The 57,671-nt window shown below is 63.2% G+C and carries 42 protein-coding genes and 2 pseudogenes (2 of these 44 cut by a window edge); 20 read left to right on the top strand and 24 right to left on the bottom strand.

Annotated features, from left to right (window positions below):
- Positions 1-834, top strand: the 3' portion of a protein-coding gene (locus tag U7114_RS10275; protein WP_323057291.1) for an amidohydrolase family protein. The gene continues 363 nt to the left of window position 1, outside the view; only the last 834 of its 1,197 coding nucleotides appear in the window; its start codon lies beyond the left edge, outside the window; the stop codon is at positions 832-834.
- A 43-nt stretch (positions 835-877) separates the two neighbouring features.
- Entirely contained in the window at positions 878-1,864 is a 987-nt protein-coding gene (locus tag U7114_RS10270; protein WP_323057290.1) for an ornithine cyclodeaminase family protein, read from the top strand.
- 993 nt (positions 1,865-2,857) lie between these two features.
- Here the strand turns inward: U7114_RS10270 and U7114_RS10265 are convergent.
- The 6 genes and pseudogenes from U7114_RS10265 to U7114_RS10240 all read right to left on the bottom strand — a co-directional run bounded on the left by U7114_RS10265 (position 2,858) and on the right by U7114_RS10240 (position 11,031).
- Positions 2,858-3,415 carry a hypothetical protein gene (locus U7114_RS10265; RefSeq protein ID WP_157242469.1) on the bottom strand — a complete coding sequence of 186 codons (558 nt, stop codon included), beginning with the start codon at positions 3,413-3,415 and terminating at the stop codon, positions 2,858-2,860.
- Between the two features lie 447 nt (positions 3,416-3,862).
- A pseudogene (aceB, locus tag U7114_RS10260) lies at positions 3,863-5,514 on the bottom strand (malate synthase A).
- A 241-nt stretch (positions 5,515-5,755) separates the two neighbouring features.
- Positions 5,756-7,099, bottom strand: a complete 1,344-nt coding sequence (gene aceA, locus U7114_RS10255) for an isocitrate lyase (protein WP_323057289.1) — start codon at positions 7,097-7,099, stop codon at positions 5,756-5,758.
- A 232-nt stretch (positions 7,100-7,331) separates the two neighbouring features.
- The gene (locus U7114_RS10250) at positions 7,332-8,345 is read right to left on the bottom strand and encodes a YeiH family protein (protein ID WP_157243236.1); all 1,014 of its coding nucleotides are present in this window, start codon (positions 8,343-8,345) and stop codon (positions 7,332-7,334) included.
- A 181-nt stretch (positions 8,346-8,526) separates the two neighbouring features.
- Complete coding sequence (locus U7114_RS10245) at positions 8,527-9,588, bottom strand: phosphotransacetylase (protein WP_323057414.1); 1,062 nt, start codon at positions 9,586-9,588, stop codon at positions 8,527-8,529.
- Positions 9,589-9,660: 72 nt separating this feature from the next.
- A complete protein-coding gene (locus tag U7114_RS10240) occupies positions 9,661-11,031 on the bottom strand; it encodes an aspartate aminotransferase family protein (protein WP_157242465.1) in 1,371 nt (456 codons plus the stop codon).
- A 221-nt stretch (positions 11,032-11,252) separates the two neighbouring features.
- On the opposite strand from U7114_RS10240, the gene ald reads away from it, so the two are divergent.
- Both ald and U7114_RS10230 read left to right on the top strand, forming a co-directional pair.
- A complete protein-coding gene (gene ald / locus U7114_RS10235) occupies positions 11,253-12,374 on the top strand; it encodes an alanine dehydrogenase (RefSeq protein ID WP_157242464.1) in 1,122 nt (373 codons plus the stop codon).
- 94 nt (positions 12,375-12,468) lie between these two features.
- Positions 12,469-13,959, top strand: coding sequence for a PLP-dependent aminotransferase family protein (locus U7114_RS10230; protein WP_323057288.1), 1,491 nt, complete (start codon positions 12,469-12,471; stop codon positions 13,957-13,959).
- A 377-nt stretch (positions 13,960-14,336) separates the two neighbouring features.
- On the opposite strand, the gene U7114_RS10225 is transcribed toward U7114_RS10230, so the two are convergent.
- Entirely contained in the window at positions 14,337-15,830 is a 1,494-nt protein-coding gene (locus tag U7114_RS10225; RefSeq protein WP_323057287.1) for an NAD-dependent succinate-semialdehyde dehydrogenase, read from the bottom strand.
- Between the two features lie 239 nt (positions 15,831-16,069).
- On the bottom strand, positions 16,070-17,956 hold the full coding sequence (gene xsc, locus U7114_RS10220; RefSeq protein WP_323057286.1) for a sulfoacetaldehyde acetyltransferase: 1,887 nt from the start codon (positions 17,954-17,956) through the stop codon (positions 16,070-16,072).
- 212 nt (positions 17,957-18,168) lie between these two features.
- On the opposite strand from xsc, the gene U7114_RS10215 reads away from it, so the two are divergent.
- Genes U7114_RS10215 through U7114_RS10205 form a run of 3 tightly spaced genes read left to right on the top strand, consistent with a single transcriptional unit; the run spans position 18,169 to position 21,829 of the window.
- The gene (locus tag U7114_RS10215; RefSeq protein WP_157242462.1) at positions 18,169-19,053 is read left to right on the top strand and encodes an IclR family transcriptional regulator; all 885 of its coding nucleotides are present in this window, start codon (positions 18,169-18,171) and stop codon (positions 19,051-19,053) included.
- On the top strand, positions 19,041-20,042 hold the full coding sequence (locus U7114_RS10210; RefSeq protein WP_323057284.1) for an AAA family ATPase: 1,002 nt from the start codon (positions 19,041-19,043) through the stop codon (positions 20,040-20,042). The genes U7114_RS10215 and U7114_RS10210 overlap by 13 nt, the downstream gene beginning before the upstream one ends.
- 8 nt (positions 20,043-20,050) lie before the next feature.
- The gene (locus U7114_RS10205) at positions 20,051-21,829 is read left to right on the top strand and encodes a cobaltochelatase CobT-related protein (protein WP_323057283.1); all 1,779 of its coding nucleotides are present in this window, start codon (positions 20,051-20,053) and stop codon (positions 21,827-21,829) included.
- 694 nt (positions 21,830-22,523) lie between these two features.
- Here the strand turns inward: U7114_RS10205 and U7114_RS10200 are convergent.
- Positions 22,524-24,014, bottom strand: coding sequence for an amino acid permease (locus U7114_RS10200; RefSeq protein ID WP_323057282.1), 1,491 nt, complete (start codon positions 24,012-24,014; stop codon positions 22,524-22,526).
- 554 nt (positions 24,015-24,568) lie between these two features.
- Between U7114_RS10200 and U7114_RS10195 the strand changes: the two genes are divergently transcribed.
- The 6 genes from U7114_RS10195 (at position 24,569) to U7114_RS10170 (ending at position 29,821) form a co-directional block, all read left to right on the top strand.
- Positions 24,569-25,345, top strand: a complete 777-nt coding sequence (locus U7114_RS10195) for a sulfite exporter TauE/SafE family protein (protein WP_323057281.1) — start codon at positions 24,569-24,571, stop codon at positions 25,343-25,345.
- A 107-nt stretch (positions 25,346-25,452) separates the two neighbouring features.
- A complete protein-coding gene (gene pdxS, locus U7114_RS10190) occupies positions 25,453-26,379 on the top strand; it encodes a pyridoxal 5'-phosphate synthase lyase subunit PdxS (protein WP_157242457.1) in 927 nt (308 codons plus the stop codon).
- A gap of 99 nt (positions 26,380-26,478) precedes the next feature.
- Positions 26,479-26,730 carry a hypothetical protein gene (locus U7114_RS10185; protein ID WP_323057279.1) on the top strand — a complete coding sequence of 84 codons (252 nt, stop codon included), beginning with the start codon at positions 26,479-26,481 and terminating at the stop codon, positions 26,728-26,730.
- A 143-nt stretch (positions 26,731-26,873) separates the two neighbouring features.
- Positions 26,874-28,079 (top strand): MFS transporter, encoded by a 1,206-nt coding sequence (locus tag U7114_RS10180; protein ID WP_323057278.1) that lies wholly within the window; start codon positions 26,874-26,876, stop codon positions 28,077-28,079.
- 342 nt (positions 28,080-28,421) lie between these two features.
- Positions 28,422-28,715, top strand: a complete 294-nt coding sequence (locus U7114_RS10175) for a hypothetical protein (RefSeq protein WP_323057276.1) — start codon at positions 28,422-28,424, stop codon at positions 28,713-28,715.
- 452 nt (positions 28,716-29,167) lie between these two features.
- Positions 29,168-29,821, top strand: coding sequence for a hypothetical protein (locus tag U7114_RS10170; RefSeq protein WP_323057275.1), 654 nt, complete (start codon positions 29,168-29,170; stop codon positions 29,819-29,821).
- 38 nt (positions 29,822-29,859) lie between these two features.
- Here U7114_RS10170 and U7114_RS10165 read toward each other — a convergent pair whose 3' ends face one another.
- Both U7114_RS10165 and U7114_RS10160 read right to left on the bottom strand, forming a co-directional pair.
- Positions 29,860-30,093: a hypothetical protein gene (locus U7114_RS10165; RefSeq protein WP_323057274.1), complete on the bottom strand. Its 234-nt coding sequence runs from the start codon at positions 30,091-30,093 to the stop codon at positions 29,860-29,862.
- A 476-nt stretch (positions 30,094-30,569) separates the two neighbouring features.
- Positions 30,570-31,976: a fibronectin type III domain-containing protein gene (locus U7114_RS10160; protein ID WP_323057272.1), complete on the bottom strand. Its 1,407-nt coding sequence runs from the start codon at positions 31,974-31,976 to the stop codon at positions 30,570-30,572.
- 514 nt (positions 31,977-32,490) lie between these two features.
- Between U7114_RS10160 and U7114_RS10155 the strand changes: the two genes are divergently transcribed.
- Entirely contained in the window at positions 32,491-32,892 is a 402-nt protein-coding gene (locus tag U7114_RS10155; protein WP_323057413.1) for a VOC family protein, read from the top strand.
- A pseudogene (locus U7114_RS10150) lies at positions 32,889-33,311 on the top strand (DUF664 domain-containing protein). Before U7114_RS10155 ends, U7114_RS10150 begins: the two are co-directional and overlap by 4 nt.
- A gap of 577 nt (positions 33,312-33,888) precedes the next feature.
- Here the strand turns inward: U7114_RS10150 and U7114_RS10145 are convergent.
- Entirely contained in the window at positions 33,889-34,056 is a 168-nt protein-coding gene (locus tag U7114_RS10145) for a hypothetical protein (RefSeq protein ID WP_323057271.1), read from the bottom strand.
- Positions 34,057-34,439: 383 nt separating this feature from the next.
- Between U7114_RS10145 and U7114_RS10140 the strand changes: the two genes are divergently transcribed.
- Positions 34,440-35,171 carry a FadR/GntR family transcriptional regulator gene (locus tag U7114_RS10140; protein ID WP_323057270.1) on the top strand — a complete coding sequence of 244 codons (732 nt, stop codon included), beginning with the start codon at positions 34,440-34,442 and terminating at the stop codon, positions 35,169-35,171.
- Positions 35,172-35,270: 99 nt separating this feature from the next.
- Positions 35,271-36,038, top strand: a complete 768-nt coding sequence (locus tag U7114_RS10135; protein WP_323057269.1) for a glucosamine-6-phosphate deaminase — start codon at positions 35,271-35,273, stop codon at positions 36,036-36,038.
- A gap of 32 nt (positions 36,039-36,070) precedes the next feature.
- Here the strand turns inward: U7114_RS10135 and nagA are convergent, their stop codons facing one another.
- The 8 genes from nagA to U7114_RS10095 all read right to left on the bottom strand — a co-directional run bounded on the left by nagA (position 36,071) and on the right by U7114_RS10095 (position 45,571).
- Positions 36,071-37,309: an N-acetylglucosamine-6-phosphate deacetylase gene (nagA, locus tag U7114_RS10130; protein WP_323057267.1), complete on the bottom strand. Its 1,239-nt coding sequence runs from the start codon at positions 37,307-37,309 to the stop codon at positions 36,071-36,073.
- Positions 37,306-37,989, bottom strand: a complete 684-nt coding sequence (locus tag U7114_RS10125; RefSeq protein WP_323057266.1) for an N-acetylmannosamine-6-phosphate 2-epimerase — start codon at positions 37,987-37,989, stop codon at positions 37,306-37,308. Before U7114_RS10125 ends, nagA begins: the two co-directional genes overlap by 4 nt.
- Positions 37,986-38,957 carry an ROK family protein gene (locus tag U7114_RS10120; RefSeq protein ID WP_323057265.1) on the bottom strand — a complete coding sequence of 324 codons (972 nt, stop codon included), beginning with the start codon at positions 38,955-38,957 and terminating at the stop codon, positions 37,986-37,988. Before U7114_RS10120 ends, U7114_RS10125 begins: the two co-directional genes overlap by 4 nt.
- A 22-nt stretch (positions 38,958-38,979) precedes the next feature.
- A complete protein-coding gene (locus U7114_RS10115; RefSeq protein ID WP_323057264.1) occupies positions 38,980-39,909 on the bottom strand; it encodes a dihydrodipicolinate synthase family protein in 930 nt (309 codons plus the stop codon).
- A 35-nt stretch (positions 39,910-39,944) separates the two neighbouring features.
- Positions 39,945-40,751 (bottom strand): ATP-binding cassette domain-containing protein, encoded by an 807-nt coding sequence (locus U7114_RS10110; RefSeq protein WP_310113657.1) that lies wholly within the window; start codon positions 40,749-40,751, stop codon positions 39,945-39,947.
- Positions 40,748-42,874 carry a dipeptide/oligopeptide/nickel ABC transporter permease/ATP-binding protein gene (locus U7114_RS10105; protein WP_323057263.1) on the bottom strand — a complete coding sequence of 709 codons (2,127 nt, stop codon included), beginning with the start codon at positions 42,872-42,874 and terminating at the stop codon, positions 40,748-40,750. Before U7114_RS10105 ends, U7114_RS10110 begins: the two co-directional genes overlap by 4 nt.
- 3 nt (positions 42,875-42,877) lie before the next feature.
- A complete protein-coding gene (locus U7114_RS10100; protein WP_323057261.1) occupies positions 42,878-43,834 on the bottom strand; it encodes an ABC transporter permease in 957 nt (318 codons plus the stop codon).
- A gap of 111 nt (positions 43,835-43,945) precedes the next feature.
- Complete coding sequence (locus U7114_RS10095; RefSeq protein ID WP_157242445.1) at positions 43,946-45,571, bottom strand: ABC transporter substrate-binding protein; 1,626 nt, start codon at positions 45,569-45,571, stop codon at positions 43,946-43,948.
- A gap of 117 nt (positions 45,572-45,688) precedes the next feature.
- On the opposite strand from U7114_RS10095, the gene U7114_RS10090 reads away from it, so the two are divergent.
- Entirely contained in the window at positions 45,689-46,591 is a 903-nt protein-coding gene (locus tag U7114_RS10090) for a DUF4862 family protein (protein WP_323057260.1), read from the top strand.
- A gap of 52 nt (positions 46,592-46,643) precedes the next feature.
- Here the strand turns inward: U7114_RS10090 and U7114_RS10085 are convergent, their stop codons facing one another.
- Positions 46,644-48,335, bottom strand: a complete 1,692-nt coding sequence (locus U7114_RS10085; protein ID WP_323057259.1) for a sialidase family protein — start codon at positions 48,333-48,335, stop codon at positions 46,644-46,646.
- 204 nt (positions 48,336-48,539) lie between these two features.
- Here U7114_RS10085 and U7114_RS10080 point away from each other — a divergent pair, with 204 nt between their 5' ends.
- Entirely contained in the window at positions 48,540-51,431 is a 2,892-nt protein-coding gene (locus U7114_RS10080) for an exo-alpha-sialidase (RefSeq protein WP_416235551.1), read from the top strand.
- Positions 51,432-51,590: 159 nt separating this feature from the next.
- Here U7114_RS10080 and U7114_RS10075 read toward each other — a convergent pair whose 3' ends face one another.
- A complete protein-coding gene (locus U7114_RS10075; protein WP_323057258.1) occupies positions 51,591-53,765 on the bottom strand; it encodes a glycogen debranching N-terminal domain-containing protein in 2,175 nt (724 codons plus the stop codon).
- Positions 53,766-54,176: 411 nt separating this feature from the next.
- Here U7114_RS10075 and U7114_RS10070 point away from each other — a divergent pair, with 411 nt between their 5' ends.
- A complete protein-coding gene (locus tag U7114_RS10070) occupies positions 54,177-55,229 on the top strand; it encodes a tartrate dehydrogenase (protein ID WP_323057257.1) in 1,053 nt (350 codons plus the stop codon).
- 4 nt (positions 55,230-55,233) lie between these two features.
- On the opposite strand, the gene U7114_RS10065 is transcribed toward U7114_RS10070, so the two are convergent.
- Together U7114_RS10065 and U7114_RS10060 are read right to left on the bottom strand one after the other, a co-directional pair.
- Positions 55,234-56,445 carry an MFS transporter gene (locus tag U7114_RS10065; RefSeq protein ID WP_323057255.1) on the bottom strand — a complete coding sequence of 404 codons (1,212 nt, stop codon included), beginning with the start codon at positions 56,443-56,445 and terminating at the stop codon, positions 55,234-55,236.
- Positions 56,442-57,671, bottom strand: the 3' portion of a protein-coding gene (locus U7114_RS10060; protein ID WP_321216111.1) for an aconitate hydratase. 768 nt of this gene lie beyond the right edge of the window; the window shows 1,230 of its 1,998 coding nt (coding positions 769-1,998); the start codon falls outside the window, past its right edge — the gene reads right to left on this strand; it ends in the stop codon at positions 56,442-56,444. Before U7114_RS10060 ends, U7114_RS10065 begins: the two co-directional genes overlap by 4 nt.

Here is a 57,671-nt window from a genome sequence, read left to right as displayed (position 1 = left end):
CATACGGATGTTGACCCGGAAGTCGGGCTCGCCGGAATAGAGGCTGTGCAGAAGGCAGCATTGTCCCTTAGGGAACGCATCGATGTTCAGCAGGTCGCCTTCCCGCAGCAGGGGGTGGTAACGCGCCCGGGAACAGCGTCGTTACTGAAGGATGCCCTTGATATGGGAGCTACGGCCATTGGCGGCGTCGATCCGGCAGGCTTTGACGGCGACCCTAATGGCCACCTTGATGCCATATTCAACATTGGCAGCAACTCCGGGTGTGACATTGATATCCACCTTCACGACCCAGGGGAACTTGGCGTCTGGCAGGTACTCCAGATCATTCAGCGGACCAAGGGGATGGGTATGGAGGACAGGGTCACGATCAGCCACGCATTCTGCCTTGCTGATATGCCCGCTCCTGTGCAATCCAAAGTATTTGATGGCTTGGCTGAAGCGCGCATTTCATTGACTACGGCAGCCGTGTTCAGCCGCCCGGTGCTGCCGCTGAAGATACTTGCGGAGTACGGAATAAACGTCGGATGCGGGAACGACGGCATTCGGGACCTGTGGTCTCCCTATGGGAACGGCGACATGCTCGAACGTGCCATGTTCGTTGCCTATCGCGGAGACTTTCGCCGTGATCAGGACATTGAGATGGCCCTGGACACGGCTACATATAACGGCGCGAAGATCCTGGGGCTCGAGAAGTATGGTTTGGACGTCGGATGCAAGGCGGACCTTGTTGTGGTCCCGGCGCGCAACGTAGCTGAAGCTGTGGTGAGCCGTCCTTTGCGGAACTTGGTGGTCAAGAACGGACAGATTGCCATGAACCGGGGGTTCGGCGATTGAAGATTTGGAAAGCGTTTACGCCCACCGACGGAAGGACCTATAAATGACCCTCATTCTCACAGCGTCCGAGCTCCACACGTTAGCCGACATGCCCAGAACCATCAAAGCGGTAGAAAGTGCCTTTGCGGACATATCAGCAGGCCTAGCGCATCAGCCGGCACCGGCTTCCCTTAGCCTTCCCCCATCCGGGGGCCGGTTCATTCCGATGTCGGCTTTATCTGCAGCCGACGGACTTGCATCTGTGAAGTTGCTCGCCGATATTCCTGCGAATTCCGATCGTGGGTTGCCAACGCAGCGGTCAACAATCGTACTCGTTTCCCGGTCCACGGGGGAGACGCTGGCGATCCTTGACGGCCGCATACCCACTCGAGTCCGCACGGCTGCAGCCAGCGCCGTTGCCAGCAAAGTGCTGGCGCGGTCTGACAGTTCGGTCCTCGGGCTCGTGGGCGCGGGCGCCCTGGCAGTCGCGCACGTCCATGCAATGCTTGCAGTTCTTCCTATAAAAACAGTCGTGGTGTGGTCCCGCACAGCTGAAACCACCGACGCGTTCCAGCGTCAGGTCGCCGACCTCGAGTTGACGGTGGTGGTCGCAGCCTCTGCGCAGGATGTTGTGGAATCGGCCGATGTTCTGTGCACCCTCACTCCGGCTTCGGAACCGGTGGTTTTCGGCAAATGGTTCAAGCCTGGGCTGCACGTCAACGCGGTAGGGGCCCGTCCCCGCCCGGAAGATCGTGAAATAGATTCTGCTGGGATGGTTCGTTCCCGAGTATTTGTGGACAGCTTGCCGACGGCGACGACGAAGTCTGGTGACCTGATGATTCCTGTAAATGAGGGGGTCATGAGCGTCGGCGATGTGAGGGGTGAGCTCGGTGACGTCATCACGGGGAAGGTGCTCGGCCGGACCTCGAGGGACGACATCACGCTCTTCAACTCGGTCGGAATTGGAGTGCTGGACTTGGCCATCGGCCGAATTCTTTACGACAGTGCCGTGGAGCAATCAATGGGACTTGAGTTGGACCTGAGTCGCTGAATTTGGCGGACCGGCTGCACCGTCGGACTGTGCCACATGCCTTCAGTCCTTATCGAAGGCGGAGTCCCGGCTCCGACGGGAGACTTCACGTCGGAGCCGGGGGTTCTTGGTCCTGGCGTCCTTCTTCGGTTGGCTTTGCTCCGGACTACGAAGCCAAGGAGGCCGTTGTGCTGCTTGGTGGAAGAACGCCCGCCTGGTCGAGCAAAGGCCAGAAGCCGGGACCCGCTCTGGCCGACTACTTCGACGCCGCGACCATCGGCGGCGCGCAGGCTCTGGGACGTGGTGACCCGGGAAGTCCTTGCCCTCAGGCATGGAGGCCGACATCACGATAGCCTTTTTGGGGCATCTCGGGGACAGTGCCATCGAAGACCCGTTACGCACGCTCGTGTTCAACGGCACGGTGCGGCAGGTGCCGATACGTTCGTGGCCGGACGCCCCGTCGTCGTTGGAGGCCTTCTGCCCGGAGTTGACCTGGATGCGTTGCGGGCTGAAGGACAGCGGCTGGATGTCCAGATGCGGGCAGCTTACTCCCTACGGGACGCCCAACACCGGGAGGCCGACGAGCTCTTCCCGCCCACCTTTGCCGCGGAAGTCGGCGTAGTTGCCGCCAAGTCCAGCCATGATCGTTTTAACTCTATGCAGTCACTGCATAGATATCGAAGGCCGGCTAAGGGGGTTGCCCGCCAACTCTGGCAGGAAAGTCGCGTCTTGCTGTGAAAGGGGATCCAGTTCACAACCGCTTGCCTCTCACCTAACAGTCGTGGTGGGAGGTCTTTACGACCCGAGAAGATCTAGGCGAAGCGCTGAGCTGCGCAAATTGCGGCAGCGACACCAGAAGGACGATTGGCCCATCGGCGCGGTTCGGCCACTATCAGCAGCAGCGATCTGGGCGGAAAATAGGTCTCTGGCGGCCTGCAGATACTTCTGCCGACGGAAACCACGCCGCTATTGCAGACCCCTGCAGCGTGTTGCGCGCCCAACACCACAGTCGCCCTACTTGGGGTCGCCTGAAATGTGAAATGGGATCGTTGTGATCTTGGATGCGACTCCGATGGCTTCGAGATCTTGTGCATCAATCGTGCCGTCACCGTTGGCGTCCGCCACGACGCCCGGGGCATCGTTGTAGATACCGTCGTGGTTGAGGTCGGCGATCACAGCAACGGTCAGGGTGCTGTCCACGTCCCGACCGGCAATTGGGGCGCCGACGATCCAGGAATCCCAAATTTCAGCGCCCTTTTTCGAGCGGTCAGTCACACCGGTGAGATTGAACAGGTTGGCCAGGTTTGTGCCGGGACCAGAGAAACCCTTGATGGTGCTGCTGGTGGTGGAGACGAGTACAACGAGGCCCGGCAAACGATCATCCTGACCAGTGGAAAACGAGCCGGGAAAGGGCGCGGTGTTCGCATGCGCGGCGGGCCCAGTGAGCTGTAGATCGGAGAAGCCTGCTGCGGCCAGGCCGCCGTCGTATCGCACGCTCAGATCTACCAGCCATCCAGCACCAGAAATTCCGGCGGTGCCCCCTTTGCGAGGAGCAAACACCTCGATTTCCACGGGATGTTTCTCCGATGCGGCAAGGGCACGCGTCTCCGGGCTCGGACCCGCAGCGCCAGCCACGATCGCGCCCAACACCCCCACAGAGCCGGCAACGGCGGTAATTCGACGATTACTGATTCTTATCATGATTCTTCCTCGGCTCGACTTACATATGGAGTAGTGACTATTGCGGCGCCAACCGGTCATAACGACGAAACTCACGCGTATGGAGGTTGGAACTGAATTGCGCTCACCGCGGTCTAGCCCCGAGCCAACATAAGCCAGGGCAGCCCGCTCTAAATTTCGGTGGGTTGGATTAACCAAGTTGTCAGCAGGGGACTCCAAGGAGGATGGTTTCTCGGCGATTGCCGGCAAAGCAGGCTTCGTCGTGTGCAGCCAGCCCAGCCCCGGCTTTCGGGGTCCTGTTGCGATTGGGCTGTTGCACTGACCAGCTTTGCTTTTCTCCTACGCTGCCGCGAGTTCTTCGGCGGTGGCCTTTTCGCGGGCTTCGGTGAGGTAGCGGGCGTAGGCGGGGAGGGTGAGGAAGGACGGGAAGTCCTGGGCCAGGGTGACTTCTTCGAAGATGTCGCGGGCGTCTTCGAAGCGGTCGCCGTCGAAGCGTTCGAGCCGGGCGAATTCCTCGTCGAGGAGTTCCTCGATCCAGTGGTGGGTGACGATTTCGCCGTGGTCGGTGATGGCGCGGGCGTAGATCCATTGCCAGAGCTGGGAGCGGGAGATTTCGGCGGTGGCGGCGTCTTCCATGAGGTTGTGGATGGCTACTGCGCCGTTGCCGCGGAGCCAGGATTCGATGTAGCGGATGCCTACTTCGATGTTGTTCCGGATGCCTTGTTCGGTGATGGTGCCGGTGGTAGCGGCGACGTTGATGAGGGCTGCGTCGTCGGGGGTGATGTCCTCGCGGGTGCGGTCCAGCTGGTTGGGCTTGTCACCGAGGATGCTGTCGAACACGTCGCGGCAGACGGGCACCAGGTCGGGGTGGGCCACCCAGGAGCCGTCGAAGCCGTCGTTGGCTTCGCGGGTCTTGTCCGCGCGGACTTTTTCGAGGGCGTTGGTGTTCGCTTCGGGGTCTTTGCGGTTGGGGACGGCTGCGGCCATGCCGCCGATGGCCATGGCGCCGCGTTTGTGGCAGGCGCGGACGAGCTGTTCGGTGTAGGCGCGCATGAAGGGCTGGGTCATGGTGACCTGGCTGCGGTCCGGGAGGACGAAGCGGGGGCCGCGGGTGCGGAAGTTCTTGATGAGGGAGAAGATGTAGTCCCAGCGGCCGGCGTTGAGTCCTGCTGCGTGGTCGCGCAGTTCGTAGAGGATTTCTTCCATTTCGAAGGCGGCGGTGATGGTTTCGATGAGCACGGTGGCGCGGATGGTGCCCTGGGGGATGCCGAGGAGGTCCTGGGCGAGGATGAAGATGTCGTTCCAGAGCCGGGCTTCGAGGTGGTTCTCGATTTTCGGCAGGTAGAAGTAGGGGCCTTTGCCCTGGGCGAGGAGGCGGCGGGCGTTGTGGAAGAAGAACAGGCCGAAGTCCACGATGCCGCCGGCGACGGGTTCGCCGTCGATGAGCATGTGCTTTCGGGCAGGTGCCAGCCGCGGGGGCGGACCACGATGGTGGGCAGGTCACCGGCGGGGCGGAGCTTGTATTCCTTGCCCTCGGGGGAGGTGAAGTCGATGCGCCGTTCCAGGGCGTCGGTGAGGTTCAGCTGGCCCTTGATGACGTTGCGCCAGGTGGGGGTGGAGGAGTCTTCCATGTCAGCGAGCCAGACCTTGGCCCCGGAATTCAGGGCGTTGATGGTCATCTTCTGGTCCACCGGTCCGGTGATTTCCACGCGGCGGTCCTCCAGGCCGGGGGCCGGGGGAGCGACGCGCCAGGAGGGGTCGTTGCGGATGTGCTCGGTTTCGCGGAGGAACCTAGGGTCCTGCCCGGCAGCGATCTCCGCCCGCCGGGTCCGGCGTGCCTGCAGCAGTTCCTGCCGCCGGGCCGCCGTCGCCCGGTGCAGCCTGGCCACGAACGCCAGGGCGTCCGGGGTGAGCACCTCGTTCTGCCGGCAGATCGGCTGGGCGGTCAGGGTGATGCCATTGATCGTAAAAGAGTCGGTGAAGCTGTTCATTTCAGTCTCCTTAAAGACGAAAGGGAAGTTCGACGGCGGGTAGCGGCAGGGTGGCGACTGAGGCACGAGGCCGAAGAGCCGGCAAAGCCGATGGAGCGGTGATGCGGCAGCCTGCGTAAAGGGGCCCTATGCCCGCCCCCGACCGAGTTCTACGAGGTCATTGGGGCGGGCATGGGGATAGCAGGCAGAGCGACGCCGGTCCGAAGGCGAAGGCGACCGAACCGCCGTCGAACGCTAAGTTTTAGTGGAACTGGCCCTCTTCGGTCGATCCGACCAGGGCGAGGGTGGATGCGTTCGGGTTGAGCGCAGTGGCGATGTCGTCGAAGTAGCCGGTGCCGACTTCGCGCTGGTGCTTGGTTGCGGTGTAGCCGCGGGATTCGGAGGCGAATTCCTTTTCCTGGAGCTCGACGTAGGCGCTCATGCCTTCGCGGGCGTAACCGTGGGCGAGGTCGAACATCGAGTAGTTCAGGGCGTGGAAGCCGGCCAGGGTGATGAACTGGAACGTGAAGCCCATGGCGCCGAGTTCACGCTGGAATTTCGCGATCGTGGCGTCGTCCAGGTGCTTGCGCCAGTTGAACGACGGCGAGCAGTTGTAGGAGAGCATCCGGTCGGGGAACTCGGCCTTGACGGCTTCGGCGAACTTGCGGGCCAGTTCCAGGTCCGGGGTGCCGGTTTCCATCCAGATCAGGTCCGAGTAGGGGGCGTAGGCCTTGGCGCGGGCGATGCAGGGTTCGATGCCGTTGCGGACCTTGTAGAAGCCTTCCGGGGTGCGGACCGGCTGTCCGCCTTCGCGGAGGATGAATTCCTGGTCGCGTTCGTCGACGTCGGAGGTGATCAGGGTGGCGGCCTCGGCGTCGGTGCGGGCGATGACCACCGACGGGGTGCCGGCGACGTCCGCGGCGAGGCGGGCCGCGTTCAGGGTGCGGACGTGCTGCTGGGTCGGGATCAGGACCTTGCCGCCGAGGTGGCCGCACTTCTTTTCCGAGGCGAGCTGGTCCTCGCAGTGAACACCCGCGGCGCCGGCCTGGATCATGGACTTCATCAGCTCGTAGGCGTTCAGCGGGCCGCCGAAACCGGCCTCCGCGTCCGCAACGATCGGGACCAGCCAGTCCTCGACCGTCCGGATGCCCTCGGAGAACTCGATCTGGTCGGCCCGGAGCAGGGCGTTGTTGATCCGGCGCACCACCGTCGGAACCGAGTTGGCCGGGTAAAGCGACTGGTCCGGGTAGGTGTGGCCGGAGTTGTTCGCGTCCGCTGCGACCTGCCAGCCGGAAAGGTAGATGGCCCGCAACCCGGCCTTGACCTGCTGCACGGCCTGGTTGCCGGTCAACGCGCCGAGCGCGTTGGTGTAGCCGCCGGTCTTGTGCTCCTCGGTGAGCTGCTTCCACAGCTTCTCCGAACCGCGGCGGGCCAGGGTGTGCTCCTCGGAGACGCGGCCGCGGAGACGGACGACGTCGGAAGCTGAGTAGTCCCGGGTCACACCTTCCCAGCGCGGGTTGGCGGCCCACTCGAGCTCCAGGGCGGCGGCCTGCTCTGTTGTGTCCTGGCCGGGCGTCTGCTGGTTGGGCTCAAATGCTGCAGTCATCGTTGATCTCCTCGTTGGATTTTGTGTGGTCCTGGGCCGCCGTAGGTGCTCGTTGGCAGTGGCGGTCTGGTGTTTTTCTGTAACCGTGACTTCTCCGCCACGTCCAGGGCGCCTTATTGGAATGAGCCCAAAAAGTACATGCGCGCGTTCCATGTCCAAGAAAAGCAGCGAAAATATCCGGAGGGGGTGTCGTTGGAAACCACTTGGAGGAACGGGGGGCGAATGCTTTGAACTAGATGAGCTGGACGCCTACGTAAGCCACGACGGCTATCAGTGCCCATGACAACATCGCCGCGGCGACTGCCCTTCCGCCGGTTTTCAGCAGGGAGCGGACTTGCACCGACGCTCCCAGTCCGTAGAGTGCGGCGGCTAGAAAAAGATCCTGGGCCACCCCGGCGACTTGGAGTGCCGCAGGCGGCAGGATCCCTACTGTGCGTAGAACTATTGCGGCCATAAACCCGGCAACGAAGAGCGGAATCAGCGGCGGAAGCTTGGCGTCACCTTCGTCAGCGTTGGTCCCGGCCCGCCGTCGGCGGTGTCTTTCCACGAATGCGGCTCCCGTTACCATGGGCGCAAGCATGAGCACGCGGGTCAGCTTAATGATCAAGGCCCCGGCCAAGGCGGCTGTGCCTGCGGTTTGGGCCGTAGCTACAACCTGTCCAACGTCATGGACGCTCGCTCCCACCCAATGGCCGAATTCAATGTTGTCCAACCCGAGCGGTCCCTTGAGTGCCGGCAGGACACCGATTGCCAGAGTGCCGCAGAGGGTCACCAGGGCAATGGGGACAACGGTGTCCCGGTGGTCGGTCTTGGTCGCTCCGCCCATCGCTCCGATGGCGGACGCACCACAAATGGAGAACCCGGTTGCCAGCAGCAGGGGCTGATTGCCCGGAAGTTTCAGTGCTTTGCCCAGCAGCAGTGTTCCGACAAAGGTTAGGAAGACGATGCCGATGACGATCCCTACTGTTGTCCAGCCCAGCGCGACCACATCGACGAGGCTGAGCTTGAGGCCAAGTAGGACGATGCCCATCCGCATGAGCCGTCTTGCGGAGAGTGCCAGCCCAGGCTGGAGAACTCCTTCAACTGCCGTACTTATCCCTGGAAGATTTGCGGAAAGAATTCCCAGGATGACGGACACGGTGAGGAAGGGCAGCATCGGGACCGCCGAGTGAATCAGCCAGGCGATGGCCACGGCCGCGGCAGCCGCCGCCAGCCCCGGTAGCGTCTTCTGCTGCAGAGCCCGCATGAGGAAGGAGTCATGTCGTCCGCTTTTTGCCGATGTGGCCACGTCTTGGGTCATGGTTCTCTAGAATTCGGCCCGGGCCTGCAGATACAGGATCGGATCGAATCTCCTTTCTTGAGGACAGAAAATGGATGAGCGCCGGAGGCATCTACGGCTCCGGGGGCTCGAGGAGGATGGCTGGAAGTCAGGACGTGGAGGTGGATGACGCTTTGTTATGGCGGTTCGGAAGTGATTGGACGGCGCTCAACAGACCGAGGAAGATGATGTCTTCTGCCCTGCATCCCCGGGACAGGTCGTTCATGGGGGCATTTAGGCCCTGCAGTATCGGTCCCACCGCCACAGCACCGCCGAGTCGCTCCGCGATCTTGTATCCGATATTTCCTGCATCCAGGGTGGGGAAAATCAGCACGTTTGCGCGGCCTGCGACTTCTGACTGCGGCGCCTTCGATGCCCCAATGTGGGGAACCAGGGCAGCATCAAACTGTAATTCCCCGTCGACTTGAAGCAGCGGGTGCCGGTCGCGCAGGATCTTCATTGCATCCTTAACCTTTTCCACGTCCGGATGGGCAGCACTGCCTTGGGTGCTGAAGGACAACATGGCCACTTTCGGGTCCTGCCCTGTCAGCACGTGATGGGTGTGGGCTGCGGATGCCGCTATGTCTGCCAGTTGTTCTGCAGAAGGGTTGGGTACGACGGCGCAGTCGCCGAAAGAAAGTTCTCTTTCGTCCGGAAGTAACATCAGGAAGGAGCCGCTCAATGTTGTGCACGCAGGAGCGAGGCCCACAACGCGGAGAGCTGCCCGTAGGACGTGTGCCGTGGGGCTTCCTGCTCCGGCGACGGAGGCGTCCACGAACCCGGCCCGCAATGCAGCAGCGGCGAGATGAACTGATTCATGCCGCGCCATGGCCAGCTGTTCGGGCCTGCTGGCGTAGGCCTCCTCCAGGCATGACCTGATGGTGGTGTCGTGGGCGAGGCTGCAGCAGTCGAGGATTGTGTTTTCCGGCAGGACACAGCCGACGTCCTTGGCCGCCTGCCTGATCCGGGCACTTCTGCCGATCAACCGGGGTTGAATGATTCCTTCGGCCGCCAGTGCGCTGGCGGCAAAGACGGCCCGTGGATCCTCTCCATCGGCGAATGCGACAACCTTCGCCTGGCCGGACAGTTCCTGGCGCCAACGTTCAGAGGTCGCGATGCCTGGAAGAGCCGCTGCCTGCGCCCGATTCCGATCAATTAGAGCGATTCCCATGGCTCCCCTTCTTGAATTGATCCGTGGGGGTCCGCGACGGCGGACCCCCACCTCTTAAACCGGAGGCACGGCCTAAGGCTGAATGGCCTTTTCGATGTCATTGAGCATTCCATCCACACCATGGAGGAGTTCGGACAGCACATCGCTGTCGGCGACCAATGGCGGGGAGATCATGATCATGGTTGCGCCCCGGTCATCGCCTCGCAGGATCACCTTCGTCCGTTTGAAGGATTCGGGCAGCACTTCGCGTAGTACGGTCAGCGATTCAGTCTCAGTCAGTTCCCGGCCGCTGAAACTGTCAGCCATGAGTTCGATTGCGTAGAAGAAGCCCGTACCCCGGATGGCCTTGACACAGCGGTGTGAACTCTTCAGGGACTCGAGCGCCTCCATTATTTTCGGCCCGTTTTCCTGGACGTTGCCCAGGACGTTTTCGTCACGCATGGCCGTGATGTTGGCGACTGCGACTGCCGTTGATACCGGGTGTCCGCCCCACGTGGCGCCATGAGTGAAGACGCCTCCCTTGGAGGAGTTGAACAGCTCCTGGACCAGCTTTTCCCGGACAATCATGCCGCCGAGGGGCGCGTAACCCGAGGTGGATCCCTTCGCAAACGTAACCAGGTCCGGAACGACGCCTGTCAGGCCGTAGCCGAAGAAATGTCCAAGACGCCCAAAGGAGCAGATCACCTCGTCAGATACCAGCAGGATTCCGTACTTGTCACACAACGCACGCAGCGCCGGCCAGTAGCCAGTGGGCGCCACCAGTGCACCGCGGCCGTTCTGCACGGGCTCGGCGAAGATGGCCGCGATTGTCTCGGGACCCTCTTCGAGAATGGTCCGTTCGATGGCTTGGAAGCATTCCAGTTCTGTGACTGGGCCACAGTCCCCGGTGTAACCGAGCGTGTTCGGAACGCTACGGATGCCCGGAAGGAGTTCGCCGAAGGGGTCCTTGATCTTCGGTAGCTGGGTGATGGAGAGCGCGCCCATGGTAGTGCCGTGGTAGGCCATGTTCCGGCTGATGACCTTGGTCCGCTGCGGCTGGCCTTGGCTACGGAAGTACTGGCGGGCGAATTTCAGCGCCGTCTCAACGGCCTCTGAGCCGGAGTTTACGAAAAAGGTGGTGCCCAGATCACCCGGAGCCAACTCAGCGATAAGAGCAGCAGCTTCGATTGCCGGCGGGTGCGCGGCTCCCCAATTGGAGGCGTATGCGAGGGTATTGATCTGTTCGCTGGCTGCCTTGGCTATGTCTGCTCGCCCGTGGCCCATATTGACGCAGAAAAGCCCCGCCAAACCATCCAGGTAACGATCGCCCTCGGTGTCGATGAGGTAGCTTCCTTCTCCGCGGACAAAAATGGGGAACTCACTGTCCCACGTGTCCTTGCGTGTGAAATGGGGTCCGAGGTGTCGTCGGGCCTGGGCCCGTAGCGTGGTTGCGTCCACGACCATCTCCTTCTTTCGAGGTGAATAGCAATGAGCGAAAGCCTAGGCCGGGTTTCTTTGGCGCGTCAGGGCCAAATGCCTCCTGACTGATGGGTCCAGTCTGGTTCCATAGGTTGGCGCCGTTCTGGACCTTCTGGACCTAATCACGCAGGGCCATACTTCGATAATGCTGTGCAGTCGGCACGGCGAGTGTTGAGAACACCCAACTACCGCACGGAGGTCCCCACATGAAAATCGGCGTCCCGAAAGAAGTAAAGTCCCACGAATACCGCGTGGCCGTCACTCCCGCGGGAGTACACGAACTCCTGAGCCATGGGCACGAAGTGTTCATCGAAGCCGGCGCGGGAGCTGGCTCCTCGATTTCCGACGATGCCTTTACGCTGGCGGGAGCCGTCATTGTGGACACAGCGGATGAGGTGTGGGCCATGGCCGATCTGCTGCTGAAGGTGAAGGAGCCGATCGCCGAGGAATACCATCGGATGCGGCCGGATCTGACGATCTTTACGTATCTTCACTTGGCCGCTGACCAGGCCTGCACCTGGGCGTTGCTGGACGCCGGCAGTACTTCGATAGCCTATGAGACCGTTCAGCTTGAAGACGGTTCTCTGCCGTTGTTGTTTCCGATGAGTGAAGTCGCCGGCCGACTCGCGCCGCTCGTTGGTGCTCAGTGCCTGACCCGACCCGAGGGCGGCCGGGGCATCCTGATCGGCGGGGTCTCTGGAGTGGCACCCGCACGGGTAGTGGTTATCGGCGCTGGCGTATCCGGTATGAATGCTGTTTCGGTGGCCGCCGGGCTGTGGGCAGACGTAGTCCTCTTCGACAAGAACGTTGACAAGTTGCGCGCCGCGGACCGCATGTACCAGGGCCGCGTCCGAACGCTGGCCGCGAACCAGATGGCCATCGAACACGAAGTGCTTCAAGCGGATCTGGTGATTGGTGCGGTTTTGGTCCCCGGCGCCAAGGCCCCCAAGATTATCTCCAACGAGCTGGTCTCCCGAATGAAGCCTGGCAGCGTTCTTGTAGACATCGCCATCGACCAAGGCGGATGCTTTGAGGATTCACGGCCCACTACGCACCAGGAACCGACCTTCCGCGTCCACGGTTCAGTTTTCTATTGCGTGGCAAACATGCCGGGCGCTGTTCCCCATACCTCCACCTATGCTCTGACAAACGTGACGCTGCCCTATGTTCTGCAGCTCGCCGACAAGGGCATCGAACGTGCTCTCGCAGAGAACGCAGCGCTCCGGGCCGGCTTGAGCACCGTGGGCGGAAGCCTCACCAACGCGGCGGTAGGGGCAGCCCATGGGATTGCCGTAATTGATTCATCGAAAGCAATGGCACGTAGCTAGAGTAATAACGAGGTCATGGGCGGGGGAAGTTCAGCGCCGAACTCCCCCCGCCCCTTCCAGTTCCGATACCTCAGCTACCAATCTGGAGGCAGTCGTGGCACGGACGCTAATTGAGATTGATCGCGGTTCAAACGAGCCCCTTTACCGGCAGGTCCGGCGCGTGGTTGAGCACGGCATCGCTGTCGGCATATTCGACTCACGCCGTAGACTCCCCAGTTCCCGTGAACTGGCCGCCGAACTCAAGGTCTCACGCAACACCATCAATCTCGCGTATCAGGAGTTACTCACGGAGGGACTCGTGCTGAGCCACGAGCGCCGCGGTATTTTCGTAAATCCTGAGATGGTCGCCGCCGCTGAGGCTGACGTCCAGACGACGGATTCGATGATCGATTGGTCTTCCAGAATGCGCCGGTATGCCGACGAGGGTGTGCCGGAGGTGGAAAAGACGCCCGACTGGCATAAATATCCATACCCTTTCGTGGCCGGTCAGGTCGATGTCCAGAGCTTTCCAGCAACGGCTTGGGTGCGCAGCCTCCGGGAGGCGCTTTACCAGCCCCATCGCTTCGCCAGCCTCCAGGACAGTGTCGGAGCGGACGATCCCATGCTGATTGACATGATCCGGCGCCAGATACTGCCGGCCCGCGGGATCGAGGCCGACGCAGACGAAATACTTATCACCGTTGGGTCTCAGCAGGGATTGGACCTGCTGGCCCGGACGCTGCTCGGATCACATCAGCGTGTAGCGATCGAGAATCCCGGCTACCTCGACGCCCGCCATATCTTCCTGCGCACCGGCGCGCAGGTCTACGGAATCGATGTCGACAAAGACGGCCTTTGTCTGCCGACCACCCTCAACGGAACTGCCTTGGTATATGTCACTCCCAGCCATCACCATCCCACTAATGTGACACTGAGCATGGAGCGTCGCCATCGGCTTCTCAAGCTTGCGGCAGCCTCTGCAACGGTGGTTATCGAGGATGACTACGATAGCGAGTTCCGCTATGAAGGCAGCCCTAGTCCGGCGCTAAAAGCCTTGGATTCCACAGGAGATGTCCTGTATTTAGGGACGTTTTCCAAGTTCTTGTCGCCCGGTCTGCGCTTGGGTTTCCTCGTCGGCCCGGCCGAACTCATCCGTGAGTTGAAGAAGGTGCGCCGTTACCAGGTCCGTCACCCGCCAGGACATTTGCAGCGTGCGCTCGCTTTGATGATTGACAGCGGGGATTACCACCGGGCACTTCGGCGCCACCGCCGGCAGATGAAATCCCGTTGGGAAATGGTCAGCAATTTCTCAGCACAATACCTGCCTTGGGAGCAGAGCAGCTATCCGCCAGGGGGCGTCAGTCTTTGGGTTACCGGGCCGCCCGCATTGGATGCCTTGGAGCTGGTAAGGAGGGTGGAGCGACGGGGAGTCCTCATTGAGCGCGGGGACATCTATTTCATCCAACCAGATGCGCCCCGGAACTGCTTCAGAGTTGGCTTCGGCGCCATCCCCACGCGCTCAATAGGGGAAGGACTCGCGTTGGTCGGCGAGACAGCGAAAATCCTGCTTGCCGGCGGAGATTCAGCGGATAAAACAGCTGGCTAGCAGACCTCTCACGGCCGGCTGCAGCTGGCGCAGGACGTAGTTGACCGGTGTTTCCGCGCCGGGCGCGGAACGGGTCTCGGTCCCGGCCCCTGGGCGCCGGGCCGGGCACTGCCGCAGCATGGCCCAGAAGCAATGGAGGAATGCTCCAGCCGCCCGCACTCTTCGGCCCGGCGGACTGCAAAGCGTACCGAAGGGATGATCCGCCGCTGCGAACGTGACAAGCCCGGGGGTCAGCCGCCGGCCCGCCTACGATGTGCCGTGTCGTCGTGGATGGCCATTCCCGCCCGACCTGCACTAACATCCTCGCCGCCGGGACAAATGGACCATGCAGCCTTCTCGCTGCATGCGAACGCCTGGTTTCACCGAGCCCACACTGCTCACAGACGGGGAATGGCCATGTACTTGATCTCGAGGAATTCCTCGAGGCCAAGTCGTCCGCCTTCGCGGCCGAGGCCGGAGGCTTTGATGCCGCCGAAGGGTGCCGCGGGGTTGGAGACAAGGCCCGTGTTCAGTCCTACCATGCCGACCTCCAGTTCCTCGCCCACGCGGAAGGCGCGGTCCAGGTCCTGTGTAAAGACGTAGCTGGCCAGGCCCCATTGGGTGTCGTTGGCCATGCGGATTACTTCCTCTTCGGTGTCGAAGGGAATTATCGGGGCAACCGGGCCGAAGATCTCCTCGCTCATCAGTGCGGCGTCCGGGGTGACGTCCGAAAGAACTGTGGGGGAGTAGAAGTACCCTCTGCCTTCAGGACGGGAGCCGCCGCAGACTACTGTGGCGCCCTTGGCAACGGCATCGTCCACCAGTTCCTGGACCTTGTTCAGGGCCTTCTCCTCCACCAACGGGCCGACTTCGGTGCCTTCCTCCGCGCCGTCGCCAATCTTGAGGGCTCCGAGACGCTTGGCGAGCCGCGCCGAGAAGTCGGCGGCCACTGCGCGCTGGACGAAAATCCGGTTGGCGGCAGTGCAGGCCTCGCCCATGTTCCGCATTTTGGCAGTGAAGGCGCCTTCCACGGCCCGATCCAGGTCGGCATCCTCAAACACGATCAGGGGTGCGTTTCCACCGAGTTCCATTGAGGAGCGCATGACGTTCTTTGCCGCCTGTTCAAGGAGGCGGACGCCCACTCCCGTGGAGCCGGTGAAGCTGATCTTACGGGCGATGCCGCTTTCCATCCATTGGGTGACCACCTCGGAGGCTTTGGTGGTGGTGACGACGTTGAGAGCGCCCTTGGGCAGGCCGGCTTCGATGAGGATGTCCACCAGTGCCAGCGAGGACAGTGGGGTGAGGTTGGCAGGCTTGAAAACCATGGTGCACCCGGCTGCGATCGCCGGGCCGATCTTTCGTGTAGCCATGGCCAGCGGGAAGTTCCAGGGCGTCACCAGTACGCACGGGCCCACCGGCTCCTTCGAGACGAGAATCCGGTTCTTGCCGTCACCGGTGGTAGTCAGGTCACCGCCGATGCGGACGGCCTCCTCGGAGAACCAGCGAAAGAATTCTGCAGCGTAGGCCACTTCTCCCTTGGCTTCAGCGAACGGCTTGCCCATCTCGGTCGTCATGATGAGGGCCAGCTCGTCCTGCCGGGCAATGATCAGTTCGAAGGCACGCCGCAGGATTTCGCTCCGCTCGCGGGGCGGAGTCTTGGCCCACGCCTTCTGCTCCCGGCCGGCCGTTTCGATCGCCCGGCGGGCGTCTTCGGGACCGCCGTCGGCCACCGTCGCGATGACCTCCTCCGTGGCGGGGTTGACGACGGCGAAACGGGCACCGGTAGAGGACTCTGCCCACTCGCCGTCTATGTACAGGCCGGTGTTGACTTTCGCAATCACATTAAGGACCTGGTGGGAGGCCGGGACTTTCAGGGTGGGGTGGGGTGTCATGTTGAGAAGTCCTTTTCTGTGGGGAGGCCGAAAAGCGGTCGGGCGGCGGTGGGTTTGGAAATGAATGAAGGGCTGAACCAGCAAGCGAAGATCAGGGGAAGTACGTCATTTCTGAGCAGGGGCATCTGATTTCCCGCCTCCTTGCACTGCTTGACGCGGGACTGCAAATACCTCGTGGAAAGACCTGTGGAGGCCTTCCAGGGAAGACCTCCACAGCGACCACAGGACTGGCTTCTGGCTTAGACGTAGTCCTTGTACTTCTCGAGCAGGCGGACCGGCTTCGCCAGCGCATCACGGCGGAAGGGGTCGCCAAGCTCTCGCGTGCACATGATCTCGATGACCGTGGTTTTTCCCTCGTTCATCTGCGCAGCGAGGGCACGCTGGAGGGCGGGGCCTACCTCTTCGAGCTGATCGACAACTACGCCTTCGGCCCCCATCGTCTGCGCCATGGCAGCGAAGCTCTCGTTCTCATTGTCGAGTTCACCGGCAACGAAACGCCGGTTATAGAACTCGACCTGGTTTTTCTTTTCCGCGCCCCATTGCCGGTTGCGGAACACGATCGCGGTGACAGGAATGTCGTGGCGGACAGCAGTGAGGACTTCTCCCATGCTCATCGCCCATGCCCCGTCGCCTGCGTAGGCAACCGCCGGCCTGTGCATGGCGGCCGCCTTGGCGCCGATCATGGTGGGCAGCGCGTAGCCGCAGTTGCCGAAGCTCATCGGCGCGAAGAAGCTGCGCGGCTTCTCGAAGCGGAGGTAGCTGTGAGCAACCGAGTTGATGTTTCCGATGTCGGTGGAGACCATGACGTCTTCCGGCATGGCCTTTTCCAGTTCGCGCAGCACCTGACGCGGGGACAGCCAATTGCCCTCCTCGTGCTTGTGCTCTTCGAGCATGTCAAGGCTGTAGTCATCCGTTTCATGGGTCCATGCTGACAGTTCTTGCTCCCAGCTTTCCTTCTCGGCCTTGATGGTGGCGGCGCGCTCTGCCTTGGTGGCATCGCATGCGAGGGTGAGCTGCTCCAGGCGGTTGCGCAGTTCGAGCGCCACGGCCTTGGCATCACCGCAAATTCCGACACTGATCTTCTTGACCAGGCCCAGCATGGTGTGGTCGGCATCGATCTGGATGATTTTGGCATTTGTGGGCCAGTAAGCCTGGCCATACTGGGGCAGGGTACCGAAGGGGCCGAGGCGGGTGCCGAGGGCGACAACGACGTCGGCCTGGGAGATGAGCTTCATGCCCGCCTTTGATCCCTGGTAGCCGAGCGGCCCCGCCCAGAGCGGATGGCTGGCCGGGAAGGAGTCGTTGTGCTGATAGCTGTTGACGACGGGAGCGCCCAGACGTTCGGCGAGAGCCTTGCATTCCTCGACTCCGTCGGCCATGACCACGCCTCCGCCTGAGACGATTACTGGAAATTTGGCCGTTGCCAGCAGCGCTGCGGCTTCGTCCAGGCTCTTCGTGCCGCCGGCACCACGGTCCACCCGGCGCGGTTGCGGGATTTCGGCTGTGATCTCGCCGTAGAAGTAGTCGCGCGGAATGTTCAGCTGAGTCGGCCCGTTTTCGGACATTGCCCGATCGAAGCAGCGGCCAGTGAATTCGGCCATACGGGCGGGGTGAGTCACGTGGCCCTGGTACTTCGTGAACTCCTGGAACATGGGCAACTGCTTGGCTTCCTGGAATCCGCCGAGACCCATGCCCATGGTGCCGGCCTCCGGCGTAACGATGACCACGGGGCTGTGGGCCCAGAAGGCAGCAGCGATGCCGGTGACGCAGTTGCTGATGCCAGGTCCATTTTGACCGATGACGACGCCGTGCCGGCCACTGGCGCGGGCATAGCCATCTGCCATATGGGCAGCGCCCTGCTCATGGACGACCGGAACCAGACGAATTCCTGCAGGCGCGAAGATGTCCATGGCGTCCATGAATGCAGACCCCATGATGCCGAAGATGTCAGTGACGTCGTTTGCCACCAAAGTCTCCACGAATGCTTCTGACGGAGTCATCTTTTGAGCACCTTGAACCACTGACCGGGGTGCCGTGGCAGAGGCCTCGCTGGCCGGCAGGTCATTTGTGGACGGACCCGTTCCGGCGTCGGTGACGTCAGAGATGTCGATTGTGTCTTGGCTCATATTGCTTCTCCTCCTACAGGGCTGGCTAGCCCTACAGGACTGGCCGTGCTCGTTGAAATATCAAAAACCGGAACATATCGTTCCTTTTTTTGGTGGTCAACCTGAGATTAGGCGAAAAGCATCTACCGGTCAATGCCTATTCGAGAATATGGAACGTGGCGTACAATAAAACGACGAAGGCGCCGAGGATACATCGGGTGGAGGAGACGGTAATGGCTGAGATTCGCAGGCTAAACAACAATCAGGACGGTCAAACGCTGACTGAGCTGGCGGGGGAGACACCTACTATGCGTCTGTTCTCCCTGCTCGAACTGATCGCCACCAAGGACCAGCTCTTCACGCTTCAGGGGCTAGCGGAGGAGACCGGCACTCCTAAGCCAACCCTCCACCGCATGCTGCACCAGCTGGAAAGCTCCGGACTGCTGATTCGGGAGAACAACGGCAGGCACTACGGCACCGGAAGCCGCCTGCGGCGCATGGCCGAGGATCTCCTGATTAATGACATCCACCACGGGGCACGTCACGCGGTGCTCCGCAATCTGGTGAATGAACTGGGGGAGAGCTGCAATGTCACTGCTGTATCTGGCAGTGAAGTGCTATATCTGGACCGGATCGAAACCTCCGAGCCATTGCGGATCACGCTTCAGCCGGGTTCCCGGGTGCCTGTTCACTGCTCGGCAAGTGGAAAAATGATCCTCTCGCAGCTCAGTCCAGCCCAGCGGAAGCGGCTCATTGCATCCGCTCCGCTTGGCCGCTATACGAACAAGACTGTGACCGATCCGGACTTGATCGAGGCCGAGCTGCAGCGCGTCCGGAGGGATGGTTATGCCATCGATGACGAGGAGTTCCTTCCGGGGTTGGTCTGCGTCGCAGTGCTGGTCCCCACGACGAATGCCGTGTCCAATTTGTGTGTCGCGGTGCAGGCTCCCGTCATGCGGTTGACGCCGGAAAAAGGTCTGAAACTGCTCCCCGCGCTCCAGCGTGCGGCCGCCGAGATAGGTCGAATTGAAGCAGAGTCCTATACAGGCAGGACCGACGGCGGGGATGCGACCGAAGGATCGGCCAGCGATATTGAGGGGGAGCTATGGAGCAGCTGACAAGACTGATGCCGGATCATATGGTTTCTGTCCGGGACCTGTTCAACATCGACTCGGATCTCAAGGTAGCCGCCTTCCGTGAGCCCGATGACCATGTCCCTGAGGCTGACCCGGCCTACCGGTTCAACCATGATGTAACGCTGGCCATCCTGGCGGCCTTTACCCGGAACCGGCGAATGCTGCTTCAGGGACTCCACGGAACGGGTAAGTCCACACACATTGAGCAGGTGGCCGCCCGGCTGAACTGGCCGTGCGTACGTGTCAACCTGGACGGGCATATCAGCCGACTGGATCTGGTGGGGCGCGACACTGTTGTCCTTAAGGACGGCAAACAGATCACTGAGTTCCAGGAGGGAATCGTCCCCTGGGCCATCCAACGGCCGGTGGCACTTATTCTCGATGAGTACGATGCAGGGAGGCCGGACGTGATGTTCGTAATCCAGCGGCTTTTGGAGCGTGACGGCAAACTCACACTGCTCGATCAGAACCGGGTCCTGGACGTGCATCCAGGCTTCCGCCTCTTTGCCACGGCCAACACTGTAGGACTTGGCAATCTTAACGGTATGTACCACGGCGTCCAGCGTCTCAATCACGCCCAGATCGACCGCTGGAACATCGTCGCCGCCCTCAACCATCCTCCGGCCGAGGACGAGCTGGAAATCGTGATGGCACGGGTCCCGGAGATGGACCATCCGGCCGGGCGAGAACTGGTGGCTTCCATGGTGGCTGTGGCAAAACTGACCCGGGACGGCTTTAAGGTGGGCGACCTGTCTACGCTGATGTCCCCACGCACCGTGATCACCTGGGCCGAGAATATTGGGATCTTCGGCGATCCCGGCAAGGCCTTCCTGCTGTCTTTCGTCAACAAGTGCGACGAAGCCGAACACGCAATCATCGCTGAATATTTTCAGCGCTGCTTCGACCGTGAACTGGACGGACTCAGTTCTGCGGCTCATGTGCCGGACAGCGCCTTCGCTGCCGCCGGGTAAAGCCGCCCATGGCCTCGCTGACGGAAGATAAGGAACAGACGGACCGGTACGGGGCGGCAGCCGCATCCCGGGAGACCGCTGCCGTATTGCTGCGACGCCGCAAGCAGACCATGGAACTGGGGGCCGCTGCGCTGCGCGCGCTCAGCGGCCGGCGCGGCCTGCACTTCCGCGGCCCGGTCCTGTATCACGGGGAGAAGCCGGTGGCAATGCCGGCGCCGCATCTTCACCCGCAAACCTGCGATTCCAGGCCCGCGTCATTCCGTGGTGCGGCCGACGGCATGGCGCTGCGCCTGAAGAAGAGTGATGCCGTCCTGCATCAACGACTTTGCCCGGACACACCCGCCCGAGTCTTGGTGTTCGAGATGCTTGAGCAGTTCCGCGCCGAGTCGCTCGTCGATCCTGCCATGCCCGGGGTCAGGGCCAATCTCCACGAACGTTTCCAGCAGTGGTCCCGGGAGTTCGAGGCTTCCCCTCTGATCGACAGCGCGTTGGGAATCATCCTGTTCACCGTGGCCCAGGTTTGCCGCGCACGAATCACCACGGAGCCAATGCCTCCGGACATCGAAGACCGAATTGAATCAACCCGGATGGACCTTGCCCCGTACATCGGCGCCCACCTTGCCGCCCTGCGCCGCGAACGCTTCTCGCAGTCAGGTTTCGCCCCTCATGCCCTTGCCATCGCCGAGACCGTCGGGGCCCTAAGTGAGCAGCTGGAATCCAGGGAAACGGGACCCGCGCGCCCCAGCGGCCGATTGACTCAGTTCCAGCTGCTATTCGACCAGGACACGAACGACGACCATATTCCCATCGCAGGATACGGGCGCAGCGACGCCCTTCAGATTGGCCAGGGCATCTATCGGCAGTACACCACCTCCTACGACCAGCAATTCCAGGTCGCAGGTCTGGTCCGCGCCGAGCTGCTGCGCGGCTACCGCAAACAGCTCGACGACGACATAGCCCGGCAGGGCATCAACGTGCCCCGGCTGGGGCGGGCCTTGGCCGCGATCCTGTCCGCAGACGACGAGGATGGATGGGACGGCGACGCCTTGGAGGGCCGCCTTGATGGCAGCAGGCTAGCCCGGCTCGTCACCTCCTCAGGGGACCGCAGGGTTTTCAGGACTGAACGCATCGAACGCCGTGCAGAGGCCAAAGTGACGTTCCTCGTGGACTGCTCCGGGTCCATGAAGGAGTACGGTGCCGCCGTCGCCGCGCTCGTGGACGTCTACGCCCGCGCATTGGAACTGGCAGGTGCGCGGTGCGAGATCCTGGGCTTTACTACCGGCGCATGGAACGGCGGCCGTGCCGGGAAAGACTGGATCCGGGCGGGAAGACCAGCGTATCCAGGACGGCTCAATGAGGTGCGGCACCTGGTTTTCAAAGATGGTGATACACCTTGGCGCCGGGCACGCTCCGGAATCGCCGGGCTGATGAAAAAGGACTTGTTCCGCGAGGGGGTCGACGGCGAAGCCGTGGACTGGGCATGCGCCCGGCTCGCGGAAGATGGCACCGGAATCGGTGCCTCGGGACGCCGGATCCTGCTCGTGATTTCCGACGGCAGCCCGATGGATGGTGCCACGGGGCTGGCCAACGACAGCCATTACTTGGAGCAGCACCTGCAGAATGTGGTGACCGCCCATGAGGTTTCCGGCAGCACAGAGATTTTTGGACTGGGGGTAGGGCTGGATTTGTCCCCTTACTACCGGAGGAACCTCGCGTTGGATTTGAGCCAGGGAACCACGCCTGCCGTCGTCAACCAGGTGCTCGGGATGCTGCTCAAAAGCCGCTAACGGCTGTCACGGTGACGGGACGATGCCGGCGTGCGCGGCCAAGTCTTGATGCCAACTCCCGGCATGCACATCAAGACCTGGGAAAGAGGGAAGTCATCGAAAGCCTTTCGACTTCCCCGGACACGGTGACGCGTCGGCGTTCGAGCTCCTCGAGCTGTGCGCGACGCGGGGGAATGACCCGCTCGACGGCTTCGGTGCCGACGGCGCTCACGCCCTGCTCATGTGCTCGTCCAGCGCCGAAAAGACCCCGTCCATAATGTCCAACAGGTCTTACGGCTGTGGGTCCTACCCCGGGCAGCACGTTGCCACGCCCTGGGGCCCCAGCCAGGTGCGCCAGGAGCCTGCTCCAGCACCGGGGATCGGGTCAGCACGGTTCCTGGGAAGACCTGCTCCAGGGCAGGAAAATCTGCACCCGCCCTGTGCTGCTGCAGGCCCGTGAACAGGTCGTGCAGCCGCGCCTCGCCCTGAGGAAACGGCTTGTCTAAGATGCCTTCACCCGCAGTAGACCTCAGGGCAAAAAAGGTCATGCCGGACCCAGCGACCAAATCCCCGACCCGGCGGCAGGGCCCTCCGATCCACGGAGAACCAGGGGATCCTACACAGCCGCCGGCACGCAGAAACCCGCTGTGAGTAGCTCCATTGCCAATTCCCACAGCGGGTTTCCTGCAACGCTTCAAGGGCGGATTAGTGCGGATTAGTGCAGCGTCCTTGTCAGGTCTGTCTCCATTTTTCCGGGCTGCTCTGCATCTTCTTCGTTAGCTTGGGCATCACCGGCCGCGTCCGCCCGGGTTGGATGTGCTTGGTCGCTTTCCGGACGTTTTCCGTACCGTCTGCGCATTTCGTAGCCAAGCAGGATCACAATCAGTGTGAGGCCGCTCATCAGGAACTGTGACTGGGTGCTGGGAAGGATGGCCATTGCAGCTATGACGCTGAGCATGAGCGCTATGGTCGCGTAGCTTAGCCATGGGAACAACCACATCTTGAGTTTCAGGGCTGCCGGATCTTCCCGATCGAGTCGTTTACGCAGCACTACCTGGGAAATGGCAATCACCAGATAAACGAACAGAGCCACGGCGCCGTAGGAGTTCACCAGGAACGTGAAAACCACTTCTCCCCACAAATAGACGCATATAACCGAAATATAGCCAACCGTCGTTCCGAGCAGAATCGCACGGCGCGGCACGCCGCCTTTGGAGAGTTTGGTAAAGAACTTGGGGGCATCGCCGTTGCGCGTTAGAGCGAAAAGCATGCGCGAAGTGGTGTAGAGCGCAGAGTTCAGGCAGGAAAGGACCGCTGTCAGCACAATTCCGTTCATGATGACGGATACGGCAGGGATACCCATGACATCAAGTACTGCCGCGTAGGGGCTGATCCCGACGCTCTCGGCATCCCACCTTTGGATGCAAACGACCACAAAGATAGAACCCACATAGAAAGTCACGATTCTGGCGACGATAGAACGCATTGCCCGCTTCACGGAACGTTCCGGGTCTTCGGCTTCGGCTGCTGCAATGGTGACAATTTCCGCCCCGGTGTAGAAGGCGACACAAGGCACTACGGCGGCCATGACGGCTCCCCAGCCCAGGGGCGTGAAGCCCCCATGGTCAAAGAGGTTGCCGAATCCCGGCGTTGAATCAGGCCAGACGCCGGTTATCCAGAGGATCCCCAGGCACAGGAAAACAACGATGGCTACCACTTTGATGGAGGAGAACCAGTATTCGAACTCACCAAAGGACCGGGCTGAAACCATGTTCGTGGCGCTCAAAATGATCATCAGGCCCAGGCTGAGTATCCACAGTGGGATATCGGGAAACCAGAGTTGGATTATCCGGCCGCCAGCTATCGCTTCAATAGCAACAACGATCACGAAAAAGTACCAGTACATCCATCCGGTAGCGAACCCTGCCCGTTGTCCCAGGGCCTGCCGTGCATAGACGTAAAAAGATCCGACCACCGGGCGGGCCACTGCCATTTCGGCCAGCATGCGCATTAGAAGCAAGGTGATAAGGCCTGCAATGGAGAAGGAGACGATTGCGGCTGGGCCAGTGCTGCTGATAACCACGCCGCTGCCGACGAAGAGGCCGGCCCCAATGACGCCTCCGATGGCAATCAGGTTCATGTGTCTGTTTTTCAGGCCCTTGCTAAGGCTTGGGCTCTCGGCTTGCCGAGGTTCGGCGCTGTCCACGTTTCCTCCAATGATTGACGGAACCAGCTAAAGTGCGCTTTTCGCCTGGGCTAAGAGGCGGAAGACCAGAGGGCGCCGTGAGATCTGCCCGCACAGTCTAGCTGTGAGTGATCCAGCCCACTTCATTTGGTGTAGCCCAAACCTACGTAGCCGATGTTGTGGTTCACAGAACCAGATGGAACTGAAACGAAGGAGCCAGCCCATTCCCTGCATCTACTCCGGCTCGCAACCTCGATGACAGGTCATGCGCATTTGGCCGTTGCCCAAAGTATCCGCCCGCAGGGCTCCGCGGGATGCCGGCATTGCGGTTCAGTCGTGCTCGCCGGTTCACGCGTTCCCATCAATGCATTCCGGAATTCGGAACGTGGAGTCATATATACTGGAATCCGGCCGAGTGTTTCTCCAGCGAAAGGATGTGTCCGTGCAGCAGGCGTATGAGAAGAGCCTCGCATCCTTCCGTGGTCGATGTATGCGGCAAACGTCCGCAGGCAAGTCGGAAAAGGACCGCATGACTGCTGCCTTGGCCGGTAAGCGGCATGGCGCGGGAACTGAAAGTGATTGACGCGGTAGCCCTGGATCCGATTCCGGTGAATGCCGACTACGTGTGGGCCCTGGCAGCGCTGGGAGGAGCAACCTTCCTTGGCGCGTCCACGCAACGCATCACGGGTGTTGGATTCGCGCTCGTTGCCGCACCGTTCCTGAGCATGCTCCTCGGACCATTTAACGGCGTGCTGCTGGTAAATGCGTTGGGCACTCTCACGTCATTGCTGGTCTTGGTCCAAGTCTTCAGGGAAGTGGAGTTCCGCCGGGTGCTCCTCATGCTGGGGCCCGCCATCGTGGCCATTGTCCCCGGCTCGTGGGTTGCCATCCACATGCCGTCTTCTCTGCTTTCAATCATTGTCGGCGCCATGATCATAGTTGCCCTGGCCGCAAGCCTTACCGTACGCACGCCACCTGTACTTCTCCGCGGCAGGCTGGGGGCAGGGATCGCTGGATTTATCTCGGGCTTCATGAATGTAACGGCAGGGGTCGGGGGACCGGCTGTGGCGGCGTACGCACAGGCCAGCCAATGGCAGCACAGAGCATTTGCGGCCAGCGCACAGCTTTACTTCTTAGGGGTGGGGCTTGCCTCCCTCGCCGCGAAACGCGAGATGCCAGCTCTTGATGGCCTCCAATGGTTGTCCTGTGGTCTGGCCCTCACGGGCGGAATAGTGCTTGGAAATGTACTCGGGCCACGGGTTCCGCCCAGGGCGAGCATGACCGCCGTCCTGGTGCTGGCGTTCACCGGCGCCGTTCTAATCCTTTTCAGGGGCGTTGCCATGCTCGCCTGACTATCGCAGGGAGGAGTGCCTCCGTTCGGGCTCTGGGTGATTCGCCTAGAGCTTCCAAAGTCCATTACCAGAAGCTGAAGTTCAGCTACTTCCGATAGGAGTACTCATTGTCAACACAAGGGAAAGCTTTCAGTTCCGGAAACTTCATCAAGAATCCAACGGGCAGCAACCGCGTCAAGCGCGGTATGGCTGAGATGCTCAAGGGCGGCGTCATCATGGACGTCGTCAACGTCGAACAGGCCCGCATCGCCGAGGACGCCGGTGCCGTTGCTGTGATGGCGCTGGAACGCGTTCCGGCCGATATCCGGGCCCAGGGCGGCGTGTCCCGCATGTCGGATCCGGACATGATCGACCAGATCATTGATGCCGTGTCCATCCCGGTCATGGCCAAGGCCCGGATCGGCCACTTCGTAGAGGCCCAGGTCCTGCAGTCCCTGGGCGTGGACTACATTGACGAGTCCGAGGTCCTGACCCCGGCCGACTATGTCAACCACATCGACAAGTGGAACTTCAAGGTTCCCTTCGTTTGCGGTGCCACCAACCTTGGTGAGGCCCTGCGCCGCATCAACGAGGGTGCGGCCATGATCCGTTCCAAGGGCGAGGCCGGCACCGGCGACGTCTCGAACGCCACCGGGCACATGCGCCAGATCCGTTCCGAGATCGCCAAGCTTGCGGCCCTGCCCGAGGACGAGCTGTACGTTGCGGCGAAGGAACTGCAGGCACCGTACGAACTGGTCAAGGAAGTTGCCGCCGCCGGCAAGCTTCCGGTGGTGCTGTTCACCGCCGGCGGCATCGCCACCCCCGCTGACGCGGCCATGATGATGCAGCTCGGTGCTGACGGCGTGTTCGTCGGCTCGGGCATCTTCAAGTCCGGCAACCCGGCCCAGCGCGCCGCCGCCGTCGTGAAGGCCACCACCTTCTTCGATGACCCCGACGTCATCGCCAAGGCCTCCCGGGGCCTCGGCGAAGCCATGGTGGGCATCAACGTCGACGAAATCCCCCAGCCACACCGCCTCGCCGAACGCGGCTGGTAACGCGGGAGTTCCCCACAACAGGTTGACCGGAAGCCTGCTCGTGTCCAGAACAAGGTTCGGCGCCAAGACCGCGGCTTTCTTCATCAATTAGGAGCACTAATGGCAATTGAAACCGCTTCATCCGAACTGCCCCCTCAATCCCTGGTGAGGCCTGACTGGCGATCAGTCTCACGGGAGGCGCTGGCGGAGGGCCAAGATGTGCGGATTACAGACGGCGGAGGGTACGTGACGTACGGAACGATAGACTGCGCCACACCCGATGGATCACTTGTCTGGATAGTGCTCAAGGATCTTGGTGAACGCCGAATTTTCCATAGGAACGATGGTGTCACACTGGAAATCAGCGCCTAGCAGCGCAGGAATGTTCGCGGCATTCACTCACCCTTGGATAACCACTCCAGCTGCTTGGGGATCCCTTGCTCACTACCGGCAAGGCTGGAATCGGCTGGGCGCTTCGTGCGCTCCTAATCTCCTGAACGGTGGAAGAACGTATCATGCCTGTTGTCACCCGGAACGCCCCGGATCGCACTGTCAGGTTTGGCCTGGCCTTCATCGGGGTTCTGCTCATCGCGGTTAACCTTCGGGTGTCCTTTGTCAGTGTGGGATCGGTACTCGCGAACATCAGCAGTGATCTTGAGCTTTCAAGCGCCGCAGCAGGGTTCCTCACAGGCCTTCCGCTCTTTGCTTTCGCAGTCTTCTCACCTGTGGCGCCCGGCTTCGCTTCCCGTCTGGGTCTCGACCGGGCGCTGTGGATGTCCCTGCTGATCCTTGCCTTGGGCATCGTGCTTCGCTCCTTGCCGGTGCCCGGCTTCATCTGGGCGGGCACCGCACTGATCGGCATGGCTATCGCGTTTCTCAATGTTTTGGTGCCTTCCCTCGTGAAGCGGGACTTTCCGACGAGGGTCAGCCAGGTCACCGGAAGCTACACCGCCACACAGGCGGCCTTCGCCGCGATCGGGGCCGCCGTCGTCGTTCCCGTGGCAGAAACGTCCCCGGGGGGCTGGCGGCTTGCCCTCGGAATCTGGGTGGGACTTGCCCTTATCGCCATGGCCGTGCTCCTGCCGTGGCTGCGCCGGCACAGGGCAGGCACCGCACACGTCATCACGCCAGACGACTCGTACCTGTCGCCCTGGGTTTCGGCCTTGGGCTGGCAGGTGACGATCTTCATGGGGCTGCAATCGATCGCCTTCTACGTCCTGATGGCATGGTTGCCCACTATCGAGCAAAGCCAAGGGGTCCCCGCGACTACTGCGGGCATCCATCTGTCCGTTTTCCTGCTCATCAGCGTGTTCGCGAGCCTTGCCGCAGGGGGAATCCTTCACCGGGGTTCGGACCAACGGCTCGTATCCTTTACGAGCGGCGCGCTTATGTTCGTGACGTTTCTCGGGCTGGCCCTTGCGCCGGACCTCATACTGCTGTGGATCTTTCTCGGGGCAATCGGGTGCGGGAGCCTCATTGTCATCGCTCTGTCGCTGTTTAGCCTCCGGACCGTGAATTACCCGCAGGCCGCATCCCTGTCCGGCATGGCGCAATCTGTCGGGTACGGTCTCGGTGCGGTGGGGCCGGTAATGTTCGGCGGTCTTCGCGACGTAAGCGGAGACTGGACGCTTGCGCTCCTCGTCACCGCGGGCATCATGGCAGCGCTTACCGTGACGGGCGTTTTTGCAGGGCGTGATCGGGTGATCAGCGCTTCAAATTGACATGATGTCGCTACTGGCACGAGACGCAGCGACGGGATGGCGGAGCGGCCTATGCCGAGAAGCCCGGCGCTTGCATGAAACAGCCTGACAACCTGGGGTCCGGTCGACGCTGGTGCGAGTATGCATGGTGGAGCAGTTGCTGTGCCCGCCCGATGCGTGACCACTTGGGTGCCTGGTCGGTTTGGGCGAACAGGATCAGCTCCATCGGTTCGTCCAGGCCGGGAAAGTCTGCGTTGAGCCGGTCGCGGATTCCCTGGAATTGCAGGCTGGCGAGAAGTGCGGGCAGTCTTCATCGCTCGGGAAGGTTCTGGAATCGGGCACGTGTGCCCAGAGGTGCCTGCCTTGCCGGAGCGTCGCATCAGCTGGCTGGGATGCGATGGTTTCCATGGGGTGTTCGACGGCGGCCGCTTTGGCTGGTTCCTGACGGGTGGTCGGGAGCGTGATGCGGTCGGTGGGTTCGAGGAAGCTGCCGCGGCAGAAGAATTCGGCGTTGATCGCGCTGGTTTGGGTGGAGCCGACGGGCAGGGCGAGGCTGGTGCCGGGTTCGCCGTCGTAGGGGAGAAGGTTTCGTCTCCGACGATAGTGACGCCCTGTGCGGCGAGCACTCCGGTGAGCGCCGCCATGGTGCCGGCATGAGGTAGGGCCTGTCCGCGGACGGCGGTTTCGCTGGTGTGGATGGTGGATGGCGGATGGAGGTGGCGGTGGTGTCACTGGTGAGGTAGTGGGCGACGGTGCGCGCGTAGGGGAGTTCCTGGCCGGGTTGACGCCGGCGCGGTAGCGCCCTGGTTGCGCGGAGGACGCGCCCGGCGATTATGGGGGCATATCAGAATGACAAGCAGCGATGGAACTTCTGCTCATTCATCGGGGCACTGAGATCGGGCAGCATGACTTCGGGGGGAATTATCACGCGTCAAGCATCCTGGCGGAACTTCGCGCCCTGGTACGGACAGAAAGATATGGTCCCGGCTGGCAACTTGCGGGAAATGGACGCAAGCTGAGTAGGGGGTCATGAGGGTGTGCCTGATCGCACTCCCGTTGCACAGGAAGGACCTGGGATTCCACAGTCAAAAAGGCAACGCAGTCCGTTGTTGCGCAAGTACCTTAATGCGGGCCGCCCCGCCGACGCGAGAGCCGGTGACCTCGGCGTGCCCAAGCCGATCGAGCCGGCCGCCTGGCGGGAGGGGATGCCCCTCCTCGGCGATGATCAGGTCTACGTGATGAAGTACGGGAACGAGTACCACCCGGCGTGGTGCCACATTGTGGCCGACAAGTGGGCTCACGCACCCAGGGGACTGCTGGTGACCATGGTGGCCGACGTCGGGAGGCGCACCCGTTGCCCGGAATGCGACCGGGTCTTGAAGGCAGCCAGGACGTCGTCTGCCCGGCACTATCAGGTGCAAGCTCCGCCCTCTCCCGCACACCCGCCGCGTGACATGGTGATTCCCCTGCGCGTCGTTGGGGCCGCCCATGGAATCCTCTTCCTGGCGGCCACGGCGGAATTTCAGAACCGCCTGAGGGAGACCGCGGTAGAGCCGGCCACACCGCTGCTCGTGGACGGCCGGCGGGAGGGGATGGTGTTGCGGGTGGACGCGGCCCGCGAAGAGCCGCTCCTGGTTGTCCAGTTGGATCCCCGCGTCACGTTCCGCGATGGTTTGTACCAGGTCCGCCTTCGTCGTCCCCTGCAGCGCTCGGCAGCCAAGCCATTTGCGGTGGACTCGGTTGAATCGGTCCCGTGGGCGTAGCAGGCGCACACCAGTGTCAGTGAACTCGCCACGTCGCTTCAGGTCTCTCTCTGTCCGAGTTCTCGGCGTTCGTGTGTCTGGCCGAAGGGCACGTCGGGGCTGACGGCGACGGTGTAGCGGGTATGTCCGTGCTGGGTGACCAGGATGCCATGGCGGCCCTCCTGCATGGCGTGCTGGCGGACGATCTCCACTGCGGCATTGAGGTCATTTTCAACCGTGTCCGCGTCATGCGCAGTGATTTCCAGGACTAGGTCAGAGTGGCTCTTGATCATGGTGGCTTCTTTCTCTGGGCCAGGCCGCACGTTCGGCAGGGGGTGCTCCACAATGGCTGGGCACGTCCGGCGAGGCTGAAGGCTGTGATTCGAGAGGGAGGGCCCGGCATTCTTTTGATGGGGCGGTGGCCGGCAAGGGGCCGGCGGTCTGGATCGGCGGAGATATTTCCTGCGGATCCGTAGCCAGTGTGGATGATCAATGGCTCGCGGCGCAAGGTATTGCCCGTGAATGTTTGGTGTTGGCGATTTTTCTTGCGGCCGCTCGACGGATAACTCAGTTGTCGTCAGGACTCATTTGCGTCATTCTCCGAACCCGACGGCACGTCGCTGCTGCGAGGAATCTCCCGCGGCTCAGCGGGTCGAAGTGTCCAGGGGCCGGGGAAGGGTTTGGATTCACAGAACAGCCTATGCGGCACGTTCGGTTCTCTGTCGTTTCCACCGCCATTTGTGGGGCACGGACCAGTTGTTCCCGGCGTTCACTCCTGCCGGCGCCACCTCCGTGAGGACAGAGCTGAGAGCGTGAAGACAAGCACCGCCGCAGCCAAGGCGAGGCCGTAGGTGACCATCGAGCCTTCTGCCCGGAGGTCCTTGGGCGTCTGATCTGAGTTGCTGGCGCCAGCATGAATCGTTGGTGGTGGAGTTGAGGCTTCAATGGCGGGCTGAGATGGCGAACGCTGTGCCAAGGAAAGATTCGGATCGGTGTCCATGGCCGCCGGGGCTGGGATATCCAGGGTTGCAATAGCGTCATCCGTGACACGAGGACGCACCGTAACTATGTCCACCACCGGCTCCTCTGCGACAATCTGGTCATCCAGCAAGGAATCCACGCCGGCCGTGACTGGCATCGAATCCTGAGCCGTGCCCTCGGGGTGCGTGGATGTGACAGGAGCCGGAGCCACCGAAGTTGCACCTGTATGGACCGCCGGTTCGGAAGGCTGTGTCCAGTCGCCCCAGCCAAGCTCATTTCTAGCTCGCACACGCGCCGTATAGATGCTGGCAGGCAAATCGTCTAAGGAAGCCTCCGTGCCGATCGTCCGGAGAGCGCGGACGTTATGGGCGTCAGCAAACTCGACTTCGTATTCCAACACTCCCAGCAGATCGCGGTTTGCAGGCCAAGCTGCAGTAACGGTTCGGTCGCTGATGTGCAGTTGCGGCGGCCGCGCATCGGGCATCGGCCTGGTAGCCACTATGAGCCGGCCGACCGTGAGCCTGCCAACACTGTTGCCGTTGGCATCTGCAATGGGGCCAACCAAATACGTGTATACCCCTCGATAGTCGAGGTCATACCACTCACGGGGTTCCCGGTGGATGTACTGAGGGTATGTGAAGCTTGTACTAAACGCCGCTCGCTTCGGCTCGGTGGACGAATTGGCGACGTGGGATCCCCAGCTGCCTCCAGAGATTGCAGCGGTGGAATCGACGCCGAAGCCGATTCCGTCGTCGAACGCGGTGGCGGTAACCTCCACTGTGGCCGGCCCATCGGTGATGTCGAGGATGCCCGAGCCGACTGTCCTCGAACTTCTGAGCGAGGCCGTCATCGTCGGAGCCTCCTTGTCCTCCAGGGAGACCACCAAAACTTCGGCTCCCGCCGGAGTTAGCTGCTCCCAGTTTCCCGCACGGTCACGAACGTACGGCCGTATGTACCAGTTGCCGCCTGTGACGAGCTCGGGGAAGGTGAAGGTACTTTCGTAGGTTCCATGGAAACGGTCGCCGGAAACCAAAGTCATCACTTGACCAGGGACAGCATCCTGGCCCGATACGTTACCGGGATTCACCCACGGTGATTCCGAGTCCAGGCCCGACCCCTGATCCTCGACGTCAAGCCGCACGGTCACCTGCACGGGACCGCCAGTAACGTCAACAGTCGGGTGTGATACATCCATGCTGAGTATGACGGGAGCCTCTGTGTCTGAGGCGGCTGCTGCCGCAGGCACGACTCCGGCGAAAGCAGTAACCATGGTGGCAGCAAGGACGGCAGCAGAACTTCGTTTCCGGGTCGAATCTGTCCTGGCACAGCCAGACAAAGCCACATATCCCCCCAACAGTTACGAAAATGCGGTTGCCGACAAGCGAAAGCTATCCCACGACACAAGCAATGGCAACGACTGCCGCTCGCATCGGCCAGTTACGCTGGCACTTGGAGCGTCCTGCTCGGTGAAACTGGTCAGGTCGGCCTCATCGCCAGGGTGCCGCCGGCCTCCGCGTTTGCTCACGCTACTCCTACCGGCGGACCGGCAGCCGCAGGCACCCCTCTACGCGCGCATCTTCTATGTCAACGCGCATCTGGACATCGAAGAAGTGCAAAAGCTCATTCTCGGCGGCACTCAGGAGGGCTGGGATGCCACTATCGATCGGGTTAAGGACAGCACTGCCATGACGCCCAAAAACCATGGGCGCATGGAGGGGCCCCAAGTCTATGTCTACTTTCCCGGAACGGCGCGGGAAGCCTTGAACTTTTACGCAGATGTTTTTGGCGGTGAGCTGTCTCTACACACCTATGAGGACTTCGGCAGGAGCGACGGCCCGCCAGAAGCCGTAGCTCATGGAGTGCTCAACGGTGTCGTTGCCCTGGCAGGATCGGACGCAGCCGAAGGCCAAACAACGGTCCGGCTCGAAGGCATCATGCTCTCGCTGCTGGGAACCGCCGAACCGAAAGTCCTCCATGAATGGTTCGACAAACTCTCCGTTGACGGGTCCGTGCTCGATCCTCTCTCGCCAAAGCCCTGGGGCGCGTCCGATGGCCAGGTCATTGATCGTCACGGACTTCACTGGCTCGTCGGATACGAGCCCGCGACGTGAGCGACGCACTGCTGCTTGCTCGGCCCGCGAGGGACCGAAGCCATGTTCTTCGGACAGGCGAGGGACTCGAGGACGATGCGATGCGGCGAACTTTAGTCCCGTCGGGCTGGACGATGGCACAGCTACTCAACCACCTGGCCTTCGACGACGAGATGTTCTGAATATCGGCTGCTCTCGGTGGTGATGAGAGGGCAATCGCCGGCAAGCGTGAAATTGCTCGAGGTGATGAGGTCCTTGCGAAGATCGATTTGGATGCCCCTCCCCGCTGGCGGCCGCCAACCCGCGTGTTCGACGCTCCACCGATGCACAATGGGCGTGAGGTCCTGTTTCGCGTGCTCGCTGAGACGTCCGTCCACGCGGGCCACCTCGACATCGTCCGGGAGCTAATCGACGGGCATCAGAATCTCGTAGTGGAATAGTTCCGGCTTCAGGCCTCGGTCCGCTTCGGGAACACCGGCATATCGTGGCATTCTTGACGCTTGGGCTAGCCGCTTGCTGGGCCACCGTATGGGCGAGCCGGTAGGAGTCTGTGCCCGTTTCGGTGATAGTCCTTTGAAGGGCAGCCGGTCCACAATCGCGGCCCACAGACGTGGATCTGTGAAGGTTTTGGTCCAGCCGGAGAAGGTTTCGTACTCCCTATCTGAGGAATACGAGATCACCGCCTTGTGCTCATCCACCAGCCGGTCAAAGATCCTTTGCGCGGTAGGCGTTGCTTCCGTGGCGCGTCCAGACCAGTCAAAAGCATCGCATCAATGACACCCTTCAACGGGCCGAGTTTCGGTGTCCCGCGGGCGGGCACCCTGCGCGGCAGCCGCTCCGCGGCAGCCAACGCCTGCCTCACCGTCCGGCGGAAACTCGATGCTCGCGGGCAAGGGACCGAATCGATAAGCCCCTGCCCCTGGCATCACGGCGGATTCTTGCGAATAGCTCCACTCTCGACTCCATCACTGCCTTCCACTGTTGGGTAAAACATCTCGATGGAAAGCGGCGAGGGCTCTACGCTGCCTCGCCATCAGCCGTTTGGGCCTCTGCGTGGACTGCGTGCCTGATTTCAGCCGGAGGACGGCGCCGGGCTTTGGCCAGGGCAATCAACAAGGTCAGGATGGTGACCATCCAGGCAAGCCCTGTGAGGAACACCAGGCCGATTGCCGCTAAGGGGTGCATGCCGAAAGTCTAGGACGGCATGACCGGAGACCCGGGCGCAACTCCGTAACGCTTGGGCGCGAAAAAGCGCGCCCCGTTCGCTGAGCGCGCCCTTCTCGATTCTCCGTGCCGTTCGTATTCGGCTGCACGTCATAAGCATGATTACGATACGGTTCGCAAGTGGTGGCCTTGATTCGTAGCGCAAGCCCTAACCGCAAACTATGACTACCCGGCGCTGGGTGGATGTGGCCGCCATGCCCGGGACCGGCCGTCCCGGGAACTTGGGCACCTGCCCTGCCGGGAGCGGATAAAACATTTCCCGAAAACGAAGGAGGGACGTCCTATCTCCTGTACACTTATTAAAAGAGGAAGGCCGCCGACAGAGTGCGGTCGAAGGAGATGACGTGACAGTAACACCCGCAGCGGTATCGTCGGCAAGGTTTAGCGCGCAAATCCGTTCCCAGGCACTTCAAACGCGCATCATGGAACTGATCCTGGAACGTGGCCTCGATGTTGGGGACGCGCTTCCCACCGAGAGCGAACTGTCCGCTGAGCTGGGTGTAGGCCGGAACACTGTCCGCGAGTCCCTCAAGGTTCTGCAGGCGCTCGGCGTTATAGAAATCAGGCACGGGTTCGGTATGTTCGTTGCCCCCAACAACTTCAGTGCCCTGGTGTCCGGACTGACCTTCCGCGGCAGGCTCTCGCTCAGGCACAAGGGCGAAGAAGCAATGGAACTCATTGATGTGCGGCAGGCACTTGAATCGGGTCTCATCGGTTCGGCCATCGACCTTTTGACAGAGGACCATCTTGCAGACCTCCGGTCCACCATGCAGGCGATGCAGGATGCCGCCGCAAAAGGCGAACCCCTCGCGGAGCATGACGCGGAGTTCCACCGCCGTCTCTACGCACCCCTGAACAACGAACTGCTCATCAACCTGATGGACGTGTTCTGGCAGGTGTACCGCCAAATACATGAGGCGCTCGGTTCCGGGCCGGTCAACCTTGAAGAACAGGTCCAGATCCACTGGGACATCTACGAGGCCGTAGCCGGCAGGGACAAGACCCTGGCATCAGAGCGCCTCCAGCGCCACTTCGACGGCATCCGCCTGAAACTCAAGGACGTCGCGGCCTCCTGACGGACGCCCGCCGACTCCCTGCCTGGACTTCCTTCAACGCCCGCGCTCCGGGCGGCCTCACCCGTGCCCGGTTCCGTTTTTCGTAGAGAGTGCTTTGCCGTGGAAATTTTCGTAGTGCCTACCGCCCCAGCCACAGGCGCCGTCGCGGCCGGGATCCTGGCAGCCGTCATCCGCAGTAAGCCGAACGCCGTGCTGGGTGTGGCAACGGGAGGATCGCCCCTTCCGATCTATAAAGCTCTGGCCAGGCACCGGCTTGATGTGACGCGTACCAGGGCCTTCGCGCTGGACGAATATGTGGGCCTGCCGGCAGGACATCCTGAAAGCTACGCTGAAGTTGTCCGGCGCGAAGTGACTGAAAGGCTGAACCTTGACCCCGCGAAGGTTGCGGTGCCGGACGGGAGTGCCCCGGACCCCCAACGCGCGGCGGCTGACTACGAGGCTGCCATCGCCGACGCGGGCGGCATTGACGTGCAGATCCTCGGGATCGGCCACAATGGCCACCTGGCCTTCAATGAACCGGGCTCGGCACTGGATTCCCGGACCCGGGTTGAAATGCTCACAGAACGAACCCGGCAGGCCAACGCGCGCTACTTCGACTCGCCGTCGGACGTGCCCCTGCTCTGCATCACCCAGGGACTGGGCACCATTCTTGAAGCCCGGCATCTCCTGCTGGTGGTCAACGGCGCGGACAAGGCAGGCATCCTTGCTGCCGCCCTCAACGGACCTGTGACATCGGACTGCCCTGCATCGGTCCTGCAGCTGCACCCTCACGTGACGGTGGTGGCTGACGAAGCCGCTGCTGCGCAATTGCCTCCAGGCAGCGGACAGGTAGCCGTGCGCGTGGGCGGTGCATCCGCCGCAGTGTAGGGCCGCTGCACAAGGAGCCGGAGACGGCAGGTTCAGGGCCGGGCTGCGGGGCGGCACAGGATGCGGCCAGCGCGCATGACCAGGACGCGGTGGAAGTCCCGGTCCACCACAACGACGTCGGCGCGGCGGCCCGCGCGGAGGCTCCCAAGGTCACCGGCCCGGCCGATAATCGCCGCCGGAACGGCCGTAGCTGACTTAACGGAGGCAGCCGGATCCACACCTGCTTCGATGGTGCGGCGGACAACGTCAAGGAGGGTCGCGGTGCCGCCGGCCAGGGACCCGTTGCCGGTCAGTCGCGCCTCGGAATTCCTGACCGAGACGGAAGCAGGCCCCAGACGATAGTCACCGTCAGGCAGGCCTGTGGCGGCCATGGAATCGGTCACGAGAACAATGTTGTCCGCGCCCACCAGTTCGAAAACCATCCGAACGGTATCCGGGTCAAGATGCGCGCCGTCGGCGATAAGTTCGACGGCCACCCTGCCGGCGCCGGCCAGCCGAAGGCAAGCAGCAACAGGGCCCGGGCTGCGGTGGTGAAGCGGAGGCATCCCGTTAAACAAGTGTGTGACCGTGGGGCGCGAGATCGGTTCGCGGCCGGAGGCGGCAAGCAGTTCCGCGGCCTCGGTGAGGGAAGCCGCCGCAGTCCGTGCGTCAGAATCCGTGTGGCCCAGCGACGGAACCACGCCGTGCTCCGCAAGCTTTCGGACCAGGGCCTCCGCGCCGGCCAGTTCCGGCGCATAAGTCATGGTCCGCAGGTGGCCGCCGGCGGCGGCCTGCAACTCGTCCAGCAGGTCCAGGTCGGGGTCCAGCAGGAACCGCGGGTCCTGCGCCCCGCAGCGGGCGTCGGACAGGAACGGGCCCTCGGCATGTATGCCCGCGATGAGCCCGTCGTCACTAAGCAGCCGCAGGGCCATCATGCCCTTCAGCAGGTCTTCGCGCGACGCGGTCACCAGGCTGGCCAGCAGGGTAGTGGTACCGCTGCGGTGGATGAAGTCTATGGCAGTGCGGGCCGCGGCCAGGTTGCCGCTTGGGAAGTCACCGCCGGCCGCGCCATGGCAGTGCAAATCCACCAGGCCTGGCAGGATCATGCTTCCGGCCGGAGGTTCGAGCGGTTCAAGTTCAGGCAGGACGGAGCGGTCAAGATCGGCCAAGGGCCCCACGTAGGCAATGATGCCGTCAACTACGGCGACCGCGGAATTCGCGGCAGAATGCCCGTCCGTCACAACTGTGCCCGAGAGGAGGTAGTTGCCGGGCGGCGCGGCCGGCGGCGTCATTTCAGGGCCTCGGCGAACCAGCCGGCGATGGTGGCCGGGTGCGTGATCGCTGTCCCGACGACGACGGCGAAGGCGCCGGCGTCGAGGGCCTGCCGTGCCTGGGCGGGAGTATGGATGCGGCCTTCGGCGAGGACTGGCACCCCAAAGTCCGCTCCCGCGATATGCCGAAGGAGGTCCAGGTCGGGGCCGGAGGTTTTGGGACGCTCGCCGGTGTAGCCGGACAGCGTGGTGCCCACAAGGTCTGCTCCGGCTTCGACCGCTGCCGCGGCGTCGTCGAAGGAACCACAGTCCGCCATCACGAGGGCGTGGGATTCAGCATGGATGCCGGCCACCGTCTGCGCCAGGGTGAGGCCGTCCGGCCGGCTCCGGCGGGTGCCGTCGATTGCCACAACATGGGCGCCGGCGTTGGCGACCGCCAGTGCGTGCCGAAGGGTGGGAGTAATGAAGACGCCGTCATGGCCGTCCTTCCAGAGCCCGATCACCGGGACCTCTACCGCGGAACGCGTGTGCTGCACGTCGGCCAGGCCCTGGACCCGCACGGCGCCAGCGCCTCCAATAACCGCGGAGGCGGCTACCTGCCCCGTGGTCCGGGGATCGCGCATTGGCTCCCCGGGATAGGCCTGGCAGGACACAATGAGGTGCCCGCGCAGGGCCTCGAGTGCTTCGGAAGTCAGGATCACTGGTCGGTTCCTTCGGAGGGGTTTGTGTGCGGCAGGACAAGGCGCGCAGCGCCCGCGATAGCCGCTGCGTTGCCGAGCTTGGCGGGCAGGACCGGAAGCCCGGACAAGGCGGGGAGGAGCTCGGCCCGCAGCGCCCGCTCCATGGGTTCCCACCAGGGGGCGCCGGCATCGGTGAGTCCGCCGGAAACAACAACCACCGCCGGGTCGAGGACGTTGGCCAGTCCGCCAACAGCCTGGCCGGCGGCAGACGCGCCGAGCCTTACGGCTCTGATGGCCGTAGTGTCGCCCGCTCCCGCCAGCGCGAAAACGGCGCGCGTGTCAGCCGCCTCCCCCTCCCGGCCGCCGAGCCTCAGGTAGGTGTCGTGGATGGCGGGCCCGGAGGCTATGGCCTCGACATGGCCGGAACCGCCGCAAACGCAGGGAACCGGAGTGCCGCCGTCGTACGCGTAGGGTGACGCGAAATGGCCCACATGGCCGCCCACGAACCGGTGGCCCAGAACCGGGTGCCCGGAGAGCACAAAGCTTCCGCCGACGCCGGTGCCGAAAGCCACCAGGAGCGAACTGGCGGTTCCAGCGGCGGCACCTGCCCAGGATTCGCCCAGGGCGTGCGCGTGGACATCGTTCACGGCCTTGATGGACGACGGCGGCAGGCCCAGCCGCGTTGCCAACCCGCCGGTGAGTGCCGTCCCGGTCCAGCCGAAGATCGCGTCCGTCGCCGACACCACCACGCCGCGCCCGGCATCAATCACCCCGGCAGAGCCTACCCCGACACCTGCAACATCCAGGCCTTCAGCCCGGGCCCGGCCAAGGAGGGATGAAACCAGTCCAGCGGTGGCATCGAGGATTGCATCACTGCCGGCCCGGTTCAGAGTAGGAATCGTCTCCGGGAACAGGACCTCGCCGGCGGAGGAAACAACGCCCGCAGCAGTCTTGGTGCCGCCAAGATCAACACCGATCGCGTACTGCATCTGCTCTCTTTCTTGGGCGGTGCTAGAGCAGCCCGTTGCGTTCCAGGATCACCTTGATGGCCGTGGTCTCGGTTTCGTTGAGGGAAAGCATCGGCACGCTCATGGTGTTGGATTCGATGATGCCCATGAGCTGCAGGGCCGTCTTGAAGGCACCGAGGCCTGCCGCCCCGCCGGAGACGCGGCCATTGGGGGTGTACACAATCTCGAAGAGGTCTGCGAGGCGGTCCTGTTCGGATGCGGCCTTTGCCCAGTCGCCTGCCTGGGCGGCGTCGACGAGGTTGCGGTAGCCGCGCGGGTCCACGTTGCCCAGGCCGGGCACCACGCCTTGTGCACCGCCCAGGAGGGCGCCGTCGACAACGACTTCGTGGCCGGTGAAGATGTCGAAGTTCGGGATGTCCTTCGCCGCCAGCAGCAGTTGGCGGAAGGAGACGTCGTCGCCGGAGGAATCCTTGACGCCGGCAATCACGCCGTCACGGCCCAGCCGGACCAGCAGGTCGGTGGGGAGCTTGAAGTGCGTGCGGACCGGAACATCGTAGGCGAAGATCGGCTTGTCGACGGCGGCGTGGACGGCGCGGAAGTGCGTTTCAGTTTCTGCGGCGTTGCCGATCGCGTAGTACATGGAGGTCACCACGATGGCGTCGGCGCCGAGGTCGATGACCTTTTTCGCTTCCTCGATGACGCGGTTGGTGGTCTGCTCGTTTGCGCCGACGATCAGCGGCACGGCGTCAGCACCAGCAGACGCGTTGGCTTCGGCGATGGTGCTGACCACCAGCTCACGCTCGGCGTTGGTCATGTACGGAACCTCGGCGGAGGAGCCCAGGACGAACAGTCCGGCCACGCCGCCGTCGAGCAGGTGCTTGGTGACGTTGGTCAGCGACGCCGTGTCGATGCTGCCGTCGGCGTGGCGGGGGGTGACGACGGGCGGGATGACGCCCTGGAACTGGGTGGACACGTAGGTTCTCCGATGATTGGTGCTGATGGGGGGATCTAGATGTGGAGAAGGCTCGGGGCAGCGCCCAAGAGCTTCTTGGTGTAGTCGTTGGTGGGGTTGTCGAACACCTGGGCTGCGCTGCCTTGCTCGACGATCTTGCCGAAGTACATGACGCAGATGCGGTCGGAGACATACCGGACGGTCTGGATGTCGTGCGAGATGAACACCATGCCGAGGTTCAGTTCGGTCTTCAGGTCAGAGAGCAGGTTCAGCACCTGGGCACGGACGGACACGTCGAGTGCCGAGGTGGGCTCATCGGCCACAATGATGTCCGGGTCCAGTGCCAGTGCCCGGGCGATCGCCACGCGCTGCCGCTGGCCGCCCGAGACCTGCGACGGCGTCACTTCGGCTGCGGACTGCGGCAGTCCCACCAGCGACAGCAGTTCCTTGACCTTCGCTGCACGGGAAGCGGCGGTACCGATCCCGTGGATCTGCAAGGGATCAGTGAGGATGTCCTGGACCGTCATGCGCGGGTTCAGTGCAGTGGCCGGATCCTGGAAGACCACCGACACCGAGCGGCCGAACTCCTTGCGCAGCGCGGCGTTCCGCTTGATGGCGGGCCTGCCGTGGAACAGCACCTGGCCCGACGTCGGGGGCTGGAGCCCCACGAGCACTGACGCAAGCGTGGACTTGCCACAGCCGGACTCACCGACGATACCCACGGTTTCGCCGCGGCTGATGGTGAAGTCCACGCCGTCCACTGCTTTGACGATGTTGGGCCGGAAGAGTTTGCCGCCCCGCGCCTGGTGGTAGACCTTGACGTCCTTGAGTTCGATGACCGGCTTGCCGGTTGATTCACTCATTTCGCATCCTCCTTCAGGTGGCTTGCCCAGTAGTGGTCGGCATCGCCGCCGCCCGCGGCTCCAACCGGGGTCAGGACCAGCTTCTGGTCGGGATCGGCGTCGGACCGCAGGGAACGCGGCGCGAAGCGGTCGCCCGGTGCGAAGTCGCGCGGTGAGGGAACGGTGCCGGGGATCTGGTGCAGGCGGACGGCGTCGGCCTCAATGGAGAGGACAGCGCCGAGCAGGCCGCGGGTGTACTCATGTTTGGGATTGCGCAAAAGCTCGGATGCCTGGGCGGATTCCACCACCTGGCCGGCGTACATCACGGTGATCCGGTGCGCCAGGGACGCCACCAGGGCGAGGTCGTGGCTGACGAACACCATGGCGAATCCGAGCTGCTCGCGCAGCTCGTTGAGCAGGTCGACCACCTGTTTCTGGACGGTCACATCCAGGGCGGTGGTGGGTTCATCGGCCACCACGATCTTGGGGGAGCGCGACAGGGCCATGGCGATCAGCACGCGCTGGCGCTGCCCGCCGGAAAGCTCGTGCGGGTAGCTGGCCAGGGTCCGTACCGGATCGAGCTTGACCATTTCCAGCAGCTCGGCGGGGGTCTTGCGGCCGCCGCGCCTGGTCAGCTGCTCCATCTGGTCCTTGATCTTCATGGACGGGTTGAGGGAGCTCAGGGCGTCCTGGTAGACCATGGCGATCTGTTCACCACGGAGGCCTTCGTAGGCCTTGATGCTGCTGTGCTTCGTGGCGGGATCCAGCAGTTCCTTGCCGTCGAACTTGATGGACCCGGTGACCTCTGCCGTTTTGGGCAGAAGCCCCATGACCGCCAGGGACGTGATGGACTTGCCGCAGCCCGACTCGCCCACCAGGCCCATGGTCTCGCCTTCGCGGACTGTGAACGAGACGTTGTCCACGATTGCGATGTCACCAAAGCGGGCCGGGAAACGGATGGACAGGTTCTTCACTTCCAGCACGTTGCGGGCGCCCGGTTCCACTTGGGGGAGCCTGTCGGTGCGCCTGGCTTCGATGGCGGCCAGCAGTTCCAGTTCCTTATCCAACAGCAGGTGCGGGTTCGCCGCAGCAAGCTTCGGGTCGGACAGGACGGCGGCCTGGTTGTAGTCCTCCTCGGTAAGGACGCCGCCGGGAGCCGCCTGGACGCCGTCGAGCTCGTGCTGTTCCACGACGGAGGACTGGGCCACGGACGTGCCAACTTCCGTGTCCACCGCAACTGCAGCGCCAATAGCCGCAGCTGATCCGTCGTCGTCCTTTACGGCCGCCGCCTTGCGCAGCCTGGGGTTCACCATGGCGTCGGTAAGGCCCTCGGCGAGGATGTTCAGCGACAGAACCGTGAGCAGGATGGTGGCACCGGCGAAGGTTGTGGCCCACCAGCCGCCGGAGAGCACCAGGTTGCGTCCGTAGGAGATCACGTTGCCCCACGATGGCGCGGGGTCCTGCACGCCGGCGCCCAGGAAGGAGAGCGACGCTTCGAGGATGATGGCGTCGGCCACCATGACCGTGGCGAACACCAGCACGGGGGCGGCCGTGTTGCGGACGATGTGCTTGAGGAGGATGTAGAACCGGCCGGCGCCGATGACGCGTTCGGCGCGGACGTAGTCCTCGCCGTACTGGGACAGCACGTTGGCGCGGACCACGCGGGCCAGTTGCGGGGTGTAGATGATGGCGATCGCAATGATGATGGTGGGAACCGAGTTGCCGAACGCTGCCAGCAGTACCGCCGCCAGGGCGATGCCGGGGAAGGCCATCAGGATGTCCATGAGGCGCATGATCAGTTCGTTCACGGCCTTGCTGGACGTCGCTGCGAAGGAGCCCAGCAGGGCGCCCACCAGGATGGCCAGGCCAACGGCGCCGAGGCCGATCAGCAGCGAGGACTGGGCGCCGAAGAGCAGGCGGGAAAAGATGTCGCGTCCCAGCCGGTCGGTGCCGAAGAAATGCTCGGCGCCGGGCGGGGTGGCCGGGATGAAGGTCTCAAGCGGATCGTGCGGGGCGAGGACCGGCGCGAGGATGGCGGCCAGGACGACCGTGATGAGGAAGAGGAGGGCGATGCGGGAGCCCCAGGGCAGGGCTTTGAACCGGAGGCCCGGGGCGCTCAGCCGTTCAGCGAGTTTGCTGCGCATGGGCTATACCGTCCTGATTCGGGGGTTGATGAGCAAGTACAGGAGATCCACCACGATGTTCACCAGAACGAAGGTGACGGAGATGGTGAGCACCACGCCCTGGACGAGGTTGACGTCCAGGTTGGTGATGCCGTTCAGGATGAGCTGGCCCATGCCGGGCAGGGCAAAAATCATTTCAATCACGACGGCGCCGCCCAGCAGGTAGCCGACGCGGAGTCCCAGCACGGTCACCGGAGTCACCAGTGCGTTGCGCAGCACGTTCCGGGAGACCACCTCACGGTAGGGAACACCGTTGCCGATGGCTGTGCGCACGTAGTCCCGGTCCAGTTCCTCCACCATTGAGGTGCGGACCACGCGGATCAGTGATGCCGAGACGGGAATGCCGAGGGCGAGGGCCGGGAGGGCCATGGAGTTCAGCCATCCGCCAAAACCTGATTCCGGCGTCGCAATTCCGCCTGAGGGGAACAGGGGACTGGAGCCCAAGGCGAACCACTGGATGAGCAGGATGCCCAGCCAGAACGACGGTGTGGCGATGGCGGCTATGGAGAAGACCCGGACCAGCTGGTCCGGCCACTTATCACGGTAAAGTGCGCCGAGGATTCCGAATACCAGGGATACGACCACCGCGATAATGACGCCCAGGAACGTCAGCTGGAGCGTGAGCGGGAACGCTGAGCCGATCATCGACGCCACGGACTTGGCGGGCGGTGTGGTGACCCCGAGGTCGAATTGCAGCAGCTTTGCAAGGAAAGCGAAGTATTGGACGACCAGCGGATCGTCCAGCCCATTCTCCTGGCGGTACTGTTGCTTTGCTTCTTCGCTGGCGCCTTCGCCCAGTGCCGAGCTTGCCTGATCGCCCGGTGCGGCCTGCAGTACGAGGAAGACCAGCAGGGTGATGCCCAGGATCATCAATGGCAATGCTGCGAGCCTGCGGCCCAGCAGGCGCAATATCGTGACCAATTTATTCTCCGGTGTGTTTGGATGCTGCAGTTCAATAAGTTGCGAGGCCTGCCCTGGCTGCTCCCGAGGGGATCAGGTGCGCGGGGCCGGCCTCGCAACGCAAGGGGCTGCCTAGGACGTGCGGCCGACGTCGATGAACGACATGCCAGTGGTGGGCAGCGGCTTGAAGCCGTTGAGCTTCTTGTCGTCCCACGCGCTGGGCAGCTGGCGGTGGAAGATCGGGTACAGGGGAAGTTCCTCTGAGACGAGGTCCACAATTTCGCCGGTGATCTTCTTGGCATCTGCCGCAGCTGCCTGCGAACCCTTATTCATGAGTTCCTGCAGTTTGGCGCGTTCAGGCGCGGTCCAGTAGGCACGCTTTTCCATCCAGGTAGCGCCCGAGTAGAACCAGCTCAGGAGCAGGTCCGCGTCATTACCGAAGACTGACGGATCGCCCGGAGCCGCGACGACGGAGTAGTCACCGGCGCCAACGCGGTCCGCGTACAGCGCGCCGGACTGGATGCTCTTCACTGTGACCTTCACGCCCGGGATCTTGTTCCAGGACTCGAGGATCAGCGGCGCGACATCCTTGACCCAGGCGGTGTCCGTGGTGAGCAGTTCGAACTCAAGGCTGGTGACGCCGGCTTCCTTGAGCAGCTGTTCAGCTTTACCGGCATCGTAGCCATAGACGTTCTTGGCCTTGACGTAGTCCGGGTGGCCTTCCTGGAAGTAGGAACTGGCCGGCTTGGCGTTGCCGAAGAGGGCCTTCTTGATGATGGCGTCTTTGTCCAGCCCGTAGTGCAGCGCCTGGCGGACGAGCTTGTTGTTGAAGGGCGCTTTTGCGCAGTTGAACATCAGGAACATCAGGCCAAAGGACTGGACGGATTCAACCTTGACCTTGGACTTGAGTCCTTCCACGTCCAGGTAGGGGACGTCCTCGATGGCCTGGACACGGCCGGACTGCACGGCGGTGACGCGGGCAGCGGCGTCGGAGAGCAGGTGCCAGGTCATGCCCTTGGCCAGCGCAGGCTTGGGGCCGTTATAGTCGGCGAACGCCTCGAAAACGATCTTGTCGTCCTTGACGGCGGAGATGAGCTTGTAGGGACCGGAGCCCACCGGCTTGGCATCAAAGGCCTTCAGGTCGCTGGCGAGTGCCTTGGGGACGATCTTCACCACGGAGATGCGGGGGCCGAAGCCGGGGAAGGCGTACTTCAGGGTGAACTCCACCGTCTTTGCGTCGACGGGCTTTACGTCCTGGATGAACGGGATGAACTGCGAGAACAGGGACTTGTTTGCCGGGTCCATGACGCGGGTGAACGAGAAAGCGACGTCCTCGGTGGTGACGGGCGAACCGTCGTGGAACTTGGCACCATCGCGGATGGTCACCTGGTACGTGGTGTCGTTTACCTTCTTGGGGTCCGCGGCTGCCAGGGCGTTATACGGCTCGCGGGTGGCCGGATGCAGCTCCACGAGGCCTTCAAAGATGTGCAGGTTCGCGGCCATGGGCGTGGCTCCGGAGGAACTCAGGGGATCAAAACCGGTGGAGAGTGCGTAGGAGATGCCCGCCTCAATGATGAGGTCCTTGTTGATCGCGGCGGCGCTTGCGGCGCCTCCGCCGGTGGTTGTGGCTGCCGGGCTGCCGCACGCAGCCACTGAAGCGGTGAAAGCCGCGGCGACGCCCATGGCGCCAGTCAGCTTGAGGAAGTTCCGGCGGCTGGCGTCATTGACCAGCGGCAGGTTCTTGGAGGAGATGTTCATGTGGGCCTCGCGATTCCAGAGGGTTTATGGGATGTAGGACGTCCGAGCTCGTGATAAAACTTTAAGTCCCATCACAGCGCATCGTCAAGTGCGTTCGCCATCCACAACGGAGTCCAAATGTCGTCCCTCATCGTTGGTGCCTATCCTGCCCAGCCGGAAGACCTGCCGCAGCGCTTCTACCAGGAGTTGGGCTGTATCCCTTCAATCCGGGGATTGGAGCTGCCCTACGGCCCCCATGGCGGAAGCCCGTGGCCTGCGGGGGCTCCCGAGGGGTGGTCGGCCGTAGTGACCGCAATTCCCGGCACCATGAAGCGAGTGAGCCAGGCCCCCACTTTCGGCTTGGCCTCCAGGGACGATGAAGGGCGGAGGGCGGCGCTGCAGTTTGTTTCAGGCGTGCGGGATTATGCCTCCCGCCTCGCGGGCGAGGGGCACAAGGTGGAGGCAATTGAGCTGCACTCCGCGCCGCCACTGCATTCCTCGCCCCGCTTGTTTGAGGAGTCCCTCAAGGAAGTACTCGACTGGGAATGGGGCAGCACGCGTGTGCTCGTGGAGCACTGCGACGCTCCGCGGCAGGGGAGTAGGCCGGAGAAGGGCTTTCTGACATTCGCTGAGGAGGTCAATGTCGTCGCCTCGCTCCAGGGCCAGGGATGGGATCAGGTTGGAGTCCTGGTCAATTGGGCGCGGTCCGTCATTGAATCAGGGGACACCGGCACCGCAGTTGAGCATTTGCTGCTTGCCCGGGAAGCAGGCGTCCTCGCGGGGATTATGTTTTCCGGATGCTCCCCGGAGCCAACAGAGTTCGGATACCCATGGATTGATGCCCACCTCCCTGCTCTTGAGGTTGATGGTGCCCCGCCGAGCTCGCTGCTGAACCGCGCCGAGGTCCAGCGCTGCCTGGCGGCGGCGGGGCCGGTAGCCATCTCAGGCTTCAAGATCGGGCTTCCCCAGCATGGCCTGTCGGCCGGCGACCGGGCAGGGCGCCTGCGGCAGATGTGCGATCTGGTGGAGGCGCCGATCTGACCGGGATGGAGTGCCGTAACTGCAGATCAGTGACGGTCCGGCCCGAAGTCGGTCACGACCAAGGCCTGTGTTCGACGCGGACCGCCCCTGTTGCAGTATCGAAATGAAAGGTCCGGGACGTGCGGTGGCGGGAACCGCCCACGACTCCCTCGACCGTGTACGCCACTTCTACGGACCCTCGCTCTACCTCGGCTTCGGTCACGGTGTGCGTGGGAGTGAAGTAGAGCGCTTCCGCCCCGGGCAGGAGATCCGCAGCGGGGAACGCATCCGCGCCCGGGCCGTCCAGGCGCATCTCGGTCACTGGGAGAGTGCCGCGATTGCGTGCCCTGCCGGTGAAAGCCAGGATGTCACCGGCCCTGTAACCGGGTGTGACAGGGCCGTAGTTCAGGTCCTGTGCCTCCCGGGTGCCGATAACTTGCGCTGATTCGTCGGAGTAGCCCTGGCCGATCTCCTTCCAGGTATGGACGTTCCAGGCTCCCGTATTGGCAGGCATGACGTGGAAATCACCCGCGTTGAGCCAGGCTGCCGGGCGTCCGGGGGTGATGGAACGGAGTTCCATATCGAATACCAGTCCTGGTTCCTCCCAGGGCGAAGTCTCGGGAGGCGCAGCACGTTGTTGCGTGAGCTGCTCCGGCGGCACGGAGGCGAATACGATCTCCCGGTAACCCTGCCGCTCATACAGGACGCCGATATTGCCGTCGGGGAGACGCGCTGCCGTCGAGTACGCGGAGCTTCCCGGGCACAGGACCAGTTTCGTTGGCCAGGTGCGGCCGTTGTCCGGCGACAGGCTGAGTACAGTGTTCCGCCGCAGGGCCGTGTCGTGGTTGTTGGTGGCCAGCAGCCACGAGTCGGTGGCGCCGTCCGCCCGGCCGGCCACATTGGGCAGGCCGTCGAAACGGACAAGGGAACCGTTGTCGCTCGGATCCGGAAGCTCCTCAACGGGACTAAGCGCACTCCAGGTGGCCCCGCCGTCGTCTGATGTTGCTGCCAGGCGGCGCGGCGTGCCGCGGCTGTGCAGCAGGAGGCGGCCGTCCGCCAGTGCAACCACCTTGTTTTCGTTGGGGCTGAAGCCGTGCGTACACTCACCAACAGGCTGGCCGAGGGTCCAGGAGTCTCCGTGGTCATCGCTGTACGCGGAGGCGGCCATGATGGTGCCCTCGCAGAGGACAACGAACTGCTGCACCAGCCGGCCCGTAAAAGGTCCTGAATGGATTTGGATGCCCTGGCCGGCAGCAGCAAAGATTCCCGTGACCGGGCGGTCAGTACTGTTCTTCAGTTGGCTGGTGATCCTGCGGTGCTGCCAGGTCAGGCCGTCGTCGTCGGAGAAGCTGAGATCGCAGTGCTGGACGTACTCATCGTCCGGATCGTGGCCTGCGGTGGCTTCGAAGAATCCCGCCCGGGTGCCCGCCGCATGGAAGAGAAAGATGCGCTGCGTTTCCATGTCCACCAGCAGGCTCGGATCCCCGAAACCCTCGAGGCCTTTTCCCGTGCGGACCACGGCCTGCTTGCCCCATGTACGGCCGCTGTCCGTGCTGCGGCGGAGCAGCAGGTCAATGGGGCTTGGCAGGTCATCAAGGTTGGGCCGGCCATCGTAGGCGGCCAGCAGGGTTCCTTGTGCGGTGACGGCGAGCGCCGGGATGCGGTACTGCCGGTAGCCGCCGGTGCCGCGGGTGGCGAGGACGTGCTCCACGGCCGGGACGGCATCTGGGAGTCGGGGGACATGAGGGAAGATGTAGGACGTCACCCCTTAAGTCTAGCAATGTGAAGCCGACCACTATACGGTGGTAGGACGTCGTATGTAGAAGGTGCGTATTTTTGACCTTCCCGACGGTCACCTCACCAGGCCCGCAAATGCAGCGGGCCCCCCGAAAGGACATCTAATTTGGGTTCCACCAAAAGAAGAACCAGACGCGCAGCAGTGGTGGCAAGGAGTGCAGGAACAGCGGCCTTGGCCCTTGCCCTGCTGGCCGGAGCCGTTCCTGCCGGAGCCGCCCCCATCCCGCCGAACAGCCCCACGGCACCTCCCGGGACCTTTTCGGAAATGAACCTGGCGGCAGACCGGACCGCCAGCAACTTCTTCTACCGGATCCCGGCCATGACATACCTGGGAAACGGGGTTGTCCTGGCCTCCTGGGACGGCAGGCCGGGAAGCGCCGCCGACGCCCCGAACCCCAACTCGATCGTGCAGCGGCGCAGCACCGACGGCGGCCGCACCTGGGGTCCCGTGCAGGTCATCGCTGCGGGCCACACCGGCAATGCCACCACCCCCAAGTACGGCTACAGTGACCCCTCCTACATTTTTGATGCCGAGACCGGCAAGGTGTTCACCTTCTTCGTCTACTCCAAGGACCAGGGCTTCTTCGGCAGCCAGTACGGAAACGACGATGCCGACCGCACTGTCATATCCTCCGCCGTGATCGAGTCCTCCGACGGCGGCGTCACCTGGAGCCAACCGCGGCTGATTACCAGCGTCACGAAGCCGGGCACCAACAAGACGAACCCCGCAGCAGGTGACATCCGATCCAACTTTGCGTCTTCCGGAGAGGGGATCCAGCTCAAGTACGGCCAGTACAAGGGCCGCCTGATCCAGCAGTACGCCGGGGATGTCAGGCAAGCTGACGGCACCAATAAGATCCAGGCCTACAGCGTCTTCTCGGATGACCACGGGGCCACCTGGCACAAGGGTGCCAACGTGGGTGACCGCATGGATGAAAACAAAACCGTGGAACTTTCGGACGGCCGGGTCCTCTTGAACTCCCGCGACAACGCCAACCAGGGCTACCGCAAGGTGGCGATCTCCACCGACGGGGGCGCCACTTACGGCCCGGTAACGCAGGACACGGAACTTCCGGACCCGGCCAACAACGGAGCCATCGCCCGGATGTATCCTGCGGCAGCGGAAGGATCCGCTGAGGCCAGGAAACTGATCTTCACCAACTCCAATTCCAAGACCGGCCGGGAGAACGTATCGGCAAGGATTTCGTGTGACGACGGAGCGACCTGGCCGGGGGTCCGCACCATCCGTCCGGGCTTCTCAGCCTATTCCACCGTGACCCGGCTGGAAGACGGGCAGTTCGGGGTCCTTTACGAGGGCAACTACACGGACAACATCACGTTCTCCAAGTTCGACGACGCGTGGTTGAACTACGCCTGCGCTCCGCTGTCAGTGCCGGCTGTCACCACCGCACCCGGTGCCACCCAGCAGGTCCCTGTCACCATCACCAACCAGGAAGCCGCCACGCTCTCGGGCGCGAACGCCACGGTCTACACCCCCAGCGGCTGGTCCGCCTCCACGGTTCCCGTGCCCGACGTCGCGCCCGGCGCCTCGGTGACCGTCAACGTCGACCTGACCGCCTCAACCAGCGCCAGCGGTCCGCAAAACCTCAACGCGGCCATTACGACGTCGGACGGCCGGGTCTCGCAGCACACCTTCACGGCCACCGTTCCGGTGGCGCCGCAGGTAGGCCTCTCCGTCACAGGATCCGCACCTGCCAGGGACGTCATCGCCAACCCTTACCGTGAGGGCGAGGCGCTGGGCTACTCGTTCAACGTCAGGAGCACGGCCAACGTCACGGCGAACTCGGTGCCCGTATCCGGCACCTTCGACGCCGGCTTCCTTCCGCCGTCGGCTCCGAACTGCCGGTACAACAACCTTGCCGCCGGTTCAAGCTACAACTGCACCACGGCAAAGCACACGTTGACGGCCGAGGACATCGCACGCGGCTACTTTGTTCCCCAGGCGAGCTTCACCATCACGGCCAGCTCGACGCCATCCCTCACCAAGACGGTCACGTTCACCGGTGCGGCCGTTGCGTTACGGGACGGACTGGTTGCAGCGGACATCAGCGGCGCCCGGAACGATGCCGGCCGTGACCTGGCCACCCAGCCCTACACCGCCGGGGAAGCCTTTCCCTACACATTCAATGTGACCAACACCAGCCCGCTGACGGAGAAGGTCGTTCCCACGGCCGGAAATTTCAGCCCCTTTGTCCCTGAAGGCCCCGGCAACTGCCGCTACGGTGTGCTGCCCGCCGGCCAGAGCTACGCCTGCACCACCCCGCGGCATGAAGTCACCGCGGCGGAAGCCGAGCAGGGCTTCTTTGTTCCGGCCACCACGTGGGAGGTCAGTTCTGCCGGCCAGTCTGCGCGGACCTACGCCGTTGATGGCGGGGAAGTGGACCTCAAGGTCCGTGATGCACGGCTTGAGGGCACCGTAGCAACGGAGTGGAAGGACACCGACGGGGACCGGTATGCCTCCGCAGGCGACACCGTCACCTACACCTACACCCTGGGCAACGCCGGAAATGTCTCCCTGACGGAACTGAGTGCCCCTGACGCTGCCATCTACGAACCGGGCCTGGGGGTGGGCGCCACCGTAACGACAACCCGCGACTACGTCCTGACCGCTGCCGACATCGCCGCCGGACGGCTGGAGGCTGTGGAGTTCGAGGTCACCGCCGCCAACGGTGCACAGCAGATCTCCGCAATGCTGGCCGGCGGCGAAACCGTCCTGGACCTGCAGCCGGCGCGCCCGGAAACCGTTCCGGCGCTGACCGTGCAGGACCTTGAGGAACAGCTTCCGCCGTTCGATCTGGGCACCGCGGAGAAGTACCGCAACGGCCAGAAAGTGGTCCTCAACGGCCTCGAATACGGCCAGTGGTACTACGTCTACCTCAACAAGCACAGCCAGCGCATCGGTTGGTTTTTCCCCACTACGGACAACACTGTGGAGTTCATCCTGCCGGCTGACGTCCAGAACGGACGCGACGACGTCGTGGTCCTCGACCAGGACGGCAAACAGGCCTCCTTCGACAGGCTGCAGGTGACCCCGAAGGGATAACCGGCCAGAATTCAAGGAGAACAGAGTGGACAGGAACGGCCGGCGGTCACTCCGGCCGTTCCTGTCCAGAACGATGAGAAAAGATGGGACAACCGACATAACAACCCGGACCTTCGGCTGGAAATGTAGCCGGATTGTCGATCCTCCTGGCCCTATTCGTCAGGTTCTGCGGTCTCGGCTGGCTTGTTCTACGAGCTCGGTGATCCAGGGACGGTGCCCTCGGTGGAAGGTTATTCCTTCGGGCAGGCCCTCCATGCTGGGGACTGCGTTTGTGATGTTGATGGTGACGTGGTTGCTGCCCAGCGGCGCGTTGGTGATCTGAAGGTCGCCGTAGGATTTCGGCAGTACGGGGTCCAGCCAGACTCCGCCGCGGGAGACGTGGGCGTCGTAGCGCATCAGGCTGGTTAGCAGCAGGATCGGTGAGGTCGCTGCCCATGCCTGGGGCGAGCACGCGGTGGGATAGGGGACGGGTTCGGTGAACTGGTCGCGGCTGAACCCGCAGAAAAGTTCCGGCAATCGGCCGCCGGAAAAGTCGGCAGCTTCCAGGAGCGCCGTGGAGATCCGCTGTGCCTCTTCCACGAACCCGTACCGGACCAGGCCCGCCTGGATGATCGCGTTGTCGTGCGGCCACACGGAACCGTTGTGGTAGCTGGCGGGGTTATAGGCGCCCATGTCGCTTGCGAGCGTGCGGATACCCCAGCCACTGAACATCTCCGGGGACATCAGGTGCCCGGCCACCTGCGCGGCCTTGTCCTCGTCCACTAGTCCCAACCACAGGCAATGGCCCATGTTGGAGGCACATGCGTCGACTTTTTGCTTTTTCCCGTCGAGGGCGACGGCGTAGTAGCCGCGTTCGGGTATCCAAAACTCCTCGTTGAACCGCTTCTTCAGGACGGCTGCGCGGTCAGCGTAAGTGTCTCCGACCTCATAGTCGCCAGCGTCGTATGCCATCCATGCCCGGGCCAAGTATGCAGCGAAGACATAGGCCTGGACTTCGCAGAGCGCGATAGGCGGCTCCGCCAGCCGCCCGTCGGCGAAATTTATGCCGTCCCACGAGTCTTTCCACCCTTGGTTGATCAGGCCATTGGGGTTGAGCCGCTGGTATTCGACGAAACCGTCGCCGTCTTTGTCGCCGTAGTCGCGGATCCATTCCAGTGCCCGGTCCGCATGGGGCAGCAATGCGTTGATGGTTTCCTTGGCAAATCCCCAGCGGCTGACGGCCCCCAGGACGTCAACGAACAACGGGGTGGCGTCCACGCTGCCGTAGTAGGTGGATTTTCCGCCCAGGGAGAGCCCGCTTGAGACATCGAGCCTTACTTCGTGGAGGATTTTGCCAGGTTCCTCTTCGCTGACGGGATCAACGACGGTTCCCTGGCGGTCGGCCAATGTCTGCAGCGTGCCCAGCGCCAGGGAGGGGTCCACCGGAAGTGCCATTTCAGAGGCCCAGAGCGAATCTCGGCCGAAAATGGTCATGAACCAGGGCGCTCCGGCGGCCACCACCACGCGGTCCGGATGGTCTGGGTCCTCGATTCGCAGCGCTCCCAGGTCGTCGTAGCTGCGCTGGAGGGTCCGTTCGATTGCGGGATTTCCCATCCGCAGCATCGGGATTCTGGCTACCCACTCCCGGTGGCGCCGATCGCTGGGAGACAACTCCCCGCCCGTGTGGCTGAAGGCTGGCTGGCCGGCCTTTCCCGTGGCGGGCACGGCGATGACAGTCGTGGACCATTCCGACCTTGGCTGGATTATGACCCGGCAGGTAATGGCGTCGGTGGTCACGTCAGCATCGGGAGCATTGATGACGATGTCCTTTTCGACGTCCCTCCACCGGCCGTGGATTCTCAGCACTCCAACGTCAGCGCGCCGGTGCTCCTCCCATTGCCTCTGGTTCCTGGCTTCCTTGACCTCAAACAAATCGGCAAAGTCCGACCCAACCACCAGCTGGATGACGCACTCCATGGGTATCAGGGAAAAATTCCGGACCGTGAGTTGTTCCCGGATGCCCGCACCCACTTCGCGCAGCCGTTCGACAATAAGGGGACTGTCCGCATAACCATCAGAACGCGGGACGCGTCCTGCAAAAAGGGCACGGTAGGGCTCCTTTACCTCGGCCGCGAGCGGCTCCAGCGGCTGCCCATTAACCGTCAGGGCCCACGTGGACACATATCGGGTGTCCTGGACGAAAAGGCCGTGGGGATGCTCCGGATGGATGTCTCCATTCGGCATGGAGATACAGAAGGACGAGCCCTCCACCAATGTGACTGTTCCAGCCCCTAAGGGCCCGGCCGCCGTGTCGGCGTTCCACCTGCCATGCCTGCCTCCTTGGGAGAACCCCATGCTGCCGGACTGGCCAACAGGCCTTGCCCACCGGCCCGGCTGCCCTTGTGATCGACGCTACGCCTGCTGCCCTTTGGCCGCCAGAGCCCCAAACGGGAATTCAGGCGTGAGCCGTCAATGCGAGAACCGGTCCACCTGCGCCAAAGGGCGATGCCCGAGGCGGGCGGAAACGGAAAGGGCAGCTGCCATGACTCGTTTGGAGTGTTCAGCAATCCGGTCTTGTCCCGTGCGTGAGACGGCGTCGGGGCGCGCTCCGGTGGCAAGCGCCATCCTCGTGCTACCGGGCGGAGGACACAAGCGGAGGTTTGTGGCATTGCCGGCCCCTTAATTTGAACCGGGCCGTGATTCGTTGGGGCGGAGCGCCTGGCCCTCCGCATATGCTCTTTAAACACCACGAACGATTGGATGCGCATGAGCCGCCGTTATGTCATCGATGCGATTCCCGGCGACGGCATTGGCGTGGATGTCACCGACGTCGCGATGCAGTGCGTCGACGCCGTCGCCGGAATGTACGGCTTCGACGTCCAGTGGCGGGTCCGGGACTGGAACAGCCACTTTTACCGCAAGGCGGGCCGCATGATGCCTGTTGACGGAATAGAGCAGCTGAGCAGCGGTGATGGCATCTACCTGGGAGCCGTGGGGACACCGGACGTGCCCGACGATGTCACCCTCTGGGGGCTCCTCATCCCTATCCGCCGGGAGTTCGACCAGTACATCAACCTCCGGCCCATGCGGTTGCTGCCCGGCATCGTCGGTGCCATGCCCGGCATCGAGGACCTGGACATCGTGGTGGTACGGGAGAACGTTGAAGGCGAGTATTCCCAGATCGGAGGAAGGTTCGGCGCCGGAACCGAAGGCGAGTTCGCGGTACAGGAGAGCGTCTTCACCAGGCGCGGTATCGCCCGGGCGGCGCGCTATGCCGCTAACGTCGCCACCGAACGCGGCGGCCGGCTCGTCTCCGCAACAAAGTCCAACGGCATCATCCACACCATGCCGTTCTGGGATGAGGTGGTGGCGGAGACAATCACGGCGTTCCCCGGCGTCGTCGTCGAAAAGGTGCTCATTGATGCGCTGGCGGCACGGCTGGTGATGAAGCCGACGAGTATCCGGACCATCGTTGCGTCGAACCTGTTCGGGGACATTCTTTCGGACCTGGTAGCTGGTATTGCCGGGTCCATCGGCATTGCACCCAGCGCCAACCTCAACCCGGAGCGGCGGCACCCGTCGATGTTCGAGCCCGTGCACGGCTCTGCTCCGGATATTGCGGGCAAGGGTATCGCCAACCCGGTGGGCGCTCTGTGGGCCGCTGCAATGATGCTCGACCATCTCGGTGAGGCGGAGGCCGCCCGGTCCCTGACCTCTGCCTTTGAGGGAACGCTGGCGGACGGCATTGCGACGCCGGACCTGAAGGGCACCGCCACCACCGTGGATTTCGCCGCCGCAGTGCTGTCGCGCCTGTCCTAACCAACTAGCTGGTGCGCAATCGCTTCTCCAAACGGAACGCGACCAGCGAGGCAGCCGCCCCGGCACCTGCGACCAGCGCTGCAAGCGTCCATCCAACGGCGGGACTGAACTGGGAGAAAACGATCCCGAACAGCAACGGCCCCAGCGTTCCGCCGATGTAGGTACCGCTCTGAGTGATCCCGGTGGCCTGGATGGTGAACGGATGCGCCGTGCGTGAGACCACGTAATGGGCCAGGCCGTTCCAGCCCCAGCCCAGACCGAACGCGACGACGGCTCCGGCTGCATAGGCGATCGGGAAACCGGACGCCATGCCGAGCAGCCCCAGGCTCCCGGCCCCCATCATCAGGGCCACCGTGGCCATCGAGCCGCCGATCCCCCGGTCCGCGGCAATACCCACCAGCGGGCGGGCCAGAATCCCGGCCACACTGGCGGCGCCCAGCAATAGGCCCGCACCGGCGGCATCGAATCCCGCCTGCACAGCCATGGTCACAGTGAAAGCACCCACTACATTGGCCTGCCCGGCTCCCAGGGCACTGGCCACGGCGGTGGCAAAAAGGAATGGTTTCAGCCTCCGGGGGAGCGGTTCCCTGGCGGCTTTACCGGAGCGCCCTTGGAACGGGGCAGTGCGTGGGAGGGTGCGGAGCAGCGCCGGGATCAGGGCCGCCGCCAGCAGTGCTGCCAGCGCAAAGGTCCAGTTCCACCCCACGGTAAGAGCGAATAGCGGGACGGACAGGCCGGCGGTGAGCGTCGCCGTCGGAATGGCGGCCTGCTTGAGGCCAAACGAGAAGGCGCGGTTGCGTACCGCCACCTGGTCCACGATCAGGCCGTTGGACAGCGGGTGGATCAGGGCGTTTGCGGTACCGGCGAAACTGAGCCAGACGATCAGCCACGCCCAGTGCGGAGTGACGAAGGCGATGCCGGCCAGTGCAACAAAGCCCAGCCCGACGGCGAGCGGGACTCCGCGGCGGAGCCCCAGTCCGCTCGCCACATACCCGGCCGGGGCGGACAGCAGTGCTGAGACAGCCCAGAAGGTGGAGACCGCGACTCCGAGTGCTGACGCCGTCATGCCCAGGTCCTGCTCAAGCTGGACAGCCAGCCCGCCGACGAGGAAGACCGGCAGCACCGCCACCACCGTTGTCAGCGCCGCGATGGCCGTGGCGCGCTGTCCCGGTCGACGCGCCGGTGTTCGAACGGGGCCGACGGCGGCTGGCCTCACCGTGGAGATCGGCTCTGCGAAACGACTGCCGCGTTGTCCTGTACGACGGCGTCGCCGGCCAGCATGGAGCGCCCGCCGGTCCGCACCTGGGCCAGCAGGCCGCCGGCAGTGAGGACGGCACGTTCGGCCGGAGAGAAGTCGAGACCGAGCGTCAACTCGGTGCCTCCGTCCACTCGGGCAGTGACGGAGCGGCGACCATCGGCCAGGGCGTCAGCAAGCCCTTCGATGACCCACCGCTGCCCGGTTGAGCTTTGCGCGTCGGAGGGCAAGATCAGCGGCACGATGCCGGCGGCGATGAGGTTGCGGCGATGGATCCGCGCGTAGCTGCGGGCAGCGACCACCCGGACCCCCAAGTACAACGGGATCAGGGCGGCATGCTCCCGCGACGAACCCTGCCCGTAGTTTTCCCCGCCCGCAATGATTCCGCCGCCCCATTCGAGGGCGCGATCGTGAAAACCGGGGTCCAGGCGGCGGAACATGAAGCGCGCACAGACGGCGATGTTGGACCATACAGACATGGCGATGGCGCCGTCGGGAGCCATGTCACCAGTGGAGATGTCATCACCGACGGCGATCAGCACCCGGGCGTCCAGGTCAGCCGGCAGCGGTGTGGGCTGTGGCGGCGGGACGAGGTTGCTGCCCCGCTCGATCTCGATGTTGCGACGTGCCTCAAGGGGCAGGACACCGGCAATATGCAGGTCATGGACTTCCGGATGCGGAGGAGTGGCAGGGCGGAGCTCGCCGCGGCTGACGGTGGAGGCATCGACGATGGCGCCTTCCAGCGCGCTGGCAGCAGCGGTCGACGGCGAACACAGGTACACGGAGTCCTCGGCTGTACCGCTGCGGCCCGGGAAGTTGCGGTTGAACGTGCGCAACGACGGCGCACCCTCCGTAGGTGCCTGCCCGATGCCCACGCAGGGGCCGCATACCGGCTCGAGCATCCGCGCCCCGGCCCCCATAAGATCCTCATAGACGCCGGAGGCGATGATCGTCTGCAGGATCTGGCGTGATCCCGGCGTCACCGTGAGCTGGACGGACGGATGGACGGTATGTCCCTTGAGGATGGCAGCCACAGTGGCCAGGTCCTCGTACGAACTGTTCACAGAGGAACCCACGCAGACCTGGACCACCTCAGTGCGCGGCAGTTCGGACACGGGACGGACGTTGCCTGGTGAGTGCGGCAGCGCCACGAGCGGAACGAGGCTTGATAGATCAATCTGCTCGTC

The sequence above is a fragment of the Pseudarthrobacter sp. C1 genome (genome assembly GCF_034720455.1).
In the GTDB taxonomy this organism is placed as follows: Bacteria; Actinomycetota; Actinomycetes; order Actinomycetales; family Micrococcaceae; genus Arthrobacter.
This window is presented reverse-complemented; position numbering and strand designations above follow the sequence as displayed.

What these genes read in the sequence shown, in the direction of transcription:
- U7114_RS10270 (WP_323057290.1), top strand. Translation starts at nt 878, where the DNA reads ATGACCCTCATTCTCACAGCGTCCGAGCTCCACACGTTAGCCGACATG.
- aceA (WP_323057289.1), bottom strand. Translation starts at nt 7,099, where the DNA reads ATGACTGCAGCATTTGAGCCCAACCAGCAGACGCCCGGCCAGGACACA.
- U7114_RS10250 (WP_157243236.1), bottom strand. Translation starts at nt 8,345, where the DNA reads ATGCGGGCTCTGCAGCAGAAGACGCTACCGGGGCTGGCGGCGGCTGCC.
- U7114_RS10245 (WP_323057414.1), bottom strand. Translation starts at nt 9,588, where the DNA reads ATGGGAATCGCTCTAATTGATCGGAATCGGGCGCAGGCAGCGGCTCTT.
- U7114_RS10240 (WP_157242465.1), bottom strand. Translation starts at nt 11,031, where the DNA reads ATGGTCGTGGACGCAACCACGCTACGGGCCCAGGCCCGACGACACCTC.
- ald (WP_157242464.1), top strand. Translation starts at nt 11,253, where the DNA reads ATGAAAATCGGCGTCCCGAAAGAAGTAAAGTCCCACGAATACCGCGTG.
- U7114_RS10225 (WP_323057287.1), bottom strand. Translation starts at nt 15,830, where the DNA reads ATGACACCCCACCCCACCCTGAAAGTCCCGGCCTCCCACCAGGTCCTT.
- xsc (WP_323057286.1), bottom strand. Translation starts at nt 17,956, where the DNA reads ATGAGCCAAGACACAATCGACATCTCTGACGTCACCGACGCCGGAACG.
- U7114_RS10215 (WP_157242462.1), top strand. Translation starts at nt 18,169, where the DNA reads ATGGCTGAGATTCGCAGGCTAAACAACAATCAGGACGGTCAAACGCTG.
- U7114_RS10210 (WP_323057284.1), top strand. Translation starts at nt 19,041, where the DNA reads ATGGAGCAGCTGACAAGACTGATGCCGGATCATATGGTTTCTGTCCGG.
- U7114_RS10205 (WP_323057283.1), top strand. Translation starts at nt 20,051, where the DNA reads ATGGCCTCGCTGACGGAAGATAAGGAACAGACGGACCGGTACGGGGCG.
- U7114_RS10185 (WP_323057279.1), top strand. Translation starts at nt 26,479, where the DNA reads ATGGCAATTGAAACCGCTTCATCCGAACTGCCCCCTCAATCCCTGGTG.
- U7114_RS10180 (WP_323057278.1), top strand. Translation starts at nt 26,874, where the DNA reads ATGCCTGTTGTCACCCGGAACGCCCCGGATCGCACTGTCAGGTTTGGC.
- U7114_RS10165 (WP_323057274.1), bottom strand. Translation starts at nt 30,093, where the DNA reads ATGATCAAGAGCCACTCTGACCTAGTCCTGGAAATCACTGCGCATGAC.
- U7114_RS10160 (WP_323057272.1), bottom strand. Translation starts at nt 31,976, where the DNA reads ATGGATGTATCACACCCGACTGTTGACGTTACTGGCGGTCCCGTGCAG.
- U7114_RS10155 (WP_323057413.1), top strand. Translation starts at nt 32,491, where the DNA reads ATGGAGGGGCCCCAAGTCTATGTCTACTTTCCCGGAACGGCGCGGGAA.
- U7114_RS10145 (WP_323057271.1), bottom strand. Translation starts at nt 34,056, where the DNA reads ATGCACCCCTTAGCGGCAATCGGCCTGGTGTTCCTCACAGGGCTTGCC.
- nagA (WP_323057267.1), bottom strand. Translation starts at nt 37,309, where the DNA reads ATGACGCCGCCGGCCGCGCCGCCCGGCAACTACCTCCTCTCGGGCACA.
- U7114_RS10120 (WP_323057265.1), bottom strand. Translation starts at nt 38,957, where the DNA reads ATGCAGTACGCGATCGGTGTTGATCTTGGCGGCACCAAGACTGCTGCG.
- U7114_RS10110 (WP_310113657.1), bottom strand. Translation starts at nt 40,751, where the DNA reads ATGAGTGAATCAACCGGCAAGCCGGTCATCGAACTCAAGGACGTCAAG.
- U7114_RS10105 (WP_323057263.1), bottom strand. Translation starts at nt 42,874, where the DNA reads ATGCGCAGCAAACTCGCTGAACGGCTGAGCGCCCCGGGCCTCCGGTTC.
- U7114_RS10095 (WP_157242445.1), bottom strand. Translation starts at nt 45,571, where the DNA reads ATGAACATCTCCTCCAAGAACCTGCCGCTGGTCAATGACGCCAGCCGC.
- U7114_RS10090 (WP_323057260.1), top strand. Translation starts at nt 45,689, where the DNA reads ATGTCGTCCCTCATCGTTGGTGCCTATCCTGCCCAGCCGGAAGACCTG.
- U7114_RS10075 (WP_323057258.1), bottom strand. Translation starts at nt 53,765, where the DNA reads ATGGGGTTCTCCCAAGGAGGCAGGCATGGCAGGTGGAACGCCGACACG.
- U7114_RS10070 (WP_323057257.1), top strand. Translation starts at nt 54,177, where the DNA reads ATGAGCCGCCGTTATGTCATCGATGCGATTCCCGGCGACGGCATTGGC.